This window comes from Plantactinospora sp. B6F1 (genome assembly GCF_040120695.1).
In the GTDB taxonomy this organism is placed as follows: domain Bacteria; phylum Actinomycetota; class Actinomycetes; order Mycobacteriales; family Micromonosporaceae; genus Plantactinospora.
Genome location: NZ_JBEEAC010000005.1, coordinates 225,304 through 282,042 on the forward strand (window position 1 = coordinate 225,304; position 56,739 = coordinate 282,042).

Genomic DNA, 56,739 nt, shown 5'->3' on the forward strand with positions numbered 1-56,739 from the left:
CCGGCTGGGGAAAGTCGGCCGTCTACTTCGTCGCGACCGCGTTGCTGCGGCAGCGGTCCGGCAGGGCAGGGGCCGGGGCCGGGGGTACCGGGCCGACGGTGATCGTCTCGCCGCTGCTGGCACTGATGCGCAACCAGGTGGAGGCGGCCGCCCGGGCGGGAATCCGGGCCCGCACCATCAACTCGGCCAACCTCGACGAGTGGGCCGAGATCGTCGCCGAGATCGAGGCCGGAGCGGTCGACGTCCTGCTGATCAGCCCGGAACGGCTGAACAACCCCGACTTCCGGGACGGCGTACTGCCCCGGCTCGCCGCCACCACCGGACTGCTGGTGGTGGACGAGGCGCACTGCGTCTCCGACTGGGGGCACGACTTCCGCCCCGACTACCGGCGGCTGCGTACCTTCCTTGCCGGGCTGCCGGCCGGCACACCGGTACTGGCCACCACCGCCACCGCGAACAGCCGGGTCACCGACGACGTGGCCGAGCAGCTCGGCGACGCACTGGTGCTGCGCGGGCCGCTGGACCGCGAGTCGCTGCGGCTGGCCGTACTCGACCTGCCGAGCCCGGCGCACCGGCTCGGCTGGCTGGCCGACCAGCTCGACCGGCTGCCCGGCTCGGGGATCATCTACACCCTGACCGTGGCGGCGGCGGGCGAGACCGCCGAGTTCCTGCGCGGCCGGGGGTACCCGGTCGCGTCGTACACCGGGCAGGCCGACGACGCCGACCGCCGCGCCGCCGAGCAGGACCTGCTGGACAACAAGCTGAAGGCCCTGGTTGCCACCTCGGCGCTCGGCATGGGCTTCGACAAGCCGGACCTGGGATTCGTGGTGCACCTGGGCGCACCGCCGTCGCCGATCGCCTACTACCAGCAGGTCGGCCGGGCCGGTCGGGCGGTCGGCGCGGCCGAGGTGCTGCTGCTGCCCGGCGCCGAGGACCAGGCCATCTGGCGGTACTTCGCCTCGCTGGCCTTCCCACCCGAGGAGCAGGTCCGGGCGGTCCTCGCCGCGCTGCGTCCGGACCGTCCGCTCTCCACGCCGGCGCTGGAGCCGATCGTCGACCTGCGCCGGACCCGGCTGGAGCTGATGCTCAAGGTGCTCGACGTCGACGGCGCGGTACGCCGGGTCCGGGGCGGCTGGCTCGCCACCGGTGAGCCGTGGCACTACGACGCGGTCCGGCTGCGCCGGGTGGCGCAGGCCCGTGCCGCCGAGCAGCAGGCCATGCGGGAGTACGCCTCGACCGGCGGCTGCCGGATGGAGTTCCTCCGCCGCTGCCTGGACGATCCGGCGGCCACCGCCTGCGGGCGCTGCGACCGGTGCACCGGGGCCCGGTTCGACATCGACGTGTCGGCGCCGGCGCTCGCCGCCGCGCAGGCGTTCCTCGGCCGCCCCGGGGTGGAGATCCCGCCGAAGAAGCTCTGGCCGACCGGGCTGGAGACGGTCGGGGTGCCGCTGCGTGGCAGGATCGGTCCGGCCGAGCAGGCGTATCCGGGGCGGGCCGTCGGGCGCCTCTCCGACCTCGGCTGGGGTGCCCGGCTGCGTGCGTTGACCGGGCCGGAGGCGCCGGACGGGCAGGTGCCGGAGGACGTGGCGGCGGCCGTCGTCGAGGTGCTGAAGGCGTGGGCGCACGGCGACGATCCGTGGCCGGCCAGGCCGGTCGCGGTACTCGCCGTCGGGTCGCGTCGGCGGCCCCGGCTGGTGCACGGGCTGGCCGACCGGATCGCCCGGGTCGGCCGGCTGCCGCTGCTCGGCGAGGTGCCGGCCGGCAACGGTCCGGTTGGCGCCGGACCGCACGACGGGGACGGTCCGGCCGGCGCCGGGGCGGGCGGCAGCGACAGACCGGCCGGCGGCGGACCGCGGGGCAACAGCGCCCAGCGGGTACGCGCGCTGCACGGCGCCTTCGAGCTGCCCGCGCCGCTGGTCGGGGAGTTGGCCGGGCTGACCGGTCCGGTCCTGCTGGTCGATGACCTCGTCGAGTCGGGCTGGACCATGACGGTCGTGTCCCGCCTGCTGCGCCGGGCCGGTGCGCCGGGGGTGCTCCCGTTCGCGCTCGCCGTCGCCGGCTGAGTCGTCCGACCGCGGGCGAGGCTCAGCCGGGTCGGCCGTACCCGGCGATCGGCTGGTAGTCGACCCGGTCGATCCGGATCCGGGTGCCGGTACGCGGCGCGTGGATGATCTTCCCGTCGCCGACGTAGATGGCGACGTGGTGCAGGTCGCGGTAGTAGAAGACCAGGTCACCGGCTTGCCGGGCGGCCCGGCTGATCAGGGTCACCGCCCGGTACTGCCGCGCCGCGTTGTGCGGCAGCCGTACGCCGGCAGCCGCCCAGGCGGCCGAGGTGAGTCCGGAGCAGTCGTACGCGTCCGGACCGTCCCCGGCCCACCGGTACGGCTTGCCGAGCTGGGCGTACGCGAACCGGACGGCCCGACCGGCGGCCCCGGGAACCGCCTCGGGCAGCCGGGGCACCGCCTCGGCGGCCGGCTCGTCGGGTCCGGGCAGTCGGGCGAGGCGGGCCAGCTCGGTCTCGATCGCCAGCTTCCGCGCGGCGAGCTGCCGTTCCTGGCTCCGCTGCCGGGCGACGAGCGCATCGACGGTGCGCCGGGCCTGGGCCAGCCGGTCGAGCGCCTCGGTCAGCGCGGCGATCGTCCGGTGCCGCTCCCGGCTCAGCCGTTCGAGCAGGATCAGCGGGCCCGCCAGGTTCTCCGGGGTGGCGGCGCCGAGCAGGGTGCCCAGCACCCCGAGCGCGCGGGTGTCGCCGGTGCGGTACGCCCGGGCGGCGATCAAACTGACCTCGGTACGGTGCGCCTCGATTGCGCGCTCCAGCGGCCCCATCTCGGCGTGGATCGCCGCGCTGCTGGCCCGGGTCTCCCGCAGCGCCTCCCGCAGGTCGTTGTACTGCTCGACGACGATTTCCAACTGCTCCGCCGCCTGGGCGATCCGCTCGGCCGGGTCGGAGACCGGTGCGGCCCGGCCCGGTACGGGGGCCAGCGACAGCGCCACGGTCATCCCGGCGGCGAGGGCTGCGGCGCGACGTGGCAATGCGGTGGTCGGCACGACCTGTCCAACGATCGATGGCCGGCGGAGGCCACGCATCGAGGCTGCTCAGGTTCGTACCGTGACGTTCGTCGCCCTCGGGAGGGCGACGGTGACCGCCGGGTGGCACCGCCGGACCGGGACGGTAGCCTGCGGGTCGTGACCCGTGACCAGCCGGCAGCGCCGGAGACCGGTCGGACCGATCTGGCGGCGGGCGCTGCCCGCCCGCCGGCCGGCCCTGCCCGGGGTCGCCGGCCGGCCGGCCCCGCCGGTTCCGCCGAGTCGGCGGTGCCGGACCGGGGCACCGTACGCCTCGCGCTCACCGTGGCCGGTCTGGTGCTCGCCCTGCTCGCCGGGTTCGGGCTGGGTCGGGCGAACGGCGGCGCCACTCCGGCGGCCGGCGGTGGCACCCAGCCCTCGGCCGGCGCCACCGACCCGGCCGGCGGCCACGTCCATCCGCCGGGGACGGGGCCGCACGAGCACCCCACCGGAGCGTCCGGCGATCCGGCCGACGCGGGCGGGCTGAGCGTGAGTGTGGCCGGCTACACGCTGGTGCCGACCACCACGACCCTTACCGCGGGCCGGGCCGAGGACTTCCGATTCCAGGTACGCGGCCCGGATCGCCAGCCGGTGACCGGGTTCGCGGTGGTGCACGAGAAGCCACTGCACATGATCGTGGTCCGCCGGGATCTCAGCGGCTACCAGCACCTGCATCCGACGATGGCACCCGACGGCACCTGGAGCCTGCCGCTGACCCTGCCGTCGGCCGGCGTGTGGCGGGTGTACGCCGACTTCGCCGTGCTCGACGGCGGCGGCGGGCAGCTGCCGTTGACCCTCGGGGTGGACCTGGCGGTCGCCGGCGACCACGCCCCGCGACCGCTGCCGGCGGCGGCCCGGGAGGCGACGGTCGCCGGGTTCACCGTCACCTACGAGGGCACTCCGCAGGCCGGTGCCAGCCAGCCGATGTTGTTCCGGGTCTTCGCAGGCGGCAACCCGGTCACCGCCCTGGAGCCCTACCTCGGCGCGTACGGGCACCTGGTGGCGTTGCGCGAGGGCGACCTGGGTTACGTGCACGTCCACCCGGAGCCCGAGCTGGTGGGCGGCGCGGTGAAGTTCTGGCTTGCCGCACCGAGTTCCGGGCGGTACCGGATGTATCTCGACTTCCAGGTGGCCGGCGCGGTGCAGACGGCCGAGTTCACCGTGACGGTTGCCTGAGGCCGGGGCGGTTGCCTGAGGCCGGGGCGAGTCGGGTCAGCCGGCGCGCCTTACCTGCCGGTGGGCGAGATAGCGCAGCATGTCGCGGATCAGCTTCTTCTCCTCCGGCGGTACGCCGGGGTCGGCGAGCCGGGTCACGATCACCCGGAGGTCGGCGTCCACGGACGACTCGATCCGGTCCCGCCGGGCCGGGCCGGGCTGCTCGCCGTCGGGCAGGCCGAGTGCCCGGAAGGCCACCCCGACCGGCACGTCCAGGGCGGTGCAGAACCCGCGCACCTTCGCCAGCTCGGGATAGTCCTGCCAGTCCCCGGCGAGCCAGCGGAACAGCGTGGACCGGCCCACACCGGTGTGCGCGGCCACGTCGCTGACGGTCCAGCCGCGTTCGCTCTTGGCATCGTCGATGGCCCGCCGGACGAAGCGGGCGAAGGCCGCCTGCGGCGAGTCCTGTGCGGCACCGATGCTCAGCGGAAAACCCTTTCGCCCGGACTTCGGGTGGTCTTCTGAGAGTAGTCCGGAACCCCGTCGGGGAAACCCGACTGATCGCACCCACCCACCCGTACCATCGGTCGGCCGGCATCGGACCTGACTATCCGATCATCTGAAGAGTTCCGCCGGTACGGCGGATGAACCGCCGGTAGGCGGCCCGGCCGGGGCGTTGTGTGCCGGCCGACGGGGCGGCGTGTTCCGGCCGACCGGGGCGTTGTGTGCCGACCGACGGGCGTTCTGTGCCGACCGACGCGGGCGTCGTGTGCCGCGACGGCCCGGTTCCGCAGCCGGCTGACGGTCCGGGTCCGCAGCCGGCCGATTCCGGCGCGACCGCGGGTCAGGGCGGGCCGAGCAGGGTCTGCAACCGAGGGGTGAGCCGCCAGTCGCCGATCAGCCCCCGGTAGTCGGCACGCTGCCGGTCGGTCGGCTCGGCGCCGGTGTGCCGCGCCCGGAGCAGCAGGTTGCGCGGGGTGTGCTGCGAGTCGACGAACTCCACCACCTCGACCCGGTAGCCGTGCAACCGGAGCAGCGCCGCCCGCAGCGCGTCGGTGAGTACGTCGGCGAGGCGCTCCCGCAGGATGCCGTGCCGGACCAGCGGGTCGTACGGGTCGGGGGCAGGGTGCGCCCGCAGTTGCGCGGCGAGGTCGTGGTGGCAGCACGGCGCGGCGAGTATCCAGCGGGCCCCCCAGCGCACCGCCCGGGCCAGTGCCTCGTCTGTGGCGGTGTCGCAGGCGTGCAGCGCCAGCACCAGGTCGGGGGCGGGTTCCACCGTCGCCTCCAGGATGGTGCCGGCGACGAAGCGCACCCGGTCGGCGTAGCCGAGCCGCTCGGCGAGCGCGTCGTTGCGGCGCCGCTGGTCCTCGCGTACGTCCACGCCGACCAGGCGCACGTCGATGCCCCGCCCGGCCAGGTAGCGGTACGCCGCGAAGCTGAGGTAGGCGTTGCCGCAGCCGAGGTCGACCACCCGCAGCGGGCCGGTCAGCTCCTCCGGCAGGGTGGCCGCGAGGGCCCGCAGGAACGCGTCGACCTGCCGTCGCTTGGCCGCGCTGCCGCCGATCGCGGCGAACAGCGGATCACCGGGGTCGAGCAGGTGTTCCCGGGCCCGGTCGTGCGGGGTGGCCGGGGCGGCCGCCCGCTGCGCCTCGACCCGGTGCAGCTGCGCCTCGCCCCGCTTGGTCACCCGCAGTTGCAGGGTGGCGGAGGCGGTCTCGACGTGCCAGTTGCCGAACGGCTCGGCCAGCAGCGCGTCGACGGCCGCGTCCGCCTCCGGGCCGGGCACCACGTTTCGGGTGAACGGGCGGGCGCCGTCGTTGGTGACGATCTGGAGCCGGGCACCGGACCTGAGGGCGACCGGGCGCAGCTCGGCGCGTACCACGGTGGGGAGCTGCCCGCGTCGCCGCCCGGCGGCGACGGCGCGGGTCAACCCGGGATCCAGCAGCAGCGCCCGCACCTGTGCGAGCGCTGCGTCGAGCTGTTGCGGCATCTACTCGCCGGTGGCGGCGTCGCTGGCACCGGTGCCCCGCCGACTGCGGCGGCGCCGACGCCGTGGCTTGGCGGATCCGTCGGCGTCGACCTCCACCGCGGCCGGCGCCCCGCCGGCCTCGGTCGGCTCGGTCCGGGTGGCGGCTGCCTCGGCCGCGTCGGGGGAGCCCTGCGGGCCCCCGACGACCTCGCCCGCCCGGCGCCGGCGACGCTGCCGGCGGCGCGGCTCGTCCCCGCCGGTCACCTCGGCCTCCGGGCCGACCGGATCGGCGGTGCCGGCGCTGCGGCCACCGCCGCCGCGCCGGTTGCGCGACCGGCCCGCGCCGCCGTCGCCGCGACCGGGCCCACGCCGGCCACCGACACCCCGGGACCGACCGCCGAGGTCTTCCTCGACCTCGGCGGAGAGCCCGGCCCGGGTCCGCTCGGCGGACGGCAGGGTGCCGGCGACGTCGGCCGGGATGTCCAGGTCGGTGTAGAGGTGCGGGGAGGTGTGGTACGTCTCCGGCGGCTCCGGCATCTCCAGCCCGAGGGTCTTGTCGATGATCCGCCAGCGGGGCATGTCGTCCCAGTCGACGAAGGTCACCGCGACCCCGGTGGCGCCGGCCCGACCGGTACGGCCGATCCGGTGCGTGTAGGTGTCCTGATCCTCCGGGCAGTCGTAGTTCACCACGTGGGTGACCCCGGTGACGTCCAGCCCCCGGGCCGCCACGTCGGTGGCGACCAGGATGTCGATCTTGCCGGCCCGGAACGCCCGCAGCGCCCGCTCCCGGGCGCCCTGACCCAGGTCACCGTGCACGGCGGCGACCGCGAAGCCGCGGAAGTCGAGATCCTCGGCGACCCGGTCGGCCGCCCGCTTGGTACGCGTGAAGATCATTGTCAGTCCGCGCCCGCGCGCCTGCATGATCCGGGCGACGATCTCGATCTTGTTCATCGAGTGGGTGCGGTAGACCAGTTGCTCCGTCTGCGGCGACGGCCCGGTCTCGGCGGTGTGCCCGGCGTGGATGTTCACCGGGTGCCGGAGGAACCGGCGGGAGAGTGCGACGATCGGCTCCGGCATGGTGGCCGAGAAGAGCATCGTCTGCCGGTCCTCCGGCAGCATCGCCAGAATCTTCTCGACGTCCTCCAGGAAGCCCAGGTCGAGCATCCGGTCCGCCTCGTCCAGGACGAGCGCGTGCACCCGGTCCAGCCGGAGTTGCTTCTGCTTGGCCAGGTCGAGCAGCCGTCCGGGCGTACCGACCAGGATCTCGACGCCCTTGCGCAGCGCCTCGACCTGCGGCTCGTACGCCACGCCGCCGTAGATCGGCAGGACCCGTACCCCCCGGGTCCGGCCCGCCGCGGCGAGATCCTTGGCGACCTGGAGTCCCAGCTCACGGGTGGGTACGACGACAAGCGCCTGCGGCAGCCCGTCGCTGCCCTCGTCCGGCGCGAAGACCCGCTCCAGCAGCGGTACGCCGAAGCCGAGGGTCTTGCCGGTGCCGGTCGGTGCCTGGCCGATCAGGTCGGTGCCGCGCATCGCGATCGGCACGGCGTACTCCTGGATGGCGAAGGCCCGGGTGATGCCCACCGCTTCGAGTGCGGCCACGGTCTCCTGACGGGCGCCGAGTTCGGCGAAGGTGGGTGCCTCGGGTCGGACCGGCGCGTCGGCGGCAAGCGCCTGGCCGGCCATGATGTTTTCGATGTGATCGCTCATGTGGTTGTGGGGGTGCCCTCTCGTGGTGCGCCCCGTTCGTCCGTAGGGCGCGATATCGGTATGGCGCGGGCCACACGGTCGACGGCTGAACGCCGAGTAGAAGACCGGGCCGCACACGCGCGCCGCAGGGCAGATTTCGGAATCGGTTGAGGCCTTCCGGTCCTCTGCCTCCTTCGGCAACTGATCCATGCTACCTGAGCCCGGCATACGGCGTCCTCGGTCCAGGGACGCGGCCGTCGCCCGGGGGTCGGTGATGTGACGTACGTCACGCTTCTGGAGGTGGTTGGTTTCCGACAGGTAGGACGGTCGCCGGAAAACCGGGACGAATCTCCGGTCTCCTGCCGTCGGGACCCCGCCCGGGCGCCCGGACGGTAACCTGCGGGCGTGTCCGCCCTCGCAGAGCCCGCCCCGATCACCTCAGCCGCCCTCGCCGAACCGGTCGGTCCCAGCGTCGCCGAACCCGTCGGCCCGACCGTCCCGGGCGCCGTCGTCGACCTGCTCGGGCTGGTCGCCTACGGGGAGCTGGTGGCCTTCGACCGGATGGCCGCCGACGCCCGGCTGGCCCCTGATCTGGCCCGCCGTGCCGTGCTGAGCGAGATGGCCGCTGTCGAGATCACCAACTATCGGCGGCTCGCCGACCGGTTGACCGAACTCGGCGTGCCGCCCGAGGAGGCGATGGCGCCGTTCGTGCCGGCGCTGCAGTCGTACCACGACTCGACCGAGCCGAAGGACTGGCTGGAGGCACTGACCAAGGCGTACGTCGGGGACGCCGTCGCCGACGACTTCTTCCGGGAGATGGCGGCGTTCCTCGCCGACCCCGACCGGCAACTCGTACTCGACGTGCTGCACGGCTCCCGGTACGAGGAGTTCGCCGGTCAGGAGATCCGGCTCGCCATCCAGGCCGACCCGAAGGTCGCGAACCGGCTCTCGATGTGGGCCCGGCGCCTGGTTGGCGAGGGGCTGTCCCAGGCCGGCCGGACCGCCAGCGAGCGGGTGGCGCTGACCGCCCTGATCGCGACCGGCTTCGACGACCAGTCGGGGGTGCAGGTGCTGTTCAAGCGCCTGACCGCCGCGCACACCGCCCGGATGTCGGCCGTCGGACTGAACAACTGAGCCCGGCCGGCTGCCGATGTCCGCAACTGAGCCCGGCCGGCGGCCGGCGTTCCGGCGTCAGCGGGCGACGAAGCCGACCGCCCGGGGCGACGCCTCGGCGATCTCGACGTAGGCCACCTTGCCGACCGGCACGATGACCCGGCGGCCCTTCTCGTCCGTCAGCGACAGCGTGCCGTCGTTGGTGCTGAGGGCGTCGGTCACGATCTGCTCGATCTCGGCCGGCGTCTGCGCGCTCTCCAGGACCAGCTCGCGCGGCGCGTACTGAACGCCGATCTTGACCTCCACGTGGCCTCCTCGTTCGGGGCGAAAGATCCGCCGTCGGAAAGGCTATCCGATCCGCGCCGGTTGCGTTCAGGCTGACTCACCCTGCGCCGGAAAGCTCGTCTCGCCCCGCGACGGAAAGCTCGCCTCACCCTGCGTGGAAAGGCTCGCCTCGCCCTGCAACGGGAAGCTCGCGATCCCGCGCCAGGACAGCCCGGTGAGCAGCGCCTCGGCCTCGGCCTTCGGCACCTGCCGCCCGCCGGCCAGCCAGAACTGGGCCGCGGTCTCGGCCGCGCCGACGAGCCCGGAGGCGAGCAGTTCTGCCCGGGACCGGCTCACGCCGGTGTCCGAGATGATGGTGTCGGTGATGGCGGCGATGCAGCCCTGCTCCACCCGCTCGACCCGCTCGCGTACGGCCGGATCGTTGCGCAGGTCCGACTCGAAGACCAGCCGGAACGCGCCACTGGCATGGTCGACGAAGTCGAAGTACGCCCGCACGGCACCGCTGACCCGCTCCTTGTTGTCGGTGGTCGCCGCCATCGCCTCCCGGACCTTGGCCACGATCGCGTCGCAGTGCGTGTCCAGCAGCGCCAGATAGAGCTCCAGCTTTCCGGGAAAGTGCTGGTAGAGAACTGGTTTGGAGACGCCGGCCCGCTCGGCGATGTCGTCCATCGCGGCCGAGTGGTATCCCTGGGCGACGAACACTTCCTGGGCTGCCGCCAGCAGTTGCTTACGCCGTGCCGAGCGCGGCAGGCGCGTTGGGCGGCCGGCCGTCTGCGCGCCGTTTCCCACCTGGGTCATGGTCACCTCCGCTTCGCCTCGCACGCTGTCGACCTCATTCCGACCGGAGCAGGGACCGTCACTCGACTGCCGAATTAGCCCGCCGCTGTAACTTATCGGCACTGCCACCACACGGTAGCCTCAGCGGGGGCGACCAAGGAGCGCACGGTGGACGAAACAGGGCAACCCGGAGCCCCCACACCGGGAGAGCACGGTAACGGGGCAGGCCCGCAGGGTGACCCGGCCCGTCCGGTCAACGGCTGGGCGGCCGACACAGGCTGGTCCGACGCCGAGACCGGCGTCGATCCGAACGGGCGGCAGTGGCACCAGACGGTCGAGCCGGCGGTGAGCCGCGGCTGGGGTGACCGCGCGGCCTACGGTCCCCGGCCGCTACCGGCGTCACCCGCCATCCCGATCCGGGAGTTCCGGCAGCCGGTCAACGGCGTGCACCTGGGCGAGGCGCCCGAGCCGGAGCGGGGCTGGGGCGGTGGGCCGGGCCAGCCGTACGAGGCGGAGGGGGCCGACCCGGCCGGCCGGGCGGGCGCCGGGCCAGAGCCACTGGGTGGCGCCGGCCCGGACCATCCGGCCCAGCAGGGACGGCTCCCGCAGGGCGAGCCGGATCTGTCCGGCAGCGCCCGGCACGCCTTCGGGGAGCCCGGTTACGGTGAGCCGGAACGCGCCGGCACGGGCCTGGCCGGGCAACCGCCGCGCTGGGGGGAGCCCGCGTCACCCGCCTATCCGGGACCCACCTCCGCACCGCCGGTCGCGGTCTCGGGGCCGCCCGGCGCCGCGCCGGTACCCCCGGTGGTGACCTCGGGGCCGCCGGCCGCCGTCTCCGGACCGCCCGCCGTGACCTCCGGGCCGCCGTTCGGACCGCCCGGGCAGGGGGCCGGCGCGGCCACACCCGAGTACGCGGCCACACCCGAGTACCTGGTCGCGGCGGACTTCGAGCGTGGTGGCTTCCGACCGCCGTCCGAGCCCGACCATCCGCCGGTGACCGAGATGACCGCGATGATGCCCGCCGTACCCCGGCAGCCGGACCGTTCCTCGACCCCGCCACCCGGCCCCGAACAGGTCGCCCCGGCGGCACCCGGCTGGCGTCCGGCGGAGGCGGACGAGCGCGGGCCGGCGCCGGTCCATCCAGCCGACGCCCGTGGCCAGGAGCCGGCGAGCTGGTCGTCCGGCTGGGCCCCGCCGTGGGCCCCGGCCGGCGCGCCCGCCGACCAGGAGGGCGCCCGACAGCCGGAGAGCCAGCACGCCGCCGAGGCAGTCGCGCAGGTCGAGCCGGCCCACGAACCGGAGACCCCCGGCGGCCGGGAGCAGCAGCACTGGTCCCCGAGCTGGGTCGACCATCCGGCGCAGCGGGTACCCGAGTCCCCGGCCGGGCCGTTCCCCCGGGAGGGCTCCGCCCTGCCGCCGTCGGTCAACCCCGGGTTCGCGGCGAACCCGGCGACGGCCCGGAGCTTCCCGACGGCCTCCGAGGCCGCGACCCGGCGGGCCACCGCGAGCGAGCCCACCGGCTACCCCGGCCCGGCCGGCCCAGGGCCGGATGCGCCGGGCTACCTGCCGGGTCCCGGCGGGCTGACCGGTCCGCTCGGGCCGGAGCCGTCCCGCTACCTCTCCGGTCCGGCCGGGCTGGCGCCCTCGGGGCCGGGCCCCGAGCCCTCGGGCCCGCCGTCCAGGTCCGGCCCGGGGGTGGAGTCAGCGGCCCATTCGCCGCCCGGCGCCGCCTCCGGTGCCGAATCGTCCGGCTATCCGTCCGGGCCGGCCGGGCCGCCGCCCGGTGCCGAATCCTCCCGCTATTCGCCGGTCGGGCCGGCATCGGGATATCCGTACCGGCGGGAGGCGCTGGCGTTGCCGACCGGCCCGAGCCATCCCGGTGCGCCGTACCGCTATCCGGAGTCGGCCCCGGCGGAGCCCGCGCCCGCCGCCCGGCCGGCAGACCTCGGTGACGTGTTGCCGCAACGCGTCCCGGCCGAGCCAGACGTACCCACCGTGCCGGAGCCACCCGCCGTGGAGCCGCCCGCCGAAACGCCCGAACTGGCCCGGATCGCCACCCATCTGCGTCGGGAGGACGGAGCGGCACAGCTGCACGAGCGACCGGACGGCTTCGACGTCAACGCGATTCTGGACGCGGTTCGGGGAGTCGCCGGGGTGCGCGACGCCTCGCTGCGTACCACCCCGGCCGGTGCGCACAGCCTGCGCCTGGACCTCGCCGACGGTGCCGATCCCGCCGAGGTGAGCCGGCACGTGGCACGGCTGCTACAGGAACGGATGGGGCTGGCCGCCGCCCCGCAGAACCTGCCCGGCACGCCGGCACCGGCCGCGCCCGGCTTCACCGGCACCGCCGCGCCGCCCAGGCCCGGTGCGGCGCAGCCCCGGCACGGGCCACCGGCCGAGCCGGAGCGCCGGACCGAGCCCTCGCCCGAGGAGACACGTCGCCGGCACCAGGCACCGGGTCACCGGGGTCGGGCCACGGTCGGCGAGCCACCGACGGCGCAGCCCACCGAGCCGGGCCGGAGCGGTTCACCGGCCAGCGCCGGTACCAGCACCGGCGGCACCTTCTACTCCGGCAGCCCGGTCACCACCACCGAGACCGCGCCGTCCCGGCCGCTCAACCCGGGCGCGCCGCCCGGACCCCGGGTGATCATCGACCACGTGCAGGTCAGCACCTTCGGCCTGGACGCCACCGTCGAGGTACGGCTCGCCGCCGGGAAACAGCCGGCGGCCGGGCTGGCCACCGGTCCCGCCGTCGACGGGTACGTACTGCGACTCTGTGCCGTCGCGGCGGCCGCCGCCATCGACGAGCTGCTCAACGCCTCCGCCCGGGTCACCGAGCGGGGCCGGTGCTTCGTCGAGCATGCCGCGGTGGTGCCGTTCGGGAGCTGCGAGGTGGCCACCGTGGTGGTGCTGCTGGTCTGCGACGGCTGGGTCGAGCAGCTCGCCGGCTCGGCGCTGGTCTCCGGCGATCCGCGTCAGGCAGTGGTCCGAGCCACCCTGGCGGCGGTCAACCGCCGGCTTGAGGCGTTGCTCACCTGACCCGTCGCCTCGGCGACCGGAGCGGCGGGGCAAACGGCACGAAGCGGGGCGGAGGCGTCCAGAAGTTGTCTCCGTCCCGCACCGCCCCGGCGACGGGGCAGCGGAACGGTAGGCACACTTGACGGATGAAGCGTGCGCTGCTTGCGGCGGACGAGTCGATCGCTCGGGACGAGGTCCCGCCGCCCTGGCCCGGCCGGGACGTACGGATCGACGGCTCGATCACCCACGTCCGCCAGACCCCGGCTACCCGCCCCGACGCCGAGCCCGCGCTCTACGTGCACGGGCTGGGCGGCTCGGCCCAGAACTGGACGGACCTCGCTGGCCTGCTCGCCGACCGGCTCGACGGGCACGCCATCGACCTGCCCGGCTTCGGGCGGAGCGACCCGGCCCGGAAGTACACCATCCCGGCCTTCGCCGACCGGGTCATCCGGTACCTCGAGCACTCCGGCCGGGGACCGGTGCACCTGCTCGGCAACTCGCTCGGCGGGGCGGTCTCGGTACGCGTCGCGGGGCTCCGCCCCGACCTGGTCCGTACGCTCACCCTGGTCGCACCGGCGATGCCGTTCCTCGACCCGCGCCGGTCTCTCCAGGGTCGGGTACTGCCCCTGCTGGCGGTGCCGGGAGCGGAACGGTTCGCGTCGCGCTGGCTGACCCACCTGCCGCCGGAGGAGATCGCCCGGCAGGTGATGGAGGCGTGTGTCGCCGACACCACCCGGATCTGCGACCAACGCCGGTTGGAGGCGGTCGAGGAGATCCGGATCCGGTACACCGCCGCCCACTATCCGGCGGCCTATCTGCGTACGCTGCGCGGCCTGGTCGGCAGTTTCGTCCGGGCGTACCTGCCCGGGTCCGGCTCGCTGTGGCGGATCGCCGGCCTGGTCACCGCGCCGACGCTGGTGATCGGCGGCGGGCAGGACCGGCTGGTCGACGTCCGGGTGGCCGCGCAGGTGGCCCGGGCGATCCCGGACAGCCGGCTGCTGATGCTGGCCGGCGTCGGGCATGTCCCGCAGATGGAGGTGCCCCGGACGGTCGCCCGGGCGGTGCTGGCGCTGCTGGACGAGACCAGTCAGCTGCCGACCGTTTCCCGCTGACCACCGTCGGCCGAGGCCCGGCTGACCGCCGTCGGTAGTGGGCCCGGCTGACCGCCACCGGTTCGGGGGCCCAGCTGACTGCCACCGGTTCGGGGGCGGCTGACCGCCGTCGGCCGGAGTTCGTGGGTGACCGCCCACCGACCGCGCCGGTCGGGTCCGGTGGGGGTCGCCGTCCGCCGACCCGGGCGGGTGATCCGGGACGCCCGGTGCAACCGACCGGGTGGGCCAGGCGTACTAAAGAAGCGTGTGGAGACGAGAGCCTTACCAACCCCCGGCACCGGGTGCCCCAGCGCCGTCCTCCGGCTCGCCCGGCCGACGCCGGGCCCGGCGGTTCCGAGCCGGCCGGAGGCTGGTGGTGCTCATGGTGGGCCTGGCCGGCGCGGTCGCGGTGGTCGGGATCCTGGTGCCACCCGCCGACCGGTTGACCGGGGACGAGCAGCCGGCCGCCGCCGAGCCGGCCGTAGCGGCCGCGACCCCGGCCGCCGCGACCGTCGCCCCGACACTCACCCCCACCCCCACCCCGAGTCAGCCGGTGACTCCGGCACTGCGGCTCGCCGGCCCGGTGCCGTCGACCGGGCCGGGTAGCTTCATCTACGCCACCGGCCGGGGCGAGGTGCTGGGCCGGGCCGGGACGGTGCGGCGCTATCGGGTGGCGGTGGAGCGCAACATCGACGAGCACCTCACGGAGTTCACCGCGAAGGTGGACGACTCGCTGGCCGACCCGCGCAGTTGGATCGGCAGCGGGCGGCTGCGGTTGCAGCGGGTGCCGGACAAGGCGGGCCACGACTTCACGGTCTACCTGGTCACCGCCGGTACGGCCCGCCGGATGTGCGCGGCGTCCGGGGTCGACATCCGGGTCGGCGGCAAGCCGTACACCTCGTGTCGGGGCAGCGGCCGGGTGATCATCAACCTGGAGCGCTGGATGCGGTCCGTTCCGCACTACGTGGAGGCGAAGGTGCCGCTGGACCGGTACCGGACGTACGTGGTCAACCACGAGGTCGGGCACGAGTTGGGGCATGGGCACGAGCGCTGTCCCCGCGACGGTCGGGCCGCCCCGGTGATGATGCAGCAGACGCTCTTCCTCGACGGTTGCGTGGCCAACCCGTGGCCGTACCTGTCGGGGAAGCGGTACGTCGGCCCCTCGCTGTGACCGGGGCAGAGCGCTCGGCTGATTCCCCGACCGGCAGTCCTATTCCCGCTCCCGGATTTCGGGCAGGTGTTTCAGCTCATGGCCGGTTCGCGCTCCGGCGAGGAACAATGGGCCGGACATGCCACTGTCAATGCGCTCAGCCGCCCGCTGAGCGAGGATCCGAACCGGGGAGTCCACCGTGTCATTGCCCCCGCTCGTCGAGCCCGCCGCCGAGCTGACCGTTGACGAGATCCGCCGCTACTCACGCCACCTGATCATCCCGGACGTCGGGGTCGAGGGGCAGAAGCGGCTGAAGAACGCCCGGGTGCTCTGCGTCGGCGCCGGCGGCCTCGGCTCGCCCGCCCTGTTGTACCTGGCCGCGGCCGGGGTCGGCACGCTGGGCATCATCGATTTCGACACCGTCGACGAGTCGAACCTGCAACGGCAGATCATCCACGGCGTCTCGGACATCGGCCGGTCGAAGGCCGAGTCCGCCGCGTCGAGCATCCGCGAGATCAACCCGCTGGTACGGGTCGAGATCCACGACACCACCCTGGACCGGGACAACGTGCTGGAGATCTTCGGCCAGTACGACCTGATCGTCGACGGTACGGACAACTTCGCCACCCGCTACATGGTCAACGACGCGGCCGTACTGCTCGGCAAGCCGTACGTCTGGGGGTCGATCTACCGGTTCGACGGGCAGGCGTCGGTGTTCTGGGCCGAGCACGGCCCCTGCTACCGCTGCCTCTACCCGGAGCCGCCGCCGCCCGGCATGGTGCCGTCCTGCGCCGAGGGCGGTGTGCTCGGTGTGCTCTGCGCGTCGGTCGGCGCGATCCAGGTGACCGAGGCGATCAAGCTGCTGACCGGGATCGGCGAGCCGCTGGTCGGCCGGCTGACGGTCTACGACGCGCTGGAGATGTCGTACCGGAAGATCAAGGTCCGCAAGGACCCGAACTGCGCGCTCTGCGGGGAGAACCCGACCGTCACCGAGCTGCTGGCCGACTACGAGGACTTCTGCGGTGGGGTGTCGCCGGAGGCCGAGGAGGCGGTGGCCGACTCCACCATCACGGTCCGGGAGCTGAAGGAGTGGCAGGACGCCGGCAAGGACATCTTCCTGGTCGACGTCCGGGAACCGGCGGAGTACGAGATCGTCCGCATCCCCGGCGCGACGCTGATCCCGAAGGGTGACATCCTCTCCGGCGCCGCCCTGGCCACGTTGCCGCAGGACAGGCAGATCGTGCTGCACTGCAAGTCCGGCGTACGGTCCGCCGAGGCGCTGGCCGCGCTGAAGGCCGCCGGGTTCCGGGACGCGGTGCACGTCCGTGGCGGAGTGCTCTCCTGGATCAAGCAGATCGACCCGTCGTTGCCCGCCTACTGAACCTTTTTCAACCTCCCCCTTGCGGTCCGTCGGAGCGCACGGTCGGACGCGGTGTGTGAGCGCCGCGCGGTTCAGGTTGAGAAAGGTTCACTGATCCGCACCGGGCCCGGCCCGGTCACCGGCGACGCGGGGCAGTTCCCTTCCGGAACTGCCCCGCGTCGCGTTGCCGACAGCATCCCTGATGCCTCATGTAGTAGATGTACTATCTTCTCGCACAGTTATTGGACGAGGAGGTGTAGATCTATGACCATGGCCGAGACTCCGGGCCGAATCTCCGAGCCCGTCGGGTCGCCGGTCGAGCAGCCCGTGCTGGACGTCCGTGATCTGCGGATGCGCTACGGCAGCACGGACGTGCTGACCGGCGTCACGTTCACCGCCCGGACCGGCGAGGTGCTGGCGCTGCTCGGCCCCAACGGTGCCGGTAAGACGACCACCATCGAGATCCTGGAGGGGTTCCGGATGCGGTCGGCCGGCGAGGTCACCGTGCTCGGGGTGGACCCGGCGCACGGCGACGAGCGGTGGCGGGCCCGGCTGGGCGTGGTGCTCCAGTCCTGGCGCGACCACGCCAAATGGCGGGTGCGCGAGCTGCTCGCCCACCTCGGCTCGTACTACCGGCCCTACTCGACCGACCGGATCCGCCGCCCGTGGGACGTCGACGAGCTGGTCGACGCCGTCGGGCTCAACGCGCACGCCGGCAAGCGGGTCGGCCAGCTCTCCGGCGGGCAGCGGCGGCGGCTGGACGTCGCGATCGGCATCGTCGGCCGCCCCGAGCTGCTCTTCCTCGACGAGCCCACGGCCGGGTTCGACCCGGAGGCCCGGCGCGAGTTCCACGAACTGGTGCACCGGCTCACCGACCTGGAGCAGACCACGATCCTGCTCACCACGCACGACCTTGACGAGGCCGAGAAGCTGGCCGACCGGATCCTGATCCTGGCCGGCGGCTCGATCGTCGCCGACGGCTCGGCTGACCAGCTGTCCCGGCGGATCTCCGCGGAGGCCGAGGTCAAGTGGAGCCGGGACGGGCAGCGGTTCGTGCACGCCACCACCGACGCCACCAGGTTCGTCCGGGAGCTGTTCCAGCAGTACGGCGACGCCGTCGCCGACCTGGAGGTCCGCCGGGCGAGCCTGGAGGACACCTACATGGCGATGGTCCGCGAGGTCGAGTCCGGCCGGAGCCTCGCCACGCTGCGCGAGTTCGAGGAGGCGGGCCGATGAACCCGATGGTGACGGCGCTGCGGGCCGGGCTGCGTCGCGGCGGGATCGAGGTGCGGCAGAGCCTGGTCAGCGTGCAGGACCTGTGGAACTACTTCTTCCCCAACCTGGTGTTCCTGGTCGTCATGTTCTTCATGCGGGACGCCACGGTGCCCGGCACGAGCTTCTCGCTCGGCGGCCGTACGCTGCCCAGTCTGCTCGGCGGCGGGCTGGCGTTCAGCGCGCTGGTGACGATGATGATGACGCTCACCGTGGAGCGCGAGGACGGCACCCTGCTGCGGGCCAAGGCGATCCCTAACGGCATGCTCGGCTATCTGGTCGGCAAGGTGGTGCAGGTCTCCGGGATGGCGCTGATCAGCTCCGTCATCCTGTTGGTCCCCGGAGTGTTCCTGGTGGACGGCGTGCAACTGCGCGGTCCCGGCGCCTGGCTGACCCTGCTCTGGGTACTCGTCCTCGGCCTGGTCGCCTGCCTGCCGCTCGGCGCGGTCCTCGGCTCGCTCTTCGCCAACCCCCGCAACGTCGGGGTCATCATGTTGCCTATGATGGGCCTCGTCGCGACCTCGGGGATCTTCTATCCGATCACCAACTTCCCGGGCTGGTTGCAGTGGATCGGCCAGGCGTTCCCGGTCTACTGGCTGGGCCTGGGCACCCGGTCGGCACTGCTGCCGCCCGAGCTGGCGGCGGTCGAGATCGGTGGGTCCTGGCGGCACCTGGAGACGTTCGGCATGCTCGCCGGCTGGGTCGTGCTGGGTCTGGTGGTGGCGCCGATCGTGTTGCGCCGGATGGCCCGGCGGGAATCCGGTTCGAGCGTCGCCGCTCGGAAGGAGAAGGCGATGCAGAGGATCGCTTGATGAGCGAGGCGATCTACAACCGCATCGCGGTGCTCCGGGCCGAGCGCGGGATCTCCCGCCGGGATCTCGCCGACGCGCTCGGGGTGCACTACCAGACGGTCGGTTACCTGGAACGCGGCGAATACAACCCGAGCCTGCACCTGGCACTTCGGATAGCGCGTTACTTCGAGGTCCCGGTGGAGGTGGTCTTCTCCACCGAGCCCTTCCCCCGGATCGGGGCCGCCGAACGGGCCTCGGCCTGAGGCCACCGGACGGGCTTCGACCCGAGCCGGCGGCCCGGCACCCGCCGGTCGGCCGGCTCGGACCGGCGGCACCGGGTCGCTCAGACCAGCAGCACCAGGTCGTCGCGGTGCACGACCTCGCGCTCGTAGCCGGGGCCGAGGGCGGCGGCGAGTTCCGTGGTGGAGCGGCCCAGCAGGCCGGGCAACTCCACCGCGTCGTAGTTGACAAGTCCCCGGGCGACCGCCGCCCCGGCGTCGTCCACCAGGTCGACCGGATCTCCGGCGGTGAAGGTGCCGTCGACCGCCGTGATCCCGGCGGGCAGCAGGGACTTGCGCCGGGCCACCACCGCCTGCACCGCGCCGGGGTCGAGGTGCAGCCGCCCCCGGGGCGAGGTGGCGTGGGCCAGCCAGAAGAGCCGGGCCGCCGGGCGTTGGCGTACCCGGTGGAAGAGCGTGCCGACCGGCTCGCCGGCCAGGGCCGCGGGTGCCAGCGGCGCGGCGGTCAGCACCACCGGGATACCGAAGCCGGTGGCGATCCGGGCCGCCTCCACCTTGGTGACCATGCCGCCGGTGCCGACCCCGGCCCGGCTGGCCCGGCCGACCGCCACGTCGGCGAGGTCCTGCTCGTCGCGGACCTCCTCGACGCGTACCGTGCCGGGGCGGGCAGGGTCGCCGGTGTAGAGGGCGTCCACGTCGGAGAGGAGTACCAGCAGGTCGGCGTGGACCAGGGCGGCCACCAGGGCGGCCAGCCGATCGTTGTCGCCGAACCGGATCTCGTCGGTGGCCACGGTGTCGTTCTCGTTGACGATCGGCACCGCGCCCAGATCGAGCAGTTTGCGCAGGGTCCGGTAGGCGTTGCGGTAGTGCGCCCGCCGGGTCACGTCGTCGACGGTGAGCAGCACCTGACCGACCCGACGGCCGTGCCGGGCGAAACCGGCGGAGTAGCGGCCGATCAGCAGGCCCTGCCCGACGCTCGCCGCGGCCTGCTGGGTGGCCAGGTCACGGGGACGGGCGGCCAGCCCGAGCGGGGCCAGGCCGGCGGCGATCGCCCCGGACGAGACCAGGACCAGCTCCCGCCGGTCCGCCGGGCCGACCCGCCTGCGGCCCGCCCCGGTCGGTCGGGCGTCGAGCTCGGCCGGTGGGGCGCCGGCAGGTCCGTCGGCCAGCCAGTTGGCGAGTACGTCGGCCAGCGCGTCGACCCGCGCCACGTCCAGGCCGCCGGCCGCGGTGGTCAGCGAGGACGAGCCGACCTTGACCACGATCCGGCGAGCTGTGGTAACTGCTTCCCGCACCCGCCCATTCTGCGGTGCCCGGATCCGCCCGCCCCGCCGGCCCGCCCGGCACTCCCATATCGTGGCAGGTCATGACGCCGGAGGAGTACGTCGAAGAGGTGCTCGCGCTGGTCGAGCGCATCCCACCGGGCCGGGTGATGTCGTACGGCGCGATCGCCGACCACCTGGCCGAGCGGTCCGGCCGGGCGTCGGCCCGACTGGTCGGATCGATCATGGCGCGGCACGGTGCTGCGGTGCCCTGGTACCGGGTGGTCAACTCGGCCGGCCGGCTGCCGCCGGGACACGAGGCCGAGGCCCGGGCCCGGCTGGCCGCCGAGGGTACCCCGCTGCGCGCCGCCGGGGTCGACATGGCGGCGGCCCACTGGCAACCGGCCGACTGACCGGCGCCCCAGCCGCCGAGCCGCCGAGCCGGTGCTGCGGTGCTGCGGTGCTGCGGTGCTGCGGTCAGCCCACCAGGGAGACCGGCTGGGCGCTGCGGCGCAGGATGCGGTCCTTGTCCGGGCCGCCCGGCACGGTCACCAGCAGGCAACCCGAGCGGGGCGCCACCGAGGCCCGGGAGCCGAGCAGTTGGGCGCTGCGCACCAGCACCGCGGCGAGTTCGGTGTCGCAGATGCGTACCCCGAGAATGGTGGTCCGGACGTGTCGGCCGGCGGCGAGCAGCGCGGCGCGCCAGGCGGCGGCGGCCAGCGCCTGTCGGCGGGCGTGCCGGGGCGCGGACGCGCCGACGGCGGCCGGGTCGAGCAGGGCCGTCCGACCCTGCCGCCAGCCCATCGACAGTACGGCCGGCTGCCCGGGCTCGGTGAGGTGCAGCCGGTGCAGTTCGTAGCGGCGGCGGACCCCGGCGGTGATCCGCTCCGGCCGGGCCGGCATGCCGAGCCGGCTCAGCAGTTCGGCCAGCCGGGTGGCGGCCGCCTCCGAGCTGAACTCGGCCACCATGCCGGCCGGCTGCCGCAGCCCGTCCACCCGGATGCACCGGATCAGGCACGCCGCCTCGAAGGCGTCCGCCAGCGACGCTCGGTCCAGCACGCTGATTCCGCCGGACGGCCGTCGGGGCGGCCGCGTCGAGGCGTACGCTGCGGTGCTCCAGACCATCTCTACCGCCCCCCGTCCTCGCGACGACAACTGCTTCCAACGGTGGCCGTTGGCGCGCCGGGGCGGTAGACATCGGTCGAAGGCTTGAGCAAAATTTGCGCTGAGTGTCGATCATCGCCGGGGTGGTGGGGTGGGCGGGGCACGGTGGCCGCGACGTGCCGGCCGGGGACGGCCCGGTCGGCGGCTCGGCGCGCTCGCCGCGACGCTCGCCGTGGTCACGGTGGCGATGCCGGCCACCGTCGCCTGCACCTCGCCGGCGGCCGAGCCGACCAGACTGCGCATCGCGACCGGCAGCGCCACCGCGGTCTACTACGCCGTCGGTCAGTCACTGGCGACCATCCTCAACCGGGAGTTGCCGGACGTGACGGCGAGCGTGGTGGTGACCGCCGCGTCGGCGGAGAACGTCTCGCTGGTCTCCACCGGCCAGGCCGAACTGGGTTTCACCCAGGCCGACATCCTGGCCGCCGAGCCGGGCCGGAGCGCCGGGCTGAGCGCCGTCGCCCGGGTCTACGACGACCTGCTGCACCTGGTCACGCTGAGCCAGGAGCCGATCCGGCAGTTGACGGACCTGCGCGGCAAGCGGGTGGCGATCGGCGCGCCGGGCTCCGGCACCGCGATCACCGCCGAACGCCTGCTCCGGGTCGCCGAGGTCGACGACAAGCTGGCCGAGACGCTCCGGTTCGGCATCGACGACTCGGTCGCGGCGCTGCGGGCCGGCAAGATCGACGCGTTCTTCTTCTCCGGCGGCCTGCCGGTCAAGGCGGTGGCCGACTTCGCCGCGCAGACCCGGGCCCGTTTCGTCGACCTTGGACAGTGGGTCGAGCCGCTGCGCCAGGTCTACCGCGAGGTGTACGTGCAGCGGGACATCCCCGCCTCGGCGTACGGGTCGGCGCCGGTGACCACTGTGGCGGTACCCAACTATCTGGTGGTGGCCACCAGCATGCCGGAGCAGCTCGTCTACGACGTGACCCGGCTGCTGATGCAGCGCCGGGACGAACTCAGCAGCGCCCACCCGGCCGCCGCCCGCCTGAACCCCCAGTCGGCGATCACCACCACCCCGTTGGCGCTGCATCCGGGTGCCGCCCGCTACTACCAGACGCACAAGCCCTGACCGACCCCCGCTGCGCCGGGCCGGGTCACCCCTCGCCGGATCGGAACCAGACGTCGGCGGTGAGCCCGGTCGGCTCGGCGGGTCGCATGGTGAGGCGACCGCCGGAGGCGTCGACGAGTACGGCCACGATGGTCAGGCCGAGCCCCGCCCCGTCGATGTTCTGGGTGTCCGGCGCCCGCCAGAACCGTTCGGTAGAGGACTCCAGTTGGGCACCGGTCATCCCCGGCCCGTCGTCGGTGACCCGGACCACCACCCCGTCGTCGGCGCGGTGCACCGAGACCTCGACCCGGCCGCCGGAATGGCCGAACTTGACGGCGTTGTCGATCAGCGCGTCCAGCACCTGGTCCACGGCGGTACGCACGGCCCGGGCGGGCACCGGGCCGGTGACCGGGACGAGGGTGAGGGTGATGCCCCGGTGGTTGGCCAGCGGCTGCCAGGCGGCGACCCGGGACCGGACCACCGCCGCCGCGTCGACCACCACCATGGTGTGCTCGGCCCGCTCGGCACGGGCCAGGGTGAGCAGCCCGTCGAGTACCTGGGCGAGCCGGTCGGTCTCCTCCAGCGCCAGCCGGTGCTCGTCTCGGCCGTACTCGTCGGTCAGGCTCGGCCCGAGTTCCTCGACCCGCAGCCGCAGCGCGGTCAGCGGGTTGCGAAGCTGGTGGCTGGCGTGCGCGACGAAGGCCCGCTGCCGTTCCAGGGCGTCGGCGACGGCGTCGGCCATCTCGTTGAAGCTGGTGGCGAGTCGGCGCAGTTCGGGCGGACCCTGCTGGGTGGGTACCCGGGCCAGGCCGTCACCGGCCGCGATGTCGTGGGTCACCACGTCGAGTACGGTCACCGGTCGCAGCACCCAGCCGGCCAGCCGGAACGCCGTCATCACCCCGGCGGAGACGGCGAGCAGCCCGACGGCGGCCAGGGCCGCCCACCAGACGGTGACGGTCCGGCGTACCCGTTCGGTGGCGGAGACGGTGATGACGGCACCGATCACCTCGCCACCGTCGTTGACCGGTACGGCCACCACCAGCGGACCGACCTGCCAGGGCCAGAGCACATCCGGGACGGTCATCTGCCGGCCGGCGAGGGCGCCGAAGATCGCCCGATCGGTCAGCTCGGAGCCCATCCGTGGGCTGGCGGAGGCGACCACCTTCCGCCGTTCCCGGTCGACCACCGCGGCGGTGATCCCGTACAGCTCCTGGTAGCGCTGCAACTCGTCGGTGATCGCGCTGACCGCGCCGGTACGCAGCGCGGGACCGGAGAGCGAGGCGAACCGGTTGGCGTCGGCGAGCCGGTCCGCCCTGATCCGTTCGGTCTCCCGGTTGGCGAGGGTGATCGCCAGCGGGGTCTCCAGGGCGAGCAGGACCAGGATCATGAGCAGCGAGTAACTGAAGACCAGGCGGCGGCGCACGTACGGGCTCCGGTCACTCGGCCCGGAGCCGGTAGCCGACACCACGCACGGTCTGCACCAGGTCGGGGTCGCCGAGCTTGCCGCGCAGCGAGCCGACGTGTACCTCCACGGTGTGCCGGGCGGCGCCGGTGGTCGGCCAGACGTCGAGGACGATCCGCTCGTGCGGCACCACCACGCCCGGCTGGCGGGCGAGCGAGACCAGGACGTCGAACTCCTTGCGGGTCAGGGTGACCCCGGTGCCGCCCACCGTGACCAGCCGGCCCGCGACGTCGATCCAGATCGGGCCGACCTCGACGACCTCGGGTCGCGGGCCGCCGGCCCTGGCCCGGCGCAGCACCGCGACGATCCGGGCCTCCAGCTCGGCCATCGAGAACGGCTTCACCACGTAGTCGTCGGCACCCATCCGCAGCCCGATCACCCGGTCGCGCTCCTCGCCCCGGGCGGTGACCGCGATGATGCCGAGCTGCGCGCTGCGTTGCCGCAGCGCCCGGCACACCTCCACCCCGTCGCCGTCCGGCAGGGTGAGGTCGAGCAGCACCAGGTCACAGGGGGCGGCGGCGAGCGCGGCGGCGGCGGTGCCGGCCCGCTCGACGTCGTACCCGCGCCGGGACAGGGCGGCGGCCATCGCACCGGCCACCCGGGTGTCGTCCTCGACCAACAGGATGCGCATGCCGGCCGCTCCTCGTCTGTCGTACCAGCCGCAGCGATCATCCCGCATCGACGCGGCCGAACACAGCGCGGCGGAACGCCGGAACACTCAAGATTGGCTCAAGGACCGGCTTCACGCCGCTACGTGATCGTCACACGAGGGCTCCAAGGTGGTTGCTGTCCGAGGCCAGCACCCCGGTCAACAGACCCAGGTACACCGTGCCGACGCACGGCGTGTACGTCTCGCGGCACTTCTTCGCCAGCCTGTGGGTGTTCGCACCGACCAACACCCCACGCCCGACGACCACCGGAGGCGCCTGGGCGGTGTAGCACTCCGGACCGGCCCCGGGACAGCGGCCACCGACTGACAGCGGTCAGTACTTGCGCGACGGCTCCGCCGGCCCGGCGCCCGGCACGCTCGCGGGCGGCGCCGGTTGCAGGGCCTCCAGCGCCCGGCTGACGCCCAGGCCGGCGAGGACCGCCAGCGCGAAGACGACCGTCGACAGCCACCGGGGGGCATCCGCGACGAGGATGGTCATCTGCACCAGGCTCAGCAGGACGACCCCCAGCACGGTGCCCGCGAAGCCGCCCCGCCCGCCGGCCACGCTCACGCCGCCGAGCAGGACGGCGCCGGCCACGAACGCCAGCTGGCCGATGTCGGCCGATAGGGTTGTGGCGCCGATCCGGCCGGCGAGCAGGACTCCGGCCGCGCCCGCGATCAGGCTGGAACCGCCCAGGCCGATGACCGCGCCCAGCAGCCGTGCGCCGAACGGCGACGGCGGCTCCCCGGCGACGACACGGTTGCCGCTCAGCGCCCGCCGCACCGCCGGGATCGACCACACCACCGCGCCGCCGATCGACAGCAGGAGAAACAGCACCAGCCACCCGGCCGCGGCACCGTCGGACCGGATCCAACCTTCCCTCGCGAGCCGCTGCGGACCGCCGCTCCCGGTGGCGGCGAGCAGGATGCCCTGCGTCAGCGCCAGCCCGCCCAGCGACACCGCCCACCCGGGCGCCTGCAGCAGCCCGGCGACCAGGCCCATCCCGAGACCGATGAACGCCGCGGCGGCGATCGCGGCGACCGCCGCGACGAGGACCGGGGCGCCGGCGTCGAGCACCTCCGCGTACGTCAGGCCGGCAAGGGCCGCGACGGCGACGACCGCGAGGTTGGGCGTGGCGGTGCGCAGCGACAGCGCGAAAGCGGTCGCCAGCAGGCCGGCGGAGGCGATGTTGAACACCAGCGGCGACACCCGCGACCCGTCTTGGGTGTACCACACCACCGCGGCGACGACGGTCAGCGCCAGCAGCGCCGCCTCCCAGAACAGGTGCGGCCGAAGAAAGCCACCGGAACGGGACGTGACCGGTCCGGCGGGTGCCGACGGTTGTGCAGGCGTGAAAACCACAGCGATTCCTCCCTTGTGCGGAGGCTGACACTAACCCCCAGGTCACCGCGGATGCACGAGCCCGGATACCTAACCTCGGTCTTTCGCTAACTGTTGATCAAGGCCGTGCCGCCCCGTTGTTGATCTCTTCTGGCGGGTCGATCAGCGATGGACATGGTGACGACCCGACGCGGTGGTCGGGTTCCTCCAACGGTTCGCCGGGGCTGGGACGTGTTGTTCAGCAGAGCGGTCTTGGTAGCGCGGTGAGGCGGGCGTACGCGGTGACCAGGTGATCGGCCCAGGGCCAGCGCTCGGCGATGCGGAGCCGGGTGCGGCGGGCTGAGCGGGTCAGCCGGGCTGGCACGTGCAGCAGTCGGTAGCGCAGCTTCTTGGGTTCGGCTCGGGCGAGTTCGCCGTCGAGCAGTCAGTGTTGCGTCCGGGCGAGCAGGTCGATGCCGGTGAGGGCGAGTTCCAGCCAGGCGGTGTTGATGGCGAACACTCGTGACGGGAAGCGGCCGAAGCCGGTGTCTTTACCGGTGCGGATGCGGTCTTCCGCGCGGGCGTGGGCGCGGTGGCGGGCCTCCGCGCCGCGCAACACCTGAGTCGAAAGCGCGCGGCGCAGTGGGATTCCAAAGCGCCCGTTCCTCTCGATCGGCCGTGGCGATGGTCGTCCTCGCGGGCTATGGCGACTCCTGCAAGGGCCAGACCTCGACGACGCCCTGGGCAACCGCGCATGGTGTTTTCGACACCAGCTGGATGGCTTCCTCCATCGTCGCGGCTTCGATGATCGCGAACCCCGCCACCGGGAGTGCAGACGACATGAAGGAGCCGTTCGACACGGTGATGCCAGCGTCGTCGTGGTTCCGCACCTGTGCGGGCTCGCCGGCAATACCCATGTCGACTCCCGCCTCGCGCAGGCGCGCATCATGCGCGTGCGCCTTCTCGCGTACTGCGGCATCAGTGCGGGCGTAACCGTCCTGGTCGCCGTACCCGATCGTCACGAACTTGGCCACAAGCGGACCCCTCCTTTGGTTCGCATCGACTGCGACGCTGTCGACGACGCAGGCGACATGGCGAGCGCAGCACTATGCGCTGTCCTTGATGCCGTAACGCAGGTCGACCACACCGTTGCTGAACCGCCGCTCGTCCAGCAGCTCCAGGTCGACACGCACATCGTCGGGGATGCCCATCCGAGGCCTCCTTACTCTTCAACAACCGCTTGCGCTTTGCAAGCAGTTCGCCGACCGTAGCGTAGACTGCTCTCAGAACGCAACCAGTCGCTGAGGAGGGATTGGAGTGGCCGTCGCATCCCGCTCGGGTTGCCCGATCAACCTGTCGCTTGAGGTCTTCGGCGACAGGTGGAGTTTGCTGATCCTGCGCGACATGATCTTCGGCGGGCAGCGGCACTTCCGCGAGCTGCTCAACGGCTCGCAGGAACGCATAGCCTCCAACATCCTGGCCGCCCGGCTGAAACACCTGGTCGGACTCGGCATGCTCACCAAACACCCCGATCCCGGGCACAAGCAGAAAGCCATCTACAGCCTGACCGAGGCGGCCATCCAGCTCATCCCGGTGATGGCGGCGCTGGGCGGCTGGGGCCGCCGCTGGTTGCCGGTCACCGAGGACCTATCAATCCGGGCGCAGTTGCTGGAAGAAGGCGGCCCGGAACTCCACGAGCGGTTCATGGCCGAGCTCCGCGAAGAACACCTCGGCATCCCCGCCGAGCCGCCCCCCGCCGGCAAGACCGTGCGCGAACGCCTGCACGGGGCCTACCCGGCCGTGACCGATCGGCATCCTGGACCGTCGGCATGACACTCGCTCCCGGCCAGCAATCGGCCCGGCGGCCGCCGTCCTGATCTACCGGTTGCTCTCCTGCTGGCTCGTCGTCCCGGTCGGCGGTATCGCAGCGGCGATGCTCCGTCGTGGCCACAGATTGGCCGGAAACCCGGCGCTCAAGCTCGGGGTGGATCCGGCGGCGGCAGGTCCCGTCCTCGAATCCGCTGGTCATGGCCGTGGCAGGCTGGGCGAACCAGCTGGGGAGGATGTCGGGAGTGGCTCGGGATGATCGAAATCCGTAGCTTCGCGGATACTGACCGCGCCACGTTGCGTGAGCTGTTCGGCCGGGCCGGCGAGGGCTCTCCGTCTTCCTTGTTGTGGGGGCACGAGGAGTCGGAGGCGGCCATGTACCTGGAGCCGTACATGAGCCGGGAACCGGACTCGCTGTTCGTCGCCGTGACGGGTGGCCGTGTCGTCGGCTACCTGGCGGGGTGCCTGGACAGCTCGACCTTCCCCAGCGAAAGGGAGCGCATGGAGAGGGCGATCGCGACGTACAGGCTGGTGTTCCGACCCAGGCCCGCAGCGTTCTTCGCTCGTGGCATGGTCGACATGGCGTCGGCCGCGCTGCGGCGGAGGCCGACCGCAGAGGGCTTCGACGATGCCCGTTGGCCGGCTCACCTGCACATCAACGTGACGCCCCCGGCCCGGGGGACCGGTGCCGCCGACGGCCTGATGAGGCGATGGTTCGACCGACTCGTCCAGACCGGCTCGCCCGGGTGCCACCTGCAGACCCTGGCCGAGAACACGCGTGCGGTGCGGTTCTTCGAGCGCGCCGGCTTCGCCAGACATGGTCCGACTCCGTTGGTCCCCGGTGCCAGGCAGGGCGGCAGGCACCTGCACCAGCAGACGATGGTCTGGCAGCCCTGACCGGCCGGGCGGCACCGACATGACCCCCGGCGAATGGTGGCCGGTCGTGCTACACCGATCGGCCACCATCGCCGTACGAAAGCGGGAGCACGGCCACACGAAAGCGGGAGCGCGCAGGCAAGATCGAGGCCGATAGCATCCCGGCGCATGGACGCCGTGTCCGGCACTCGCGCCGACCCCTCCGAGTCCCCGGCCGGGGTGATCCTGCCGCGCCGGGTGCACGCCGGGTACGCCCTCGGTTCACTGGCCACCGGCGCCTTCGGTACGGTGCCCGGCCTGGTGCTGCTGCCGTACCTGACCGACACCCTGGGCGTGGCCGCCGGGGTGGCCGCACTGCTGGTGCTGCTGCCGAAGGCGTGGGACGTGCTGGTGAACCCGGTCGCCGGGCGGATCTCGGACCGGACCCGGTCCCGCTGGGGCGCCCGCCGGCCGTACCTGCTCGGTGGTGGGCTCGGCCTCGCCGTACTCTTCGCCGCCATCTTCGCGGCGCCGTTTCCGCCCGGCCCGGCCGCCGCCGGGTACGTCGCGCTGGCGTTCCTGTTGACCGCGACCGCGTTCGCCTTCTTCCAGGTGCCGTACGTCGCCATGCCGGCCGAGCTGACCGACGACTACACCGAGCGGACCCGGCTGATGACCTGGCGGGTCGCGGTACTGGCCCTGGCCATCCTGGTCTCCGGCGCACTCGCCCCGATGGTGGTGGGCGCGGGGGGTGACGGGGTACCCGGGCACCGCTGGTTGGGGCTCTTCGTGGCGGTACTGATCGCGGTCGGTGCGGTCGGCGCGTTCCTCGGTACCCGGTCCGCCCCGACCGGACCGGTGGTGGCGAGCGAGCCGAGCCTGCGGGCCCAGCTCGCGATCGCCGCCGCCAACCGGCCGTTTCGGCTGCTGCTGATCTGCTTCGTGGTCCAGGCGGCCGGGATCGCGACCGTGCTGGCCGGGGTCAACTACTTCGCCGAGCACGTCCTACGGGACCCGAAGACCGGGCCGACGCTGCTCTTCGCGTGTTTCGTCGGCCCGGCGCTGCTGGTGATGCCGCTCTGGAGCCGGGCCGGTGCCCGGCTGGGCAAGCCCGGGGCGTTCACCGTGGCGTCGCTGATCTTCGCGGCCGGCGCGCTGACCCTGGTCGCCGCGCCGGTGCTGCCGGCCCCGGTGGTCTATCTGGTCGTCGCGGCGATCGGCTGCGGGTACGCCGGCCAGCAGGTCTTCGGGCTGGCGATGCTGCCGGACTGCATCGCCTACGACACCGCCCGCACCGGTCGCCGCCAGGCCGGGGTCTTCACCGGGGTGTGGACGGCCGGCGAGACCTTCGGGTTGGCCCTCGGGCCGGGGATCTACGGCCTGGTGCTGCAACTGACCGGCTACGTCTCCTCGTCGACCGGTCAGGCGGCAGCACAGTCCGGCACCGCCCGGGCCGGCGTGCTGATCGGCTTCACCGTGCTACCCGCCCTCCTGGTCGGGCTAGCCGTCCTGACCATGCGCAACTACGACCTCACCCCGCAACGACTGGCGGCGGCCTCGGCCGGCGACCCGCAGCGGTAGCCGGGGTCACCTCCCCCAGTCGCTGGCGAGTCGTTCGTACGCCACTCTTGCGGCCCAGCACATACCGGTGTGATCCGGTGGCCTGCCACACGATCGGCAGTTGCCGCCGTTGCTGACGTGCCGCAGGAGCACGCTGCGCATCTCGGCCCGCTCGACGGACTCCGGCACGGGTACCGGTCCAGGGTCGGTCAGCGGTACGGGCTGGGGCGGTAGGTCGTCACTGAACACCCGCGTCCTCCTTCGTCCCCGGACGGCAGGTCCGGCCACGGAGCCCTCGTGTCACGTAGCCGGACCGCCTTCCGCCCCACCTGGTTTGCCGACCGGAGGGGGCTTAACAGGAGGGTGCCATGGCTGCCATGGCTAGGCAGGGGTCCACGGGGAGTGGTCTACTGGATTCGCCGACCGGAGGGGATTTCAGTAGTGGCTCCCTATTCGTCTATTTATGAACGAATCGCCGATGAAATGGCGGAGCGGATCGCGTCCGGGGAGTTCCCGCCCGGAGCCAAGCTCCCGACCCGTGCCGAGCTGTGCGCGGAGTATGAGGTCTCGGACTTCGTGGCGGATCGTGTCTTCCTGACGCTCAAGCTGCGCGGCCTGACGGAGACCGTTCCCGGGCGTGGCGTCTACGTGAAGAAGGACTGAGCGGCCCGGACCACGGCAGGAATCCGTGCCGTGGTCTGCGGTTACGACCCGCTCACCAGGGGCGTTGCAGCTGTTACGGTGGCCGCCATGATCGACGCGTTGCCGCCGGTGGGCGTACCCGCGGACAAGGTGCTGGCCGAACTGGGCGAGCTGCGCGCCGCCGACCTGCCGACGCACGGTGGCCGGCTCTTCGCCTACGTCTACGACTCCGCCGTACCCGGGCTGGACGAGTTGGCACACTCGGCGTACGCGCTGGCGGCGCACGTGAACGGGCTGGATCCGACCGCCTTTCCGTCCCTGCTGGCGCTGGAGAACGCACTCGTCGGCGCGGCCGCCCGACTGCTCGGCGCCGGGCCGGGCACGGCGGCGCCGGAGGTCGTCGGCAGTGTCACCGGCGGTGGCACCGAGTCGCTGATCCTGGCCGTCAAGGCGGCCCGGGACGCCCGGCCGGAGGTGACCCGCCCCCGGCTGGTGGTGCCGACCAGCGGGCACGCCGCGTTCGCCAAGGCGGCGCACTACCTCGGGCTCACTCTCGACCAGGTGCCGGTCTCGGCCCGGACGCTCCGCCCGGCGCCCGGGGAGGTCGCCGCCGCGATCGGCCCGGACACCGTACTGGTCGCCTGCTCGGCGCCGTCGTATCCGTACGGGGTGGTGGATCCGGTCGCCGAGATCGCCGAGGTCGCCGCCGCGGCCGGGGTGCGCTGCCACGTGGACGCCTGCTTCGGCGGCTGGACCCTGCCCTATCTGCGCCGGCTCGGTGTGCCGGTGCCGCCGTTCGACTTCCGCCTGCCGGGAGTCACCTCGATCTCGGTGGACCTGCACAAGTACGCGTACGCCCCGAAGGGCGTCTCGGTGCTGCTGCACCGCGATCCGGAGCTGCGCCGGTCGCAGTACTTCGCCTTCGCCGGCTGGCCCGGCTACACGATGGTCAACCCGGTGATCTCGTCCACCCGCTCCGGCGGACCGATCGCCGGGGCGTACGCCACCCTGCGGCACCTCGGTGACGCCGGCTACCTGACCCTGGCCGAGCAGACCCTGGCGGCGGTACGCGGACTGGTCGACGCCGTCCGGGGCGTGCAGGGGCTGCGGCTGGTCGCCGAGCCGGAGTCGACGGTGGTCTGCTTCACCGGCACCGATCCCGGGCTGGACCTGTTCGTCCTCGCCGACGAGCTGACCCGGCGTGGCTGGCACACCCAGCCCCAGCTCTCGTACGCCGGTCTGCCCGCCAACATCCACCTGTCGGTGACCGCCTCCGTGGCGCCCCGGGTGGCGGAGTTCGGCGCGGACCTGCGGGCGGCGGTGGCGGACGCCCGGGCGGCCGGCCCGGTCGAGCTGCCCGCCGAACTGCTGGAGACGCTGCGCACGCTGACCCCGGAGCGACTCACCCCGGAACTCGTCGCCGGGGTGGCCGCCGGGCTGGGCCTGGACCCGGCGGCGGCCGGCCGGCCGCCGGAGCGGATGGCGCCGGTCAACACCGTTCTGGACGCGGCACCGGTCCCGGTCCGGGAGCGGCTGCTGGCCGAGTTCCTCGGCCTGCTCCAGCGCCCCGCGTACTGAGCCGGAGCGGCGGCGAGCCATCGACGAATGTTGCCGTCAGGTATTTACTGTTAACAATCCTACCTTTATCTTGAGGAGACCTTCCGGATGAAGTAAGGAGCCCACGATGCGAAGAACCGTGCTCCTGGCGGTCACGACGGTGGCGACCGTCGTCTCCGCCCTCCTCGTGGCCCCGCAGGCCGCCCAGGCCCACGGCTACATCTCCTCGCCACCGAGCCGGCAGGCGCTCTGCGCCCAGCGGGCGGTGTCGTTCGACTGCGGTCAGATCCAGTGGGAGCCGCAGAGCGTGGAGGGCCCCAAGGGGCTGCGCAACTGCCACGCCAACATCGGGCACTTCGCGGTGCTCAACGACGACAGCCGGCCCTGGCCGGCCACCTCCGTCGGGCAGACGGTGACCTTCAACTGGGTGCTGACCGCCCGGCACGCCACCAGCACCTGGGAGTACTACATCGGCGGCTCCCGGCTCGCCGTCTTCGACGACGGCGGACGGCAGCCCGGCGCCACCGTCTCGCACACCGTCAGCATGGCCGGCCGGAGCGGCCGGCAGAAACTGCTGGCGATCTGGAACATCGCCGACACCGCGAACGCCTTCTACGCCTGCGTCGACCTCCAGATCGGCGGCGGTAGCGGCAACCCCACCCCCACCCCGACCCCGACCCGCACCACCGCCCCGCCCACCCCGCCGGCGACCACCGCACCGCCGGCCGGCGGAACCTGGCAGGCCGGCACGACGTACCAGGTCGGTAGCCAGGTGACCTACGGCGGCGTGACGTACCGCTGCCGTCAGGCGCACACCGCGATCGCCGGTTGGGAACCGCCGAACGTACCGGCGCTCTGGCAGCGCGTCTGACGCCGAGCCCACCGGGACGTACCCGTCGCGGATACGGACCCGTACCCCCTGCGGGTCCGTATCCGCCACAGGTCCGCTCCCGAAGGCGTAGCACCTGGAGACGAGGCCATGGACCGCTTCCGCCGTACCCTGATCGTCGCGGTGCTGTCGCTGCTCGGCGGCTGCGCGTCCGCACCGGCCGGGACCGGCGGGCCGGACGCGGCGCCGGCACCCGCGCCGACCGGCTCCACCCCGGCGTCGGCCGCGCCCAGCGGCGCCTTCAACGACACCGACGTGATGTTCCTGCAGATGATGGTGACCTCGCACGGCCAGGGACTTGCCCTGGTCCGGCTCGCGCCCGGCCGCGCGCAGCGGGAGGAGCTGAAGATCCTGGCCGCCGCGATCGACGTCACCCAGGAGGCCGAACAGCGGACCATGCGAACCTGGCTGCGCGGCTGGGGCCGGAGCAGCACGGCGGACCCGCAGGCACACGCGCACGCCGACCACGGCGGGCTGCCGGTGCTCGGGCCGGCGCAGCTCGCGGCGCTCTCCCGCAGCAGCGGGGCGAGGTTCGAGACCGACTTCCTCAACCTGCTGATCGGGCACCAGCACAACGCCGTCGAGCTGGCCCGGATGGAGACGAGGTCCGGCATCCACCCCGAGGTGCGCGAGCTGGCCCGGCGGATCGACCTGTCCCGGACCGCCCAGATCGACCAGATGCTCAAGATGCTGCCGCCGGCTGGCTAGCGGGCCGGACGGTCGGGGCCGGTCCTGTGGTTCACTGTCGGGTGGGCGACGGGAAGGAGGCCGGCCGTGCAGCTACCCGCGGTGCTCGGTGAACCGATCCGGTTCGTGCTCAACTGGGGTCGGCGCTACTCGCTCTGGGTCTTCAACTTCGGGCTGGCCTGCTGCGCGATCGAGTTCATCGCGACCAGCATGGGCCGGCACGACTTCATCCGGCTCGGCGTGATCCCGTTCGCGCACGGCCCCCGCCAGGCCGACCTGATGGTGGTCTCCGGGACGGTCACAGACAAGATGGCCCCGGCGATCAAGCGGCTCTACGACCAGATGCCCGAACCGAAGTACGTGATCTCGTTCGGCGCCTGCTCCAACTGCGGCGGCCCGTACTGGGACTCCTACTCGGTGACCAAGGGCGTGGACCAGATCATCCCGGTCGACGTCTACGTGCCGGGCTGCCCGCCGCGCCCGGAGGCGCTGCTGCACGGGATCCTGCGATTGCAGGACAAGATCGCCGCCGAGCGGTCCGGCATCGGCGGCGTGGCCCGCCCCGACGAACTCGCCTCGCCGGTCGACCGGGCCGGCTCGTCGAGCATGTCGGGCGGCCGGGTCGGCTCGTCAGGAGGTCGGGCCGGCTCGCCGAACGACCCGGCCGGCTCGCCGGTCGGGCGGAGTGCCGAGTCGCTCACCGCGCCGTCGGTGCCGCCACCGGCCGCGCCGCAGTGACGGGTGGCGGCGCGGGACTAGCCTAGCGATCATGGCTAGTACCATTGATCAACGGGCAGAGTGGCTGGTTGACGTACTGATCGCCGAGTTCGGCGAGTCGATGGTCGGCGACCCGGCCGCGTTCCGGCGCAAGTTCCGGAAGATGGCCGCCTCGCCGTTCGCGTTCTACCGGGGCAGCGCCTCGGTCTTCTACGCCGACCTGGTCGGCGACTTCGCCGACGAGCGGTTCATCGACGACCGGACCGGCCGGGTCTGGATCCACGGCGACCTGCACGCGGAGAACTTCGGGACCTACATGAACGGCTCTGGGCAGCTCGTCTTCAACGTCAACGACTTCGACGAGGCGTACGTCGGGCCGTTCTCCTGGGACCTGAAGCGTTTCGCGGCCAGCGTCGCCCTGCTCGGGTACGCCAAGGCGCTCTCCGACTCCGCCATCGGCGACCTGGTCACCCGCTTCGCCGCCGCGTACCTGACCGAGCTGCGGGCGATCGCCGACGGCGGCGACGACGCGATCGGCTCGATCCGGCTGGACAACGCCGACGGGGTGCTCCGGCGGGTGCTCCAGCAGGCCCGGCTGCGCACCCGGGTCGACCTGCTGGCCCAGCAGACCACCGTCGACCAGTACGAGCGGCGGTTCTCCCTCGGCGAGGGGGTGTACGAGGTGGACCGGGACGTCCGGGCCGGCGTCGTCGCGGCGTTCGAGCGCTATCTGGGTACGCTGCCGTCGGCCACCGCCGACCATCGCCCGGTGGCGGCGCAGATCAAGGACGTGGTGCTGCGCAAGGGAGTGGGGATCGGCTCGGCCGGGCTGCCGTCGTACAACCTGCTGCTGGAGGGGCACACCCAGGCGCTGGAGAACGACGTCGTGATCTACATGAAGCGGGCCCAGGTGCCGGCGGTGGCCCGGTACGTCACCGACGACGGGGTCCGGAGCTACTTCCGGCACCAGGGACACCGGACGGCCGAGTCGCAGCGGGCGTTGCAGGCGCATGCCGACCCGTGGCTGGGCTTCACCGAGCTGGACGGGCACGGCCAACTCGTCGCCGAGGTCTCCCCGTACGCCACCGACCTGGACTGGTCGGACGTGAACGAGCCGGAGGAACTGGCCGGGGTCCTCGACGACCTGGGCCGGGCAGTGGCCCGGATGCACTCGGTCGCGGACGACGAGTCCAGTCACGACCTGGTCGACTTCTCCACAGAGGAGGCGATCGTCGCCGCGATCGCCGCCGACGAGGCCGGGTTCGTCGCGCACCTGGTCGACTTCGCCCATGCGTACGGGACCCGGGCGCGGCAGGACCATCAGATCTTCGTTGACCTGTTCCGCAACAATCGACTACCCGGCCTGTAGCGCCGCTACCCGGCCTGTAGCGCTGCGGCGCGGCCCGGCGACGTCGTCCTATCGAGGGGAGCGCGGCGATGTTCACGAGCCTGACCAACGACGATCCGCGGCAGGTCGGCGGCTACCCGCTGCGGGCCCGGCTCGGGTTCGGCGGCATGGGGCAGGTCTACCTCTCGTTCACCCCCGGCGGGCGCCCGGTGGCGTTGAAGGTCGTTCGGCCGGAGTACGCCGACGACCGCGAGTTCCGGCGGCGTTTCGCCGAAGAGGTCCGCGCGGCGCAGCGGGTGAACGGCGTCTACACCGCCCAGCTCATCGACGCCGCCGACCCGGAGGCCGAGGTCCCCTGGTTGGCCAGCGCGTACGTTCCCGGTCCCACCCTGCACGAGGCGGTACGGGAGCACGGCCCGCTACCGAGCGGCACCGTACGCCCGCTGGTCGCGGCGGTCGCGATGTCGTTGCAGGCCATCCACTCGGCAGGGGTGGTGCACCGGGATCTCGCCCCCCGCAACGTGGTACTCGCCGCCGACGGCCCTCGGGTCATCGACTTCGGTATCGCCCGCGCCATCGACTCGACCCACCTCACCCTCAGTCACACCCCGCTCGGCACGCCCTCGTTCATGGCTCCGGAGCAGGCCAACGGCCTGTCCCTGACCCCGGCGGCGGACGTCTTCAGTCTCGGCGCGGTCGCCTACTTCGCGGCCACCGGGCGGACCGCCTTCGGCGACGGCAACTACCTGAGCGTGCTGCGTCGGGTGGTGGAGGCGGAGGCGGACCTGACGGGCTGCCCGGCCGAGCTGCGCGCACTGGTCGTGGCGTGCCTGCGCAAGGAGCCGGCCGACCGGCCGAGCACCGCCGAGGTGGTGGAGGCGTGCGGCGGAACGCCACGATTCGCCACCGGCTGGCTGCCCGCCTCGGTCAGCACCGACATCGCCGCCCGCGGCGCCGCCGTGGCCGCCGTGGCGGCCGGGCCGCCGGTGACCGTGCCCGCGACGTCGGGCGTACCGCCGCAGGCCGGACCGGCGGCGGTGCCCGTCCCGCCGCGCCGGCTCGGCCGGCTGGCCGCGTTCGCCACCGTGCTCGTCCTGCTGGGCGTGGCCGGTGGCATCGCGATCAACTCGTTCCGCGACAGCGGGGAACCGGTCGGCGAGCAGACCGGACCGGCGAGCGGAGCCAGCCCCACCGGCGGAGCGGCCGGGACCCCGACCCCGACGCCGCCGCCGGGCACCCCGTCCCCCAGCACGTCCCCGAGCCCCGACCCGGCATCCGAGCCACAGTGGAGCGGGACCGTCCGGATCAACGGCGACGGGGTGGACCTGGACCCGGTGCCGCCGGCCATCACCCCCCACTCCGGCCACCAGGACGAGCTTCGGCTCTCCGCGGCCGGAGCCACCACCCTGAGGGTCGCGAGTTCGGAACCGGGTCTGGCGACCTGGACCGGAGGCGACGTGCCGACGCCCGCCCAGTGCGCGGAGCTGACCTCCACCCAGGGAGTGTCCTCACTCTCCGTCGCCAAGGACGACGTGCTCTGCGTCGCGACCGACGACGGACGCGTGGCGCTGGCCACCATCGTCTCGGTCACCCGCAACTTCACGACGGGACTCACCGCGCGGGTCACGGTCTGGCCGGTGCCGGACGGGTCCTGAGCGGGAGCGCCGCCCGGCCGGTTGCCTGCCCGGCCGGTCGCCCGCCAGGTCGTCCCCCGGCCGATCGCCTGCCCGGCCGGTCGTCCGGTCAGCTCCGGCTGTCGATGAAGGCCCGGATCTCGCGTACGAGGGGATGCTCGGCACCCAGCGCGGCCCTGGCCCGCGCCGCCAGCCGGACCAGGCGCATCGCGGCGACCGCCTCCTCGCCCAGCCCCGACCTGGCGCGGATCCGGCCGAACTCGGCCGCGAACGCGACCGGATCGTCGACGGGTCCGGTGTTCCGCAGCTGGTGCGCCAGCCCGGTGAAGTGCCGGTCCGCCTCGACGTAGCGGCCCTGCCGGAGCAGCAGCTCACCGTGCCGCAGCTCGGGTGGGTCGGGATTGGGCCGGGTGGTGCCCCCGGACGCGGGCCGGGAAACCCCGGTCGGCGGGCGTACGCCGGTCACCATCGCTCGTTCCCGTGCGAGTTCCCGGGCGGGGTCGATCGTTTCCGCGGCGGCGTCCACGGTCTCCCCGGCCGGATCCGGGATGTCGTGGCCGGCCGGCGCACCCTGACGCCCGGGCCGGTCGATGTCGTGCGCGGCCGGTGCGGAGGCGAGCGCGGCCAGGCCGTCGCGGACCTCACCGGCGGTCGGCCGGGCCGAGGGATTCTTGGCGAGCATGCTGTGGACCAGGCGGGCCAGCTCCGGGGGAGCCTCCGGGCAGCGCACCGTCACCGGCTCCGGCTCGGTGTGCTGGACCCGATGGGCGAACTCGCCGTAGCTGCCGACGGTGCCGAACGGTGGCCCGCCGGTGAGCAGCGCGTGCAGCACCGCCCCGAAGGCGTGCACGTCGGCCGGGGCGCCGGGATCCTCACCCCGGTACTGCTCCGGTGACATGTAGGCGAGCGTGCCCATCTTGACTCCCGGCGCGGTGAGCCGGGGCAGGGACGAGTCGGGGAGTACGGCCAGCCCGAAGTCACAGATCTTGATCGTTCCGTCCCCGTCCAGTACGAGGTTGGGCGGCTTGAGATCGCGGTGCAGTACCGGGGTGGCCGCGCCGTGCAGGCTCGCCAGCGCGTCGGCGACCGGCAGGCCGTAGCGGAGCGTCCGCTGCACCGGCAGATGCCGCCGTTCGCGCAGCAGGCGGGCGAGATCCGGGCCGGCCAGGTGCTCCATCACGACGAAGGCGCGCCCGTCGTGCCAGTCGAAGTCGAAGACCATCACCACGTTCGGGTGCTTGATCCGGGCCAGCACCCTGGCCTCGCGCTCGAACCGGGCGAACTGCTCCGAGTCGAAGGTGGTCGGCAGCAGCTTGACCGCTACGGTCCGGCGCAGGTGCTCGTCGTGTGCGGCGTACACGGCGCCCTGGCCGCCCCGCCCGAGACGCCGGGAGAGTCGGTAACGTCCCTTGAGTCGGATCCCCGCCGTGTTCATCGGGGAACGCCCGGGTTCACCTGCGGCCTGGCCGGTGGAACTCGGTCACCTCGGTCGCCTCCGCCGCCACCTTCGACTGCTGGGCCGGGACGCCCGGCTCGGCGTCGAAGACGTACCTCCGTCCGGAGGCGACCAACTCGACGCCGTCACAGAGCACCACCACCTGACCACGGCGCAGCGTCCAGGTGCGGCCCGGCGGAATCCGTCTCGCCGGGACCTCGCGCGGGGCGGCCTCGGCCCGATCCTCCGGGCTGACCGGACTGACCGGGCTGTCTGGACGGAGCCAGGTGCCGTTCCGGCTGAGATCGCGGACGCTGATCCTCGATCCGTCCCAGGCCAACTCGACATGCTCCCGGCTGATCCGGCTCAGTGCCGCCTCGTCCAGCATCGGTCCGGTCAGCGCGACACCCGGGCCCGTCGGCGCCCGCCCGACCACCATCGGCGTCCCCGCCACCAGCATGAACCGGCGCTGCGAGACGCCGTCGACCCGGACCTTCAACTGGATCCGGGACGGGGCCGGGCCGAGGTCGGCCATCCGCTCGCGGTGGGTGGGGCAGCGGACGACCGCACCGTCGAACACCGGCGGCGGCTGACCGCCGACCGGATCCGGGCCGAACATCGGGCAGTCCGGTGTCGGGCACCGCCAGAGCCGGGTCAACAACTCGCGCCGGGCACCGGTGCCGGTGCGGCGGTCGTACATCCGCGCCTCCACCAGACGGTCCTGCTCCTCCTTGCGGGAGATCTCCCACTCGGCGGGCGTCGGCATGGTGCGCGGCACGATCCCGACCCCGATGCCGCCGGGGCCGGGCAGCTGCCGGAAGAACCGGTCGCGGTTCCCCGGAATCCAGGGGTACGCCCGATAGTCGCCCATGTACCGGTCGTCGCTGATCACCAGGAGCCCGGCGGTGTCCGCGAGCTCGAGAATCCGGTCGTCGGCCCGTGGCCGTACCTCGATGAGGCGTCTGCGGAACCAGCGGTGCAGGGTCGACCGCTCCCGGGCGGTCAGCGCGGAATGTCGCAGCAGCGAGCGGTCCGTGACCGCGTACACCGACACCGACCGGTCCCCGGTGTGTGTGACCAGCGCGGTGAGGAGTTCGAGGAAGCGCTGGAGGTTGGCCTCGCGGTCGTCGCAGAGCCGTCGGTCGCGGACGACGTTGGAGAGGTCGACCACGTACTCCGCGTCCCAGGGGTCGAGGGTCAGATGACGCTCCGCCTCCATCCGCCAACGCTATCAGCCGGGCCGCGCACCGGGCCGCGCCCGCGATGCGGGTGCCGTCCGGCTCAGCGTCCGGACCCGGTTCACCGTCCGGCCCCGGTTCACCGTCCGGACCCGAGTCAGCGTCCGAACTCGAGGACCACCTTGATGTCGTCGGGCTCCGCGTCGTACGCCTCGGCGTACCGCTCGACCGGCACCCGCCGCGTGATCATCCTGGCCAGCCAGTCCCGGTCGGCGGCGGCGAGCGCCTCGGCGGCGAGTTCCCAGTGCCGCCGGTTCGCGTTGACCGTGCCGAAGACCACGTTGTTCTCCAGCACCAGTGCCCGGTTGAGCGCGCCCGCGTCGAAGTCGATCGTCCGGCCGGAGGAGACGCCGGTCAGCGAGACGATGCCGTTCGGTGCCGCCTGGCACATCGCGTCCAGCACCACCGTCGGGGCGCCGGTGCACTCCAGCACGATGTCGAACTCGATGCCCAGCTCGGGAACGGTGCCGGTGTGGAACGTCCCGCCGAGTGCCTCGACCAGTCCGGGCTTCTCGCCACTTGCCGAGCGGTTCAGCACGTGCAACTCGTAGCCGCGCTGCGCGGCGAACAGGGCGGCCAGCAGGCCGATCGGCCCCGCCCCGGTGACCAGTACCCGCTTCGGCTCCCAGGCGGCCCGGGCGCCGATCCGCTCGATGTGCTCCCACGCCTTCGCCAGCACGCTCGTCGGTTCGAGCAGCACGCCCAGCTCGGCCAGCTCCGGGGCGAGGCGTACGGCGAACTCCGGCGAGATCCGCCAGCGGTCCCGGGCGAAGCCCTGTAGGCACTTGATGCCATGTTCGGTGTAGAGGCCGTTGCGGCACATGTCCCACTCGCCGACGGCACAGTTGGAGCAGGGCACCGGATCGGGGTGCCGGACTATCCCGGCGACCAGGTCACCCGGTGAGAACGAGCCGCTCGGATCCTCCAGCACCCGGCCCAGCGACTCGTGCCCGAGCACCAGTTCGGTCGCGCCGGGCGGGGGTTCGCCGTACTCACCGTCGATGATCTCGCGATCGGTGCCGCAGATTCCGACCGCGAGGGCCTCCACCAGCAGGCCGCCCTCGTCGGGGCTCGGCTCTGGGAAGTCCTCGGCCAGCCGCAGCGAATTGGTCCGGCCCGGGGTCACGGTAATCGCACGCACGTGGTCATTCTTCCCCGCCGACCCGCCCGGTACTCCGGATGTCGCCGATTAAGCGGCCCGCGACCCGGCGGTGTGGCCGGAGATGGCCCTAGGATCGCGGACATGACCCCGGAACAGGTCGGTGACCGCTTGGGCACGCTGCTCGCGGAGGCGGAGGTGACCGTCGGGCAGTCCGGCGGCCAGGCGTACGCCCGGGCGACCGTGGACGTGCCGTCCGGCAGCTGGCCGGCGGCGGTCCGGGCGGCCCGGGACGACACCGAGCTGGCCTGCGACTTCTTCGACTGGCTCTCCGCCGTCGACGAGCTGGCCGAGGGGTTCGACGTGGTGGCGCACCTCTGGTCGACCCGGCACCGGCACGGCGTACTGCTGCGGACCCGGGTGCCCCGGGACGCCGCGATCGTCGGGTCCGTGGTGGACGTGTTCCCGGGGGCGGCCTGGCACGAGCGGGAGACGCACGAGATGTTCGGCATCGACTTCGCCGGCCATCCCGGCCTGGCGCCCCTGCTGCTGCCGCCGGAGTTCGAGGGACATCCGCTGCGCAAGGATTTCGTGCTCGCCTCCCGGGTGGCCAAGGCGTGGCCGGGTGCGAAGGAGCCGGGCGAGTCCGAGGCCGGTACGGCCCGCCGGCAGGCGATGCGCCCACCGGGCGTACCGGCCCCGGGCGAGTGGGGGGTGGCCGCCGCCGCGCCGGTCTCCGCCGCCCCCGCCTCCGGCCCGCCCGGCCGTACCCGCCCGGCCTCTGGTCCGCCGGCTGCCCCGGCCTCCGGTCCGCCCGGCCGTACCCGCCCAGCCTCTGGTCCGCCGGCTGCCCCGGTTTCGGGTCCGCCGGGCGCTCCGGCCTCTGGTCCGCCGGGCGAGCGGCGCCGGGGCGACGGCCCCGCGCCGGCGGTTGGCGATGGCGGCGATGGCAGCGATGGCAGCGATGGCAGCGACGGGGGTGCGTGATGCCGCTCTGGCTGGAGCTGCTGGTCCGGGTCGTCGGGGTGGTCGCGGCGTTCCTGGTCCTGCCGCTGGTCGTCGGGCAGGTCGAGCACAAGGTGATGGCGCACATGCAGGGCCGGCTCGGCCCGATGTACGCGGGCGGCTTCCACGGCTGGGCACAGTTGATTGCCGACGGGGTCAAGTTCGTGCAGAAGGAGGACGTCACCCCGCGCGAGGCGGACCGGGCGGTGTTCCGGCTCGCCCCGATGGTGGCGCTGGTGCCGTACCTGCTGGCCCTGCTGGTGATCCCGCTCGGCCCGAACGACCTGGTCGGGCAGCCGCTGGACATCGGGCTGTTCTTCGTGCTCGCGGTGGTCGGCGTCGGGGTGGTCGCGGTACTGATGTCCGCCTGGGCCTCCGCCAACAAGTACAGCCTGCTCGGCGGGATCCGGGGCGCGGCACAGTTGCTCGGCTACGAACTGCCGCTGGTGCTCGCGGCGGCGAGCGTGGCGATGGCGGCCGGCACGCTGAGCCTGCCCGGCATCGTCGAGGCGTGGCAGCCGTGGTGGCTGCTCTGGCAGGCCCCGGCGATGGTGGTCTTCTTCGTCGCCGGGCTCGCCGAGATCCGCCGCCCGCCGTTCGACATGCCGATCGCCGACTCCGAGCTGGTGTTCGGCTACCTGACGGAGTACACCGGGCTCCGGTTCGCCTTCTTCCTGCTCGCCGAGTACGTCGGCATCGTGGTGATCGCCGCGCTGACCACGGTGCTCTTCCTCGGCGGCTGGCAGGGGCCGTTCGGCGACGACTACCTCGGCTGGCTCTGGACCCTGATCAAGGTGTTCGCGGTCTCGTTCGTGATCATCTGGTTCCGGGTGACGTACCCACGGCTGCGCGAGGACCAGTTGCAGCGGCTCTGCTGGCTGGTGCTGGTCCCGGTGGCGCTCGGCCAGCTGGTGCTGACCGCCGGGGTGAAGCTCGCGATCGCCTGATGGACTCCGGTCATGACGGCCGACCGAGCGACCCCGGGGGCGGCGGCCACCCGTCACGCGGATCAGGGACACCCGGAAGCGGACTGATCGAGAAGCGTCATCGGGTTCTGCCGGCACCATTCCACCGCTATCGCGGCCTTGAAGCACCGGCCCTCCGGACCGGCCCGCTCGCCACACGCCTGACACAATCCGCCGATCATCCGATGCAGCCGGATGGTCTCGACCAGGCGTGCCCAGACAACTTCGTGGGGTAGTGGCGGGCCGCTCGCCGCGACGTCCAGATGACCGCTGAGAACCAGTGCCTCTCGCGCGTCGAGTTCCACCGCCGTCCCCTTCCGCAGTGCTCCTCCGAGCAGTCTGCGGCCGCCCGCGACATCCACCCCACCCTCGATGTCCGTCGTCGGCGGGCGGGATTCGGAACCGCCAGGCGTGGTGGGGCGATCAGAGGTGGCGGGGAGTCAGCCGGCTGATCGGCAGGTTGACCGGCCAGGGCTCACCGGTGTCGACGAACGTGGTCCACCGGCCCGTCTCGACGTAGACCTCCTCGACCGGGTCGAGCCGGTGGGTGTGCACGACCAGCCCGCCATCGGTCTCGATCCGCCAGTGGTAGGGGATCCCGGCCTTGGCGTACAGGGCCGGCTTGAGGATCCGGTCCATCGACTGCGAACCGTCGGAGATGATCTCCACGGCGAGTACCACCTCGTGCGGCTCGTACCTCGCGGTCCGGCGGGCCGCTGCGGCGGCGGTGGTGACCAGCACGTCCGGGATGAAGGATCGCCGTTGGCTGATCCGCACCTCGACGGCCTGGGTGACGTCGTACTCGTCCGGGCAGTCCTCGTCCAGAGCGGCGGCGAGCCGCCAAGCGATGGTCTGGTGTGCCGCGGTGGGGGAGGGCGGCATGATCAGGACTCCGTCGAGAAGCTCGCGGCGGTGGCCGTCGTCGGGCATGGCGTCGAGGTCGTCAGTGGTCCACCCGCCGGTCGGCGGGTACGGATCGTCCAGGGCCGCGGTCATCGGATTCCTTCCGTGGATACTCCGGTCTTCAGGCCGGAGAGGAAACGGAACTCCTGCGGAGCGGGGCGGGGCGGGGATAGCCGATCCGCCGCCAAGGCGGATAGGTGTCTACCCGCGCGGTAGCGCGAGGTTCACCGGCTGGTGCGTTAACGTGTGAGCCGTGTCCAGGACGGTGAAGCGGGCGTTCAGGTACCGCTTCTACCCGACCGAGGCGCAGGCGGCGGAGCTGTCGCATACGTTCGGATGCGTCCGGAAGGTCTACAACCTGGCCCTGCGGGCCCGTACCGAGGCGTGGGCCCTGCGGCGGGAACGGATCACCTACACCGCCACCAGCGCGTTGCTGACCGGGTGGAAGAAGACCGAGGAACTGGCGTTCCTCAACGAGGTGTCGTCGGTGCCGTTGCAGCAGGCGCTGCGGCACCTGCAAGGCGCGTTCGTCAACTTCTTCGCCAAACGCGCCCGGTACCCGAGCTTCAAGTCGAAGAAGAAGTCGCGGAAGTCGGCGGAGTACACGACCAGCGCGTTCCGCTACCGCAACGGTCGGCTGACCCTGGCCAAGATGACCGAGCCGTTGGACATCGTGTGGTCGCGGCCGTTGCCGCAGGGCGTGTCGCCGTCGACCGTGACGGTGTCGCAGGACGCGGCGGGGCGTTGGTTCGTGTCCCTGCTCTGCGACGATGTGATCGAATCGTCCCCGGCGGTGAACACGGCCGTCGGGGTGGACGCCGGGCTGGACAGTCTGCTCACTTTGAGTACCGGGGAGAAGGTCACCAACCCGCGTCACGAACGCGCCGACCGGTCCGCCCTGGCCCGCGCCCAGCGTCAACTCGCCCGTAAGGAGAAGGGGTCGGTGAACCGGGCCAAGGCCCGGTTGAGGGTGGCCCGAATTTATGCGCGGATCAGCGACCGGCGTCGGGACCACCTGCACAAGTTGACCACTCGACTCGTTCGTGACAACCAAACGATCGTGATCGAGGACCTGACCGTGCGGAACATGGTCAAGAACCACACGCTGGCCCGTGCCATCAGCGACGCGGCCTGGCGGCAGTTCCGCACCATGCTCGAGTACAAAGCCGACTGGCACGGTCGGGACCTGGTCGTCGTCGACCGGTGGTTCCCGTCGTCCAAGCTGTGTTCGACGTGTGGTGTGCTCGCTGATCGGATGCCGCTGGACGTGCGGACGTGGACCTGCCGATGCGGGGCCGTCCACGACCGTGACGTCAACGCGGCCCGCAACATTCTGGCGGAGGGGCTCTCCGTTACGGCCTGTGGAGCCGGGGTAAGACCTCAACGGGCGGGTGCCCGGACGAGGCAGCCGGTGACGAAGCAGGAAAACCCGAGGGCGACCAAGGGAATCCCTGCCCTTTAGGGCGGCGGAAGATGTCAAGACTTCCCTCTCGCGGACGGCGGACTTACGTCACCCGATGCCACCGTACCGCTTCAACTGGCCGGGGGTGGTCGCGCGGGAACCGCCGACACGGCAGGATAAGGCCCATGACCGAGCGCGGCGGAGTGCTGGCATGAGCGTCCCGGGCGAGGGGTTGGCGAAGGGACTGGCCGTCACCCTCAAGACGATGACCCGCCGCTCCCACACCCAGCAGTACCCGGACGTGGCCCCCGAGCTGCCACCGCGCTCCCGGGGCGTGATCGCGCTGCTGGAGGAGAACTGCACGGTCTGCATGCTCTGCGCCCGGGAGTGCCCGGACTGGTGCATCTACATCGACTCGCACAAGGAGGAGGTGTCGGTCCCGGGTGCGGCCCGGTCGCGCCAGCGCAACGTACTGGACCGCTTCGACATCGACTTCTCGCTCTGCATGTACTGCGGCATCTGCGTCGAGGTCTGCCCGTTCGACGCGCTCTACTGGTCGCCCGAGTTCGAGTACGCCGAGTACGACATCCGGGACCTGCTGCACGACAAGGAGCACCTCGGGGAGTGGATGTCGACCGTGCCGCCGCCGCCCGCGCACGACCCGAACGGCGAGCCGGCCAAGGAGGAGGCCGCCGCGCGCAAGGCCGCCGCTCCCGGCGCGGCGGGGGAGCGTTCGGCCGGTCCGGCGGTACGCACCCGCCGCCCGCCCCGCCCCGCGCCGGGCCGGCCCGCTTCCGGGCCGCCGGCCGTTGACCGGCCCGCTTCCGGGTCGCCGGCTGCCGCCGGCCCGCCCGCCGCTGACCGGCCGGCATCCGGGCCACCCGACGTCGACCGTCCCAGCCCCAGCCCCGGACCCGGCTCCCCGGTCGACGAGGAGCCGCCGTGACCGCCGCCGACGTGCTGATGCTGGCCCTCGGTGTGGTGGCGGTCGGGTCCGGCGCACTCGTGGTCTCCACCCGGCACCTGGTCCGGGCCGGGCTCTACCTGGTGGTCTGCCTGGGTGCGGTCGCCGGGCTCTACCTGGTGCTCACCGCCGAACTCGTGGCCTGGGTGCAACTGCTCATCTACGTCGGCGCGGTGGTGGTGCTGCTGCTCTTCGCGGTGATGCTGACCCGGGCGCCGATCGGCGCCGCCGACGACCTCGACCGGCCCGGCTGGCCGGCCGCGCTGATCGGTGGCGGGGCCGGGCTGGGCCTGGCCGCCCTGCTGGTCGACGCGTACCGGTGGTCCAGGGTGGACCTGCCGGAGGCCGGTACGGCCGAACGGATCGGCACCGAGATCTTCCAGTCCTGGGTGCTGCCGTTCGAGGTGCTCTCGGTGCTGCTCCTCTCCGCACTGGTCGGAGCGATCGCGATCAGCGTACGGATTCCGGGGCGGCGCCAGTGAGGCCGGTCATCCCGTACGTCGTCGCCGCCCTCCTCTTCGGGCTGGGCGTGTACGGCGTGCTCCGCCGCCGCAACGCCGTACTGGTGCTGATGGCAGTCGAGCTGATGCTCAACGCCGTCAACCTGCTGCTGGTGACCGCCGACGCCGCCCCGCTGCACAGGGCCCTGGGGCACCCCGCCCCGGGCCCCGAGGGTGCCGCGCCGCTGCCGCTCACCGGGCAGGCGTTCACGCTCTTCGTCATCGTGATCGCCGCCGCCGAGGTGGGGGTGGGGCTGGCGATCGTGCTCCAGCTCTACCGGCTGCGTGGCACGGTCACCATCGACGACGTACGCCTCGACGCGCGCACCCCGGACACCGGGCCGCTGGCCGTCGTCGCGACCCCGGCCCGGACCGGAGCCGCCGGGACGGCGGGATCCGCACCCGGAGAAGCGGGTCCGACGGCGGGATTGGCGCCCGGTGCGGCGGGTCCGACGGCGGGACCGGACCGGTGAGCGCCGTGACGGTGCTCGCCGGGCTGCTGCCGGCCGTACCCTTCGGACTGGCCCTGGTCGGGCTGCTGCTGCCGCAGCGGTCCCGGACCGGTGCGGCGGCGCTCGGCATCGGTGGTGCGGCGGTGGCGCTGGCGGCGGCGATCGGGCTGGTCGTCGCGCTCGACGGCCGGGGTGCCGAGGCGAGCGCCGACTGGGTCGACTTCGGTGGGTTGTCGGTCACGCTCAGCCTCCGGCTGGACCCGGCCGCCGCCCTGGTCGCGGTCGCGGTGGCGGCGGTGGCGCTGGCGGTGCAGGTCTACTCGGTCGGCTACCTGCACGACGACGACCGGTACGCCCCGTACGCCGCCCAGGTGAGCCTCTTCACCGCCGCGATGCTGCTGGTGGTGGTGGCCGGTGACCTGATCATGCTGCTGGTCGGCTGGGAGGTGATGGGCATCTGCTCGTACCTGCTCATCGGTCACGACCGGCGGCTGCCGGAGGCGCCCGGCGCGGCCGTGAAGGCGTTCCTGGTGACCCGGGTCGGCGACGTCGGCTTCCTGCTCGGCATCGTCGTCCTCGGCGTGCACGCCGGCAGCTTCCGGATCTCCGACGTGCTGGCCCACGACTTCGGCCCCGGCACGCTCACCGCCGCCTGCCTGCTGCTGCTCGCCGGGGTGGCCGGCAAGAGCGCCCAGTTCCCGCTGCACACCTGGCTGCCGGACGCGATGGCCGGCCCGACCCCGATCTCGGCGCTGATCCACGCCGCGACGATGGTGGCGGCCGGAATCTACGTGCTGACCCGGCTCTTCCCGCTCTACGAGCAGGCTCCGGTCGCGCTCGCCGTGCTCGGCGTGATGGCCGCGGTCACCCTGCTGCTCGGCGCGCTCGCCGCCACCGCGCAGGACGACATCAAGCGGGTGCTCGCCTGGTCGACCGTCTCGCAGCTCGGCTACATGGCCGGGGCGCTGGCGGTCGGCTCGCCACCGGCCGCCCTCTTCCACCTGCTCAGCCACGCCGCCTTCAAGGCGCTGCTCTTCCTGGCCGCCGGCGCGGTGATCCACGCCGTCGGCAGCAACCTGATGTCCGCGATGGGTGGGCTGCGCCGGCCGATGCCGGTCACCTTCTGGTGCACCGCGATCGGGCTCGCCGCGCTGGCCGGGGTGCCGCCGCTGGCCGGGTTCTGGAGCAAGGACGGCATCCTGGTCGTCGCCGAGCAGGCGGCCCGGCACCACGCCGGCCCGACCGCCGCCTGGGTCGGCTGGCTGGTCTGGCTCGCCGGGCTGGTCGGGGTCGGGCTGACCGCCTGGTACGCCACCCGGCTGCTGCTGCGCACCTTCTTCGGCGCCTCCCGCGCGCAGACCCATCCGGTCGACACCCCGGCCGCGCATGCCAGTCCGGCGTCGGCGATCGACGCGCCGGCCGGGTCGCCGGCACACACCCCGCCCGGTCCGCCGCACGACCCGCCCGGGCTGCTGCGCTGGCCGGTGGTCCTGCTCGCGGTGCCGAGCGCGGCGCTCGGGCTGGCGGTCCTCGTCACCCCGTTCCGGGACGCGCTGGCGCTGGACGAGACGCACCTGGACAGCTTCGTGGTCATCCCGATGGCGCTGCTGCTGGCCGGCGCCGGGCTCGCCTGGTGGCGCTGGCGGGCCGATCCGGCCGCCGACCCGGCCACCGGACTGGGTCCGCTGCGCCCGGCCTTCGCCCGGGCCTTCTGGCTCGACGAGGCCCAGCACGCCCTGGTCGTACGCCCGGTGCGGGCGCTGGGCCGGCTCATCCGGCGCGGCGACGAAGGGCTGGTGGACGGGGCGGTCGAGGGGACCGGCCGGGGGACCGCCGGACTCGGCGGCGGGATGGAACTGCTGCACCGGGGCGGGATGCCCCGGGCGGTGGTGGCGGTACTCGGCGGCGCGCTGCTGCTCGGGCTCGCCGCCGTACTGACCCTCGGGGGTGTGGCATGAACCTCGGCGGGACGGCGCTGGTCGCCACGCTGGCGGTGCCGGCGGTCGGCGCGGTGGTGCTCGCCCTGCTGCCGGGGCGGTTCGACCGGGCCGCCCGGATCACCGGTACCGCCTTCGCGGCGGTGACCCTGGTGATCGCCGCGCTGCTGACGGTCGGCGCCACCGACACCTGGGCGGTCTACGATCCGTCTCCACCCGGGGCGCCGGTGGGCGCGGCACCGGCCATCTGGCCGTGGCACCGGGTGGACCTGACCTGGGTACCCGGCCTCGACCTGCGCTTCCAGCTCGGAGTCGACGGGGTCTCCTATCCACTGGTGGTGCTGACCGCGCTGCTGACCCTGCTCTGCTGCGCGTACACCTGGTGGCGGGTGCCGGCGCCGGGCCGGGGCCGCAGCCTCGTCGCGCTGCTGCTGGTGGTCGAGGTCGGCATCCTCGGCACCTTCCTCGCCCTCGACCTGGTGCTCTTCTTCCTCTTCTTCGAGGTCGTGCTCCTGCCGATGTACGCGATCATCGCGGTCTGGGGTGGCGAGGACCGGCAGCACGCGGCCCGGAAGTTCGCCCTCTACACCCTCTTCGGCTCGGTACTGCTGCTGGTCGGCGTCTTCACCGTGGTCGCCGCCGCCGGCACCGCAGACCTGACCGTGCTGACCGGCGGCACCGGACTGTCCCGGGGTACCCAGATCGCCGCGTTCGTCCTGCTGGCGATCGCGTTCGCGGTGAAGAGTCCGCTCTGGCCGCTGCACTCCTGGCTGCCGGACGCGCACACCCAGGCACCGACGGTCGGCAGCGTGATCCTGGCCGGCGTACTGCTGAAGATGGGGACGTACGGGCTGATCCGGGTCGCGGTCGGGGTGGCGCCGGAGGGCGCCCGGGCGGCCGCCGGTGTGCTCGGGACCCTCGCGGTGGCGGCGATCATCGTCGGCTCGCTGGTCTGCCTGGCGCAGAGCGAGCTGAAGCGGCTGATCGCCTATTCCAGCGTCGGGCACATGGGGTTCGTGCTGCTCGGCATCGCTACGCTGACCGCCACCGGCATCCAGGCGGCGCTGATCGGCAACATCGCGCACGGCGTCATCACCGGCCTGCTCTTCTTCCTCGCCGGGGCGATCAAGGACCGGGCGCACACCGGGGCGCTGGCAGAGCTGGGCGGGCTGCGCGAGAGTACGCCCCGACTAGCCGGGCTGCTCGGCTTCGCCGCCATCGCCTCGCTCGGGCTGCCCGGCCTGGCCGGATTCTGGGGCGAGGCCTTCGCGGTGGTGGCCGCCTGGCGGGTGGGCGGTCCACTCTGGACCACCCTGGCCGTACTGGCCGCGCTCGGCGGGGCGCTGACCGCGGCGTACCTGCTGCGGCTGCTGCGCCGGGTCACGCACGGGCCGGCCAGCCCTGCCGTGCTGACCCTGACGCCGGGACTGGCTGGTGCCGAGTTGCTCGCCTGGGGGCCGCTGGTGCTGCTGGCGCTGGCCATCGGGCTCGCCCCGACCCTGGTGCTCGGCTTTGCCGAGGTGCCGGTCGGGGCACTACTGGAGGCGATCCGATGAGCCGCGTCCAGCGGGTCGGGCGGGGGGCGTCGTGATCCAGAGCGTGGACAACGTGGCGCTGCTGCCGGCGTACCTGGCGGCCGGCACCGCCGTACTCGTGCTCCTGGCCGACCTGCTGATCGCCCGGCGCGGCGCGACGGTGGCCGTCTTCGCGGCGGGTGCCGCCGCCACCGCGCTCGGCGCGGTGCTGGTCGGTGCCGCCGGGGCCCGACGGACGTTCTGCGCCGGGACCGACTGCTCCTATCTGGCCGGCGGCCGGGCGGCGCTGGTCGGCTGCCTCTTCGCGCTGCTCACCCTCGGGGTGCTGGCACTCTCCGCCCCGCTGCTGCGCTCCGGGCAGGTGCCGCCGGGGGAGTACTGCTTCCTGCTCGCCTGCTCGATGACCGGCGGCGTGGTACTCGGCGCGGCCGGCGACCTGATCACCCTGATCGTCGCCCTGGAGACGCTGACCCTGCCGCTCTACGTGCTGGTCGGGCTCCGGCACCGCAGCGTCGCCGGTGCCGAGGCGGCGCTGACCTTCTTCGTGGTCAGCGTGGTGGCCACCGCGATCACCCTGCTCGGCGCCGCGCTGCTCTACGCGGTCACCGGGGCGGTGCACCTGAGCCGGCTCGACGCGGTCTTCACGGCCGAGGCGAACCGGCCGGTCGCGGTCGGCGGCGGCTTCCCGGAGGGGCCGCCCCTGCTGGGCCTGCCGCTGACCGTGGTCGCGGTGGCGTTGATCGTGCTCGGCCTCGCCTTCAAGGTCGCGGCGGTGCCGTTCCACGCCTGGGCGCCGGCCACCTACGACGGCGCCCCGGTGCCGGTGGCGGCGTACCTGTCGACCGCCTCCAAGCTCGGCGGGGTGGTGGCGCTGCTCGCGGTCACCGCGGCCGCCCTGCCGGCCCGGCTGACCGGTCCGCTGTTGGCGGTGGTGGCGGTGTCGACGATGACCGTCGGCAACCTGGTGGCGCTCCGGCAGCGCCGGATGGTCCGGCTGCTGGCCTGGTCGTCGGTGGCGCAGGCGGGCTACATCGTCGCCCCGCTCGGCGCGTTGGCACTGTCGTCGGGGCGGGGTGCGGAGGCGATCGACACGGCGGTGGCCGCCGCGGTCGCGTACACGGTCTTCTTCGTGGTACTGGAACTGGCCGCGTTCGGTGCGGTGGTGGCGCTGCGGCCGGCGGTCGCCGACGGGGGCGAGATCGCGGACTACCGGGGGGCGGCCCGGCGCCGGCCGTGGGTCGGCGCGGCGTTCGTGCTCGCCCTGGTCGGGCTGGCCGGCCTGCCGCCGGGGCTGGCCGGGCTCTTCGCCAAGGTCACTGTCGTACGGTCCCTGCTGGCTGGTGACGCCGGCTGGCTCGCCGTGGTGGTGGCGCTGAACGCGGTGATCGGGCTCGCCTACTACCTGCGGGCCGCCGCCATCCTCTATGCCCCGGAGCCGGCCGCCGCCCGGGCCGGCGACGCCGCCGCCGCACCGGTCGTACCGGCCGAGCCGGGCGCACCCGCCGTGCCGCCCGGCGCTCCGGTGCCGGCTGCGGAACCGGTCCGGCCAGCCTGGGCGGTTGTCGCCGCGCTGGCCCTGGCCACCGTGATCGCGATCGTCGTCGGCTTCGCACCGCAACTCGTCCTGGACGTCGCCGGACTGTGAGATTGGCCGCTCCGAGCCGTGGTTGGGGCGCTTTCTCAGGCAACTCACAGTCATATCCGGATTGTTGAGGGGGTAGTCCGGTGTTGGAACGGTCAGTGGGTCCACCGGCCCACGCACCGAAGGAGTTATCGTGCATAGCCATCACAACCGGCTCAAGACAGCCGCGCTACTTGGCCTGCTCACCGCTCTGATCCTCGGCGTCGGTTACTGGTTCGGCGGCAGCGGCGGGTTGGTCATCGCCGTAGTCGTCTCGCTGGCCATGAACGGGGCCAGCTATTTCTGGTCGGACAAGCTCGCGCTGCGCGCCATGCGGGCACAGCCGGTCACCGAGGCCGAATTCCCGGCGCTCTACCAGATGGTCCGCGAGCTGGCCGCCGAGGCGAAGCAGCCGATGCCCCGGCTGTACGTCAGCCCGACCATGCAGCCCAACGCGTTCGCCACCGGACGGAACCCGCAGAACGCCGCGGTCGCCGTGACCCGGGGCATTACGCAGATCCTGGACTACCGGGAGTTGCGGGGCGTCATCGGTCACGAGCTGTCCCACGTCTACAACCGGGACATCCTGATCTCCAGCGTGGCCGCCGGCCTGGCCGGCATCATCACCATGCTGGCCTACTTCGCCTGGTTCCTCCCGCTGGGCGGGGACGACGAGGACTCGCCGAACCCGGCCGTACTGCTGCTGACGCTGATCCTCGGCCCGATCGCGGCCAGCCTGATCCAGCTTGCCATCAGCCGTAACCGGGAGTTCCAGGCGGACGCCTCGGGTGCCGCGCTGACCCGCGACCCGCTGGCGCTGGCCAGCGCGCTACGCAAGATCCACGCTGGCACCAGGGCGCTGCCGCTGCCGGCCGACAACCGGCTGACCAGCACCGCCCACCTCATGATCGACAACCCCTTCAAGGGTGGTGGCATGGCGAACCTCTTCTCCACCCACCCGAAGATGGAGGAGCGGGTGCACCGGCTGGAGCAGATGGCGGGGCTCAACGTCGGCCCGGTCCAGTACCGGCGCGGACGCTGACTCCACCGCCCACCACGACCGACCTGCGCCCGCTCACGCCTCAGGCGAGAGCGGGCGCGGGTTTGCGCTGCCCCGATGGGCCGGAGCCGGACCTATCCACAGGAGTATCTGTTCGACCCCGAGGTGGAGACCGTCTTGCCGTCGCTCAACGTGACGGTGACCGTCCAGGAGACGGACGATCCACCGATGAACTCCCAGCCGTTGGTGTTCGGGATTCTGCGATCGAAGGACCGGCCGCTGAAATTGAGCGTCAACGTGTCGGAGTTGCTCGCCGGCCCGGTCTCGTTGGAACTGTAGGAGACCCGGGCGCTGCGGATGGTCGCCGAGGTGTTGGTCACGCTGCCAGTGATCGCAACGCCCCAGCCCCGGTCGACGCGGGTGCACTCGACCCGGCCGCTGGCCGAGATCCGGGCCTGCGGCGCCGGAGGCTTCGGCGCCGGAGCGGTGGTCTTGGCCGGTGGCTTCCGGCTCGGTGTCCGGGCCGGCTTCGGCGCCGACGCCGGGCGGGCGGGTCGGGGCGGAGCCTTACTGGCCTTCGGCGTCGGGCTCGCCTGCGGCGTCGGGCTCGGCTGCACGGCCGGCGCCGAGGTCGGAGCGGCCGGCAACGGCGAGCCGAGCGCCAGCTCGGGCTCGGTCGGCGCCGCCGCGGGAGGGGCTTTGCCGGACCGGCCGCCGTCGTTCACCGCCAGGCTCACGCCGACCCCGACCAGCACGACCGTGGCCGCCGCCAGCGGCAACAACAGCCGCCTGCCGGCCCGCGGCACGTCGGAGTCCGGGGACTGATCCGGTACGGTGACGGCCGCCGTCCGTCCGGCGGTCGACTGCTTCACCACACCGCCCCGGTCGGCTCCTGCCCGATTGCTGGACGCCCCCTCGACCGCTGCGCCGGGTGTGGTCGTGGCCGGCTCGGCGGGTCGGGCCTTGGCCGGTTCGGCGGGTGTGGTCTTAGCCGGCTCTGCGGGTGTGGTCTTGGCCGGCTCTGCGGGTCGGGCCTTGGCCGGCTCTGCGGGTCGGGCCTTGGCCGGCTCAGCGGGTCGGGACTCGACCGGCTCTGCAGACGAACCGACGGTGACCTCGCCAGCGAGGGAAGGAACACCGACCTCGTCCGGCCCGGGGCCGCTGGCCGGTGCGGCGGCAGGTGTCGCCGCTGGCGGTGCGCCGCGCCGCCGACCGATCCGGGCCAGCTTGCCCAACGTGCCTCGGAAGCCCGGCCCGGCGAGCTTGCCGGAATCACCCGGCTCGATCGTTGGCGTCACCGGGCCGGGTTGTGCGGTCCCTGCGCTACCCGACCCGGTTCGGCGCTTCCCCTCCGGTGCGGGCGCTTTCGTCGCTTCGGACACTCCGACCGAAGCAGCCGGCCCCTCGGCCGCGGCGACAGCCGGCGCCTTCTCTCCGGCTGTTTTAACCGGCGGAGTCTTCGTGACTGGTCTGGCCGGTGGTGCCTGCTCGGCTGTCCTGGGCGGCGGGGACTTCGTTGCTGTTTTGGCCGGCGCCTTCTCGGCGGTTCTGGCTGCCAGCACCTCGCCGACCACTGTCGTCGGTCTGGCAGTTGGGGCCTTCTCAGCCGTTGGGGCCTTCTCAGCGGATGGGGCCTTCTTGGCGGGTGGGGCTTTCTTGCCCGGCGGTGCGGCCTTATCTGCGGGTGCGGCCTCCTTGGCCGGTGACGTCGCCCTATCGGGTTGCGGTGCGGCCTTCTCGGCCGGTCTGGTCGGTTCGGCCGGTCTGGTCGGCTCGGCCGGGGTGGCAGGTGCGGTCGGCTCGGTTGAGCCGGCCTGCCCAGCCGACTTCGCCGGTACGGCCGACTTCGCGGCTCCGGCGGACTTCGCGATCCTGGCCGACCTGGTGGCCCTGGCTGCCTTCGTCGGTCTGGCCGACCTCGCCAGCCTGGCCGACTTCGTGATTCTGACCGCCTTCGCCGGTCTGGTCGGCTCAGAAGGCGCTACCGCTGCAGGTGCTGCGGTCGGCCCGTCGGAGGCACCGGCCGCAGCGGCCGGTTCGGCAGGTACGGCCGGTTCGGACAGGTCAGCGCTCGCCGCCTGCTCCGGTGGCTGCTCGGGCTGAGACACCGCCAGGAGAGCCCCGCAGCCCGGATTGAGGCAGTAGACCGAGTCGTCCTCGTCCGGTTCCCCACAGGCAGGGCAAATGATCACAGGCAACAGATGCTCACCGTTTCAGACGTTCGGGTTCGGCCGGTAGGGCCGTACGCCCAGAGGTCGCCGGATGCTCGGCAGGGCGGCTTGGAATCACGCGCCGTAGGTCACCGCCGACTGCCGTTCCGTCTCCTGCTGTCGCGGCGGCGGCGCCTTCTTCCTGTCCACCGGGCGACCACTGATCGACTGGGGAGCGGCGACGGGTTCCTGGCCGACGACGCGAGGCGCGCCACCGCTTCGTGCGGTACGCCGGGTCTGCCGGCCGGAGAGTGCGCCGCCCTGCCCGGCTCCGGGTGCGACCGGAGGGATCATCGGTGGGACCATCGGGGCACCTCCACCGGCAGGGACGCCGACCGGGGGACGGGCCGCGCCGAGCAGGCCGCCTCCGCCTCCGCCGCCCTCGGTGCCGGCAAGCCGCCCGAGCAGGTCATTCGAGACGGTGGGTACGCCCGCCCCGGCCCGACCCGCGCCGACGCCGCCCGAACCGCCTCCGCCGACGCCGCCCGAAGCGAGGCCGCTGCCACCGAGGCCGCCCGCACCGCGACCACCGGAACCGGCACCGACGGCACCGGGCACGAACGGGACGATCGGCACGCCACCAGGTACGCCCCCGGGTACGCCACCCGGCAGCGTCGGTGGTGGTGCCACATCAGAGCCCGGCGGTCGGCCCGCCGTTGGCGGCTCGCCGAGCTGCGGGACGTCGGTCTGCGGCGCCGTGACCTGCTGCTGGTTCGGCGACTGGTCGGCGTTGTTCTCCTGCGGGCCGGTCTGCGGGCTGCTGTCCTGTCGGGGGTCGGCAACCGGCTCGTTCGTGGGAACGTTCTGGTGCAGCGGTCCCGGCGGATGGTCGACCAGCGGCTGCCCGTCTGGACGGGTGGTGCCGTCCGGAGT

At 73.1% G+C, this 56,739-nt stretch carries 53 protein-coding genes and 2 pseudogenes (2 of these 55 cut by a window edge); 33 read left to right on the forward strand and 22 right to left on the reverse strand.

Annotated elements, in window-relative coordinates; genetic code table 11:
* Positions 1-2,063, forward strand: partial view of a DEAD/DEAH box helicase gene (locus ABNF97_RS10290; RefSeq protein WP_349338381.1) — the 3' portion only. 268 nt of this gene lie to the left of the window's left edge; the window shows 2,063 of its 2,331 coding nt (coding positions 269-2,331); its start codon lies beyond the left edge, outside the window; the stop codon is at positions 2,061-2,063.
* A gap of 22 nt (positions 2,064-2,085) precedes the next feature.
* On the opposite strand, the gene ABNF97_RS10295 is transcribed toward ABNF97_RS10290, so the two are convergent.
* Positions 2,086-3,048: a C40 family peptidase gene (locus ABNF97_RS10295; RefSeq protein WP_349338382.1), complete on the reverse strand. Its 963-nt coding sequence runs from the start codon at positions 3,046-3,048 to the stop codon at positions 2,086-2,088.
* A 138-nt stretch (positions 3,049-3,186) separates the two neighbouring features.
* On the opposite strand from ABNF97_RS10295, the gene ABNF97_RS10300 reads away from it, so the two are divergent.
* Entirely contained in the window at positions 3,187-4,242 is a 1,056-nt protein-coding gene (locus ABNF97_RS10300; RefSeq protein ID WP_349338383.1) for a DUF8832 domain-containing protein, read from the forward strand.
* Positions 4,243-4,278: 36 nt separating this feature from the next.
* On the opposite strand, the gene ABNF97_RS10305 is transcribed toward ABNF97_RS10300, so the two are convergent.
* The 3 genes from ABNF97_RS10305 to ABNF97_RS10315 all read right to left on the reverse strand — a co-directional run bounded on the left by ABNF97_RS10305 (position 4,279) and on the right by ABNF97_RS10315 (position 7,900).
* Positions 4,279-4,701: a helix-turn-helix domain-containing protein gene (locus ABNF97_RS10305; RefSeq protein ID WP_130465809.1), complete on the reverse strand. Its 423-nt coding sequence runs from the start codon at positions 4,699-4,701 to the stop codon at positions 4,279-4,281.
* Positions 4,702-5,065: 364 nt separating this feature from the next.
* Positions 5,066-6,211 (reverse strand): class I SAM-dependent methyltransferase, encoded by a 1,146-nt coding sequence (locus ABNF97_RS10310; protein WP_349338384.1) that lies wholly within the window; start codon positions 6,209-6,211, stop codon positions 5,066-5,068.
* Positions 6,212-7,900, reverse strand: coding sequence for a DEAD/DEAH box helicase (locus ABNF97_RS10315; protein ID WP_130461868.1), 1,689 nt, complete (start codon positions 7,898-7,900; stop codon positions 6,212-6,214).
* 384 nt (positions 7,901-8,284) lie between these two features.
* Between ABNF97_RS10315 and ABNF97_RS10320 the strand changes: the two genes are divergently transcribed.
* Positions 8,285-9,013: a ferritin-like fold-containing protein gene (locus ABNF97_RS10320; RefSeq protein ID WP_349338385.1), complete on the forward strand. Its 729-nt coding sequence runs from the start codon at positions 8,285-8,287 to the stop codon at positions 9,011-9,013.
* A 57-nt stretch (positions 9,014-9,070) separates the two neighbouring features.
* Here ABNF97_RS10320 and ABNF97_RS10325 read toward each other — a convergent pair whose 3' ends face one another.
* Both ABNF97_RS10325 and ABNF97_RS10330 read right to left on the reverse strand, forming a co-directional pair.
* A complete protein-coding gene (locus tag ABNF97_RS10325; protein ID WP_101368237.1) occupies positions 9,071-9,298 on the reverse strand; it encodes a DUF3107 domain-containing protein in 228 nt (75 codons plus the stop codon).
* A 66-nt stretch (positions 9,299-9,364) separates the two neighbouring features.
* Entirely contained in the window at positions 9,365-10,075 is a 711-nt protein-coding gene (locus ABNF97_RS10330; protein WP_349338386.1) for a TetR/AcrR family transcriptional regulator, read from the reverse strand.
* A gap of 147 nt (positions 10,076-10,222) precedes the next feature.
* Here ABNF97_RS10330 and ABNF97_RS10335 point away from each other — a divergent pair, with 147 nt between their 5' ends.
* From ABNF97_RS10335 to ABNF97_RS10365, 7 genes are all read left to right on the forward strand, one after another.
* Positions 10,223-13,093 carry a hypothetical protein gene (locus tag ABNF97_RS10335; RefSeq protein ID WP_349338387.1) on the forward strand — a complete coding sequence of 957 codons (2,871 nt, stop codon included), beginning with the start codon at positions 10,223-10,225 and terminating at the stop codon, positions 13,091-13,093.
* A gap of 125 nt (positions 13,094-13,218) precedes the next feature.
* On the forward strand, positions 13,219-14,184 hold the full coding sequence (locus tag ABNF97_RS10340; RefSeq protein WP_130461870.1) for an alpha/beta fold hydrolase: 966 nt from the start codon (positions 13,219-13,221) through the stop codon (positions 14,182-14,184).
* 361 nt (positions 14,185-14,545) lie between these two features.
* Positions 14,546-15,334 (forward strand): DUF3152 domain-containing protein, encoded by a 789-nt coding sequence (locus tag ABNF97_RS10345; protein ID WP_130465811.1) that lies wholly within the window; start codon positions 14,546-14,548, stop codon positions 15,332-15,334.
* A gap of 178 nt (positions 15,335-15,512) precedes the next feature.
* Positions 15,513-16,694: an adenylyltransferase/sulfurtransferase MoeZ gene (gene moeZ / locus ABNF97_RS10350; RefSeq protein ID WP_130461871.1), complete on the forward strand. Its 1,182-nt coding sequence runs from the start codon at positions 15,513-15,515 to the stop codon at positions 16,692-16,694.
* Between the two features lie 243 nt (positions 16,695-16,937).
* Complete coding sequence (locus ABNF97_RS10355) at positions 16,938-17,909, forward strand: ABC transporter ATP-binding protein (RefSeq protein WP_130461872.1); 972 nt, start codon at positions 16,938-16,940, stop codon at positions 17,907-17,909.
* On the forward strand, positions 17,906-18,757 hold the full coding sequence (locus ABNF97_RS10360) for an ABC transporter permease (protein WP_130461873.1): 852 nt from the start codon (positions 17,906-17,908) through the stop codon (positions 18,755-18,757). Before ABNF97_RS10355 ends, ABNF97_RS10360 begins: the two co-directional genes overlap by 4 nt.
* On the forward strand, positions 18,757-18,999 hold the full coding sequence (locus ABNF97_RS10365) for a helix-turn-helix domain-containing protein (RefSeq protein WP_130461874.1): 243 nt from the start codon (positions 18,757-18,759) through the stop codon (positions 18,997-18,999). Before ABNF97_RS10360 ends, ABNF97_RS10365 begins: the two co-directional genes overlap by 1 nt.
* Positions 19,000-19,079: 80 nt before the next feature.
* Here the strand turns inward: ABNF97_RS10365 and proB are convergent, their stop codons facing one another.
* Positions 19,080-20,270: a glutamate 5-kinase gene (gene proB / locus ABNF97_RS10370; protein ID WP_349338388.1), complete on the reverse strand. Its 1,191-nt coding sequence runs from the start codon at positions 20,268-20,270 to the stop codon at positions 19,080-19,082.
* A 71-nt stretch (positions 20,271-20,341) separates the two neighbouring features.
* Between proB and ABNF97_RS10375 the strand changes: the two genes are divergently transcribed.
* Positions 20,342-20,650 carry an MGMT family protein gene (locus ABNF97_RS10375; protein WP_130461876.1) on the forward strand — a complete coding sequence of 103 codons (309 nt, stop codon included), beginning with the start codon at positions 20,342-20,344 and terminating at the stop codon, positions 20,648-20,650.
* Positions 20,651-20,714: 64 nt separating this feature from the next.
* Here ABNF97_RS10375 and ABNF97_RS10380 read toward each other — a convergent pair whose 3' ends face one another.
* Positions 20,715-21,362 (reverse strand): hypothetical protein, encoded by a 648-nt coding sequence (locus ABNF97_RS10380; protein WP_486484569.1) that lies wholly within the window; start codon positions 21,360-21,362, stop codon positions 20,715-20,717.
* 130 nt (positions 21,363-21,492) lie between these two features.
* On the opposite strand from ABNF97_RS10380, the gene ABNF97_RS10385 reads away from it, so the two are divergent.
* Complete coding sequence (locus ABNF97_RS10385; RefSeq protein WP_349338390.1) at positions 21,493-22,473, forward strand: TAXI family TRAP transporter solute-binding subunit; 981 nt, start codon at positions 21,493-21,495, stop codon at positions 22,471-22,473.
* A gap of 25 nt (positions 22,474-22,498) precedes the next feature.
* On the opposite strand, the gene ABNF97_RS10390 is transcribed toward ABNF97_RS10385, so the two are convergent.
* From ABNF97_RS10390 to ABNF97_RS10415, 6 genes and pseudogenes are all read right to left on the reverse strand, one after another.
* A complete protein-coding gene (locus ABNF97_RS10390; protein ID WP_349338391.1) occupies positions 22,499-23,875 on the reverse strand; it encodes a sensor histidine kinase in 1,377 nt (458 codons plus the stop codon).
* A gap of 13 nt (positions 23,876-23,888) precedes the next feature.
* Positions 23,889-24,545 (reverse strand): response regulator transcription factor, encoded by a 657-nt coding sequence (locus tag ABNF97_RS10395; protein ID WP_349338392.1) that lies wholly within the window; start codon positions 24,543-24,545, stop codon positions 23,889-23,891.
* Positions 24,546-24,675: 130 nt separating this feature from the next.
* Entirely contained in the window at positions 24,676-24,831 is a 156-nt protein-coding gene (locus tag ABNF97_RS10400; RefSeq protein ID WP_165436658.1) for a hypothetical protein, read from the reverse strand.
* A 66-nt stretch (positions 24,832-24,897) separates the two neighbouring features.
* Positions 24,898-25,926 carry an ABC transporter permease gene (locus tag ABNF97_RS10405; protein WP_165436659.1) on the reverse strand — a complete coding sequence of 343 codons (1,029 nt, stop codon included), beginning with the start codon at positions 25,924-25,926 and terminating at the stop codon, positions 24,898-24,900.
* Positions 25,927-26,143: 217 nt separating this feature from the next.
* Positions 26,144-26,488, reverse strand: a pseudogene (locus ABNF97_RS10410) (transposase); the annotation flags it as partial.
* A gap of 97 nt (positions 26,489-26,585) precedes the next feature.
* Positions 26,586-26,918: a YciI family protein gene (locus ABNF97_RS10415; protein ID WP_130461880.1), complete on the reverse strand. Its 333-nt coding sequence runs from the start codon at positions 26,916-26,918 to the stop codon at positions 26,586-26,588.
* 283 nt (positions 26,919-27,201) lie between these two features.
* Between ABNF97_RS10415 and ABNF97_RS10420 the strand changes: the two genes are divergently transcribed.
* The 3 genes from ABNF97_RS10420 (at position 27,202) to ABNF97_RS10430 (ending at position 30,147) form a co-directional block, all read left to right on the forward strand.
* Complete coding sequence (locus ABNF97_RS10420) at positions 27,202-27,717, forward strand: winged helix-turn-helix transcriptional regulator (protein WP_130461881.1); 516 nt, start codon at positions 27,202-27,204, stop codon at positions 27,715-27,717.
* A gap of 249 nt (positions 27,718-27,966) precedes the next feature.
* A complete protein-coding gene (locus ABNF97_RS10425; RefSeq protein ID WP_349338393.1) occupies positions 27,967-28,608 on the forward strand; it encodes a GNAT family N-acetyltransferase in 642 nt (213 codons plus the stop codon).
* A 147-nt stretch (positions 28,609-28,755) separates the two neighbouring features.
* Positions 28,756-30,147, forward strand: coding sequence for an MFS transporter (locus ABNF97_RS10430; protein ID WP_349338394.1), 1,392 nt, complete (start codon positions 28,756-28,758; stop codon positions 30,145-30,147).
* Positions 30,148-30,153: 6 nt separating this feature from the next.
* On the opposite strand, the gene ABNF97_RS10435 is transcribed toward ABNF97_RS10430, so the two are convergent.
* Complete coding sequence (locus ABNF97_RS10435) at positions 30,154-30,375, reverse strand: hypothetical protein (protein ID WP_349338395.1); 222 nt, start codon at positions 30,373-30,375, stop codon at positions 30,154-30,156.
* Positions 30,376-30,567: 192 nt separating this feature from the next.
* Between ABNF97_RS10435 and ABNF97_RS10440 the strand changes: the two genes are divergently transcribed.
* The 7 genes from ABNF97_RS10440 to ABNF97_RS10470 all read left to right on the forward strand — a co-directional run bounded on the left by ABNF97_RS10440 (position 30,568) and on the right by ABNF97_RS10470 (position 37,621).
* Entirely contained in the window at positions 30,568-30,789 is a 222-nt protein-coding gene (locus tag ABNF97_RS10440) for a winged helix-turn-helix domain-containing protein (RefSeq protein WP_349338396.1), read from the forward strand.
* 87 nt (positions 30,790-30,876) lie between these two features.
* Positions 30,877-32,346 carry a pyridoxal phosphate-dependent decarboxylase family protein gene (locus ABNF97_RS10445; RefSeq protein ID WP_349338397.1) on the forward strand — a complete coding sequence of 490 codons (1,470 nt, stop codon included), beginning with the start codon at positions 30,877-30,879 and terminating at the stop codon, positions 32,344-32,346.
* Positions 32,347-32,452: 106 nt separating this feature from the next.
* Entirely contained in the window at positions 32,453-33,196 is a 744-nt protein-coding gene (locus tag ABNF97_RS10450; protein ID WP_130461884.1) for a lytic polysaccharide monooxygenase, read from the forward strand.
* 108 nt (positions 33,197-33,304) lie between these two features.
* Entirely contained in the window at positions 33,305-33,922 is a 618-nt protein-coding gene (locus ABNF97_RS10455) for a DUF305 domain-containing protein (RefSeq protein WP_130461885.1), read from the forward strand.
* A gap of 66 nt (positions 33,923-33,988) precedes the next feature.
* Positions 33,989-34,639: an NADH-quinone oxidoreductase subunit NuoB gene (locus ABNF97_RS10460; protein ID WP_130461886.1), complete on the forward strand. Its 651-nt coding sequence runs from the start codon at positions 33,989-33,991 to the stop codon at positions 34,637-34,639.
* Between the two features lie 31 nt (positions 34,640-34,670).
* Positions 34,671-35,987 (forward strand): DUF2252 domain-containing protein, encoded by a 1,317-nt coding sequence (locus ABNF97_RS10465; protein WP_349338398.1) that lies wholly within the window; start codon positions 34,671-34,673, stop codon positions 35,985-35,987.
* Positions 35,988-36,055: 68 nt separating this feature from the next.
* Complete coding sequence (locus tag ABNF97_RS10470) at positions 36,056-37,621, forward strand: serine/threonine-protein kinase (RefSeq protein WP_349338399.1); 1,566 nt, start codon at positions 36,056-36,058, stop codon at positions 37,619-37,621.
* Positions 37,622-37,709: 88 nt separating this feature from the next.
* Here ABNF97_RS10470 and ABNF97_RS10475 read toward each other — a convergent pair whose 3' ends face one another.
* The 3 genes from ABNF97_RS10475 to ABNF97_RS10485 all read right to left on the reverse strand — a co-directional run bounded on the left by ABNF97_RS10475 (position 37,710) and on the right by ABNF97_RS10485 (position 41,414).
* On the reverse strand, positions 37,710-39,035 hold the full coding sequence (locus tag ABNF97_RS10475) for a serine/threonine-protein kinase (RefSeq protein WP_349338400.1): 1,326 nt from the start codon (positions 39,033-39,035) through the stop codon (positions 37,710-37,712).
* A gap of 16 nt (positions 39,036-39,051) precedes the next feature.
* A complete protein-coding gene (locus tag ABNF97_RS10480; protein WP_349338401.1) occupies positions 39,052-40,254 on the reverse strand; it encodes an FHA domain-containing protein in 1,203 nt (400 codons plus the stop codon).
* Between the two features lie 116 nt (positions 40,255-40,370).
* Positions 40,371-41,414, reverse strand: a complete 1,044-nt coding sequence (locus ABNF97_RS10485) for a glucose 1-dehydrogenase (RefSeq protein ID WP_349338402.1) — start codon at positions 41,412-41,414, stop codon at positions 40,371-40,373.
* 102 nt (positions 41,415-41,516) lie between these two features.
* Here ABNF97_RS10485 and ABNF97_RS10490 point away from each other — a divergent pair.
* A pseudogene (locus ABNF97_RS10490) lies at positions 41,517-42,122 on the forward strand (NADH-quinone oxidoreductase subunit C); the annotation flags it as partial.
* Between the two features lie 236 nt (positions 42,123-42,358).
* Complete coding sequence (locus tag ABNF97_RS10495; RefSeq protein WP_130461892.1) at positions 42,359-43,324, forward strand: NADH-quinone oxidoreductase subunit H; 966 nt, start codon at positions 42,359-42,361, stop codon at positions 43,322-43,324.
* A 62-nt stretch (positions 43,325-43,386) separates the two neighbouring features.
* Here the strand turns inward: ABNF97_RS10495 and ABNF97_RS10500 are convergent, their stop codons facing one another.
* Together ABNF97_RS10500 and ABNF97_RS10505 are read right to left on the reverse strand one after the other, a co-directional pair.
* The gene (locus ABNF97_RS10500) at positions 43,387-43,647 is read right to left on the reverse strand and encodes a hypothetical protein (RefSeq protein ID WP_130461893.1); all 261 of its coding nucleotides are present in this window, start codon (positions 43,645-43,647) and stop codon (positions 43,387-43,389) included.
* 118 nt (positions 43,648-43,765) lie between these two features.
* The gene (locus ABNF97_RS10505) at positions 43,766-44,338 is read right to left on the reverse strand and encodes a Uma2 family endonuclease (protein ID WP_130461894.1); all 573 of its coding nucleotides are present in this window, start codon (positions 44,336-44,338) and stop codon (positions 43,766-43,768) included.
* A gap of 160 nt (positions 44,339-44,498) precedes the next feature.
* On the opposite strand from ABNF97_RS10505, the gene ABNF97_RS10510 reads away from it, so the two are divergent.
* The 8 genes from ABNF97_RS10510 (at position 44,499) to htpX (ending at position 53,698) form a co-directional block, all read left to right on the forward strand.
* Positions 44,499-45,707, forward strand: a complete 1,209-nt coding sequence (locus ABNF97_RS10510; protein ID WP_349338404.1) for an RNA-guided endonuclease InsQ/TnpB family protein — start codon at positions 44,499-44,501, stop codon at positions 45,705-45,707.
* 151 nt (positions 45,708-45,858) lie between these two features.
* Entirely contained in the window at positions 45,859-46,593 is a 735-nt protein-coding gene (locus tag ABNF97_RS10515; protein ID WP_130461896.1) for a 4Fe-4S binding protein, read from the forward strand.
* Positions 46,590-47,093: an NADH-quinone oxidoreductase subunit J gene (locus ABNF97_RS10520; RefSeq protein ID WP_130461897.1), complete on the forward strand. Its 504-nt coding sequence runs from the start codon at positions 46,590-46,592 to the stop codon at positions 47,091-47,093. The genes ABNF97_RS10515 and ABNF97_RS10520 overlap by 4 nt, the downstream gene beginning before the upstream one ends.
* Positions 47,090-47,584 carry an NADH-quinone oxidoreductase subunit NuoK gene (gene nuoK / locus ABNF97_RS10525; protein WP_130461898.1) on the forward strand — a complete coding sequence of 165 codons (495 nt, stop codon included), beginning with the start codon at positions 47,090-47,092 and terminating at the stop codon, positions 47,582-47,584. Before ABNF97_RS10520 ends, nuoK begins: the two co-directional genes overlap by 4 nt.
* The gene (locus ABNF97_RS10530) at positions 47,581-49,521 is read left to right on the forward strand and encodes an NADH-quinone oxidoreductase subunit 5 family protein (RefSeq protein ID WP_349338405.1); all 1,941 of its coding nucleotides are present in this window, start codon (positions 47,581-47,583) and stop codon (positions 49,519-49,521) included. Before nuoK ends, ABNF97_RS10530 begins: the two co-directional genes overlap by 4 nt.
* Positions 49,518-51,056, forward strand: coding sequence for a complex I subunit 4 family protein (locus ABNF97_RS10535; protein WP_349338406.1), 1,539 nt, complete (start codon positions 49,518-49,520; stop codon positions 51,054-51,056). Before ABNF97_RS10530 ends, ABNF97_RS10535 begins: the two co-directional genes overlap by 4 nt.
* A gap of 31 nt (positions 51,057-51,087) precedes the next feature.
* Positions 51,088-52,680, forward strand: coding sequence for an NADH-quinone oxidoreductase subunit N (locus ABNF97_RS10540; protein WP_349338407.1), 1,593 nt, complete (start codon positions 51,088-51,090; stop codon positions 52,678-52,680).
* Positions 52,681-52,810: 130 nt separating this feature from the next.
* The gene (gene htpX / locus ABNF97_RS10545; protein WP_130461902.1) at positions 52,811-53,698 is read left to right on the forward strand and encodes a zinc metalloprotease HtpX; all 888 of its coding nucleotides are present in this window, start codon (positions 52,811-52,813) and stop codon (positions 53,696-53,698) included.
* 92 nt (positions 53,699-53,790) lie between these two features.
* Here htpX and ABNF97_RS10550 read toward each other — a convergent pair whose 3' ends face one another.
* Entirely contained in the window at positions 53,791-54,954 is a 1,164-nt protein-coding gene (locus tag ABNF97_RS10550) for a hypothetical protein (RefSeq protein WP_349338408.1), read from the reverse strand.
* Between the two features lie 163 nt (positions 54,955-55,117).
* Between ABNF97_RS10550 and ABNF97_RS10555 the strand changes: the two genes are divergently transcribed.
* The gene (locus tag ABNF97_RS10555) at positions 55,118-55,759 is read left to right on the forward strand and encodes a hypothetical protein (protein WP_349338409.1); all 642 of its coding nucleotides are present in this window, start codon (positions 55,118-55,120) and stop codon (positions 55,757-55,759) included.
* A 182-nt stretch (positions 55,760-55,941) separates the two neighbouring features.
* Here ABNF97_RS10555 and ABNF97_RS10560 read toward each other — a convergent pair whose 3' ends face one another.
* Positions 55,942-56,739, reverse strand: partial view of a WXG100 family type VII secretion target gene (locus ABNF97_RS10560; RefSeq protein WP_349338410.1) — the 3' portion only. It continues 639 nt past the right edge of the window; only the last 798 of its 1,437 coding nucleotides appear in the window; its start codon lies beyond the right edge, outside the window; the stop codon is at positions 55,942-55,944.

Bases quoted from the DNA above. Each gene is read 5' to 3' on its own strand.
- ABNF97_RS10310 (WP_349338384.1), bottom strand. From the start codon at position 6,211: ATGCCGCAACAGCTCGACGCAGCGCTCGCACAGGTGCGGGCGCTGCTG.
- ABNF97_RS10315 (WP_130461868.1), bottom strand. From the start codon at position 7,900: ATGAGCGATCACATCGAAAACATCATGGCCGGCCAGGCGCTTGCCGCC.
- ABNF97_RS10330 (WP_349338386.1), bottom strand. From the start codon at position 10,075: ATGACCCAGGTGGGAAACGGCGCGCAGACGGCCGGCCGCCCAACGCGC.
- ABNF97_RS10340 (WP_130461870.1), top strand. From the start codon at position 13,219: ATGAAGCGTGCGCTGCTTGCGGCGGACGAGTCGATCGCTCGGGACGAG.
- ABNF97_RS10345 (WP_130465811.1), top strand. From the start codon at position 14,546: ATGGTGGGCCTGGCCGGCGCGGTCGCGGTGGTCGGGATCCTGGTGCCA.
- ABNF97_RS10355 (WP_130461872.1), top strand. From the start codon at position 16,938: ATGACCATGGCCGAGACTCCGGGCCGAATCTCCGAGCCCGTCGGGTCG.
- ABNF97_RS10360 (WP_130461873.1), top strand. From the start codon at position 17,906: ATGAACCCGATGGTGACGGCGCTGCGGGCCGGGCTGCGTCGCGGCGGG.
- ABNF97_RS10365 (WP_130461874.1), top strand. From the start codon at position 18,757: ATGAGCGAGGCGATCTACAACCGCATCGCGGTGCTCCGGGCCGAGCGC.
- ABNF97_RS10375 (WP_130461876.1), top strand. From the start codon at position 20,342: ATGACGCCGGAGGAGTACGTCGAAGAGGTGCTCGCGCTGGTCGAGCGC.
- ABNF97_RS10380 (WP_486484569.1), bottom strand. From the start codon at position 21,362: ATGGTCTGGAGCACCGCAGCGTACGCCTCGACGCGGCCGCCCCGACGG.
- ABNF97_RS10395 (WP_349338392.1), bottom strand. From the start codon at position 24,545: ATGCGCATCCTGTTGGTCGAGGACGACACCCGGGTGGCCGGTGCGATG.
- ABNF97_RS10425 (WP_349338393.1), top strand. From the start codon at position 27,967: ATGATCGAAATCCGTAGCTTCGCGGATACTGACCGCGCCACGTTGCGT.
- ABNF97_RS10430 (WP_349338394.1), top strand. From the start codon at position 28,756: ATGGACGCCGTGTCCGGCACTCGCGCCGACCCCTCCGAGTCCCCGGCC.
- ABNF97_RS10445 (WP_349338397.1), top strand. From the start codon at position 30,877: ATGATCGACGCGTTGCCGCCGGTGGGCGTACCCGCGGACAAGGTGCTG.
- ABNF97_RS10450 (WP_130461884.1), top strand. From the start codon at position 32,453: ATGCGAAGAACCGTGCTCCTGGCGGTCACGACGGTGGCGACCGTCGTC.
- ABNF97_RS10455 (WP_130461885.1), top strand. From the start codon at position 33,305: ATGGACCGCTTCCGCCGTACCCTGATCGTCGCGGTGCTGTCGCTGCTC.
- ABNF97_RS10465 (WP_349338398.1), top strand. From the start codon at position 34,671: ATGGCTAGTACCATTGATCAACGGGCAGAGTGGCTGGTTGACGTACTG.
- ABNF97_RS10470 (WP_349338399.1), top strand. From the start codon at position 36,056: ATGTTCACGAGCCTGACCAACGACGATCCGCGGCAGGTCGGCGGCTAC.
- ABNF97_RS10475 (WP_349338400.1), bottom strand. From the start codon at position 39,035: ATGAACACGGCGGGGATCCGACTCAAGGGACGTTACCGACTCTCCCGG.
- ABNF97_RS10480 (WP_349338401.1), bottom strand. From the start codon at position 40,254: ATGGAGGCGGAGCGTCATCTGACCCTCGACCCCTGGGACGCGGAGTAC.
- ABNF97_RS10495 (WP_130461892.1), top strand. From the start codon at position 42,359: ATGCCGCTCTGGCTGGAGCTGCTGGTCCGGGTCGTCGGGGTGGTCGCG.
- ABNF97_RS10505 (WP_130461894.1), bottom strand. From the start codon at position 44,338: ATGACCGCGGCCCTGGACGATCCGTACCCGCCGACCGGCGGGTGGACC.
- ABNF97_RS10515 (WP_130461896.1), top strand. From the start codon at position 45,859: ATGAGCGTCCCGGGCGAGGGGTTGGCGAAGGGACTGGCCGTCACCCTC.
- ABNF97_RS10535 (WP_349338406.1), top strand. From the start codon at position 49,518: ATGAACCTCGGCGGGACGGCGCTGGTCGCCACGCTGGCGGTGCCGGCG.